Source organism: Cupriavidus phytorum (genome assembly GCF_003254285.1).
GTDB classification, from domain to species: domain Bacteria; phylum Pseudomonadota; class Gammaproteobacteria; order Burkholderiales; family Burkholderiaceae; genus Cupriavidus; species Cupriavidus phytorum.
The window spans coordinates 281,693-338,135 of sequence record NZ_QKZN01000005.1; the positions used below are offsets into that span (position 1 = coordinate 281,693).

48 protein-coding genes and 4 tRNA genes (1 of these 52 only partly in view) are annotated in these 56,443 nt (G+C 67.0%); 30 read left to right on the forward strand and 22 right to left on the reverse strand.

Translation table 11 applies throughout. The features are described from left to right. Positions 1–32 precede the first annotated feature (32 nt). Positions 33–524 (reverse strand): DUF411 domain-containing protein, encoded by a 492-nt coding sequence (locus tag C7416_RS15500; protein ID WP_111519736.1) that lies wholly within the window; start codon positions 522–524, stop codon positions 33–35. Positions 525–563: 39 nt separating this feature from the next. Then, positions 564–1,340 carry a 3-hydroxybutyrate dehydrogenase gene (locus C7416_RS15505; protein WP_111519737.1) on the reverse strand — a complete coding sequence of 259 codons (777 nt, stop codon included), beginning with the start codon at positions 1,338–1,340 and terminating at the stop codon, positions 564–566. 206 nt (positions 1,341–1,546) lie between these two features. On the opposite strand from C7416_RS15505, the gene C7416_RS15510 reads away from it, so the two are divergent. The 14 genes from C7416_RS15510 (at position 1,547) to C7416_RS29170 (ending at position 14,050) form a co-directional block, all read left to right on the forward strand. Next, positions 1,547–2,428 (forward strand): alpha/beta fold hydrolase, encoded by an 882-nt coding sequence (locus C7416_RS15510; protein ID WP_111519738.1) that lies wholly within the window; start codon positions 1,547–1,549, stop codon positions 2,426–2,428. 58 nt (positions 2,429–2,486) lie between these two features. After that, the gene (locus C7416_RS15515) at positions 2,487–2,849 is read left to right on the forward strand and encodes a RidA family protein (protein ID WP_012352549.1); all 363 of its coding nucleotides are present in this window, start codon (positions 2,487–2,489) and stop codon (positions 2,847–2,849) included. Between the two features lie 15 nt (positions 2,850–2,864). Beyond that, entirely contained in the window at positions 2,865–5,093 is a 2,229-nt protein-coding gene (locus C7416_RS15520; protein ID WP_111519739.1) for a RelA/SpoT family protein, read from the forward strand. A 21-nt stretch (positions 5,094–5,114) separates the two neighbouring features. Continuing rightward, a tRNA-Val gene (locus C7416_RS15525) sits at positions 5,115–5,191 on the forward strand. Between the two features lie 356 nt (positions 5,192–5,547). Continuing rightward, positions 5,548–7,455, forward strand: coding sequence for a threonine--tRNA ligase (gene thrS / locus C7416_RS15530; RefSeq protein ID WP_111519740.1), 1,908 nt, complete (start codon positions 5,548–5,550; stop codon positions 7,453–7,455). 47 nt (positions 7,456–7,502) lie between these two features. Continuing rightward, positions 7,503–8,024, forward strand: coding sequence for a translation initiation factor IF-3 (gene infC / locus C7416_RS15535; protein ID WP_081479471.1), 522 nt, complete (start codon positions 7,503–7,505; stop codon positions 8,022–8,024). Positions 8,025–8,191: 167 nt separating this feature from the next. After that, positions 8,192–8,389: a 50S ribosomal protein L35 gene (rpmI, locus tag C7416_RS15540; RefSeq protein WP_006575466.1), complete on the forward strand. Its 198-nt coding sequence runs from the start codon at positions 8,192–8,194 to the stop codon at positions 8,387–8,389. Between the two features lie 28 nt (positions 8,390–8,417). Continuing rightward, positions 8,418–8,774 (forward strand): 50S ribosomal protein L20, encoded by a 357-nt coding sequence (rplT, locus tag C7416_RS15545; protein ID WP_008650487.1) that lies wholly within the window; start codon positions 8,418–8,420, stop codon positions 8,772–8,774. A 250-nt stretch (positions 8,775–9,024) separates the two neighbouring features. After that, positions 9,025–10,056: a phenylalanine--tRNA ligase subunit alpha gene (gene pheS / locus C7416_RS15550; protein ID WP_111519741.1), complete on the forward strand. Its 1,032-nt coding sequence runs from the start codon at positions 9,025–9,027 to the stop codon at positions 10,054–10,056. 59 nt (positions 10,057–10,115) lie between these two features. Beyond that, complete coding sequence (gene pheT / locus C7416_RS15555; protein WP_111519742.1) at positions 10,116–12,563, forward strand: phenylalanine--tRNA ligase subunit beta; 2,448 nt, start codon at positions 10,116–10,118, stop codon at positions 12,561–12,563. Positions 12,564–12,651: 88 nt separating this feature from the next. Then, positions 12,652–13,062 carry an integration host factor subunit alpha gene (locus C7416_RS15560; RefSeq protein ID WP_111519743.1) on the forward strand — a complete coding sequence of 137 codons (411 nt, stop codon included), beginning with the start codon at positions 12,652–12,654 and terminating at the stop codon, positions 13,060–13,062. A gap of 116 nt (positions 13,063–13,178) precedes the next feature. After that, on the forward strand, positions 13,179–13,604 hold the full coding sequence (locus C7416_RS15565; RefSeq protein ID WP_111519744.1) for a MerR family transcriptional regulator: 426 nt from the start codon (positions 13,179–13,181) through the stop codon (positions 13,602–13,604). 55 nt (positions 13,605–13,659) lie between these two features. After that, positions 13,660–13,736 (forward strand) — tRNA-Pro (locus C7416_RS15570). A gap of 173 nt (positions 13,737–13,909) precedes the next feature. Continuing rightward, a complete protein-coding gene (locus C7416_RS29170; RefSeq protein ID WP_172582630.1) occupies positions 13,910–14,050 on the forward strand; it encodes a hypothetical protein in 141 nt (46 codons plus the stop codon). Positions 14,051–14,065: 15 nt separating this feature from the next. Here C7416_RS29170 and C7416_RS15575 read toward each other — a convergent pair whose 3' ends face one another. The 3 genes from C7416_RS15575 to C7416_RS15585 all read right to left on the reverse strand — a co-directional run bounded on the left by C7416_RS15575 (position 14,066) and on the right by C7416_RS15585 (position 15,370). Beyond that, positions 14,066–14,290 carry a DUF2188 domain-containing protein gene (locus tag C7416_RS15575; RefSeq protein WP_062798162.1) on the reverse strand — a complete coding sequence of 75 codons (225 nt, stop codon included), beginning with the start codon at positions 14,288–14,290 and terminating at the stop codon, positions 14,066–14,068. Between the two features lie 268 nt (positions 14,291–14,558). Next, entirely contained in the window at positions 14,559–15,065 is a 507-nt protein-coding gene (locus C7416_RS15580; RefSeq protein WP_111519745.1) for a cupin domain-containing protein, read from the reverse strand. Positions 15,066–15,109: 44 nt separating this feature from the next. Continuing rightward, entirely contained in the window at positions 15,110–15,370 is a 261-nt protein-coding gene (locus tag C7416_RS15585) for a hypothetical protein (RefSeq protein ID WP_111519746.1), read from the reverse strand. A 184-nt stretch (positions 15,371–15,554) separates the two neighbouring features. Here C7416_RS15585 and C7416_RS15590 point away from each other — a divergent pair, with 184 nt between their 5' ends. Together C7416_RS15590 and C7416_RS15600 are read left to right on the forward strand one after the other, a co-directional pair. Next, a complete protein-coding gene (locus tag C7416_RS15590; protein WP_111519747.1) occupies positions 15,555–15,950 on the forward strand; it encodes a hypothetical protein in 396 nt (131 codons plus the stop codon). 499 nt (positions 15,951–16,449) lie between these two features. Further along, positions 16,450–16,803 carry a hypothetical protein gene (locus C7416_RS15600; protein ID WP_111519749.1) on the forward strand — a complete coding sequence of 118 codons (354 nt, stop codon included), beginning with the start codon at positions 16,450–16,452 and terminating at the stop codon, positions 16,801–16,803. 20 nt (positions 16,804–16,823) lie between these two features. On the opposite strand, the gene C7416_RS15605 is transcribed toward C7416_RS15600, so the two are convergent. Together C7416_RS15605 and C7416_RS15610 are read right to left on the reverse strand one after the other, a co-directional pair. Continuing rightward, positions 16,824–21,677: an NAD-glutamate dehydrogenase gene (locus C7416_RS15605; RefSeq protein ID WP_111519750.1), complete on the reverse strand. Its 4,854-nt coding sequence runs from the start codon at positions 21,675–21,677 to the stop codon at positions 16,824–16,826. 170 nt (positions 21,678–21,847) lie between these two features. Beyond that, positions 21,848–22,402: a MarR family transcriptional regulator gene (locus C7416_RS15610; RefSeq protein ID WP_111519751.1), complete on the reverse strand. Its 555-nt coding sequence runs from the start codon at positions 22,400–22,402 to the stop codon at positions 21,848–21,850. A 391-nt stretch (positions 22,403–22,793) separates the two neighbouring features. On the opposite strand from C7416_RS15610, the gene C7416_RS15615 reads away from it, so the two are divergent. Then, complete coding sequence (locus tag C7416_RS15615; RefSeq protein ID WP_111519752.1) at positions 22,794–24,311, forward strand: acetyl-CoA hydrolase/transferase family protein; 1,518 nt, start codon at positions 22,794–22,796, stop codon at positions 24,309–24,311. A gap of 66 nt (positions 24,312–24,377) precedes the next feature. On the opposite strand, the gene C7416_RS15620 is transcribed toward C7416_RS15615, so the two are convergent. From C7416_RS15620 to C7416_RS15630, 3 genes are all read right to left on the reverse strand, one after another. After that, positions 24,378–24,737 carry a hypothetical protein gene (locus tag C7416_RS15620; protein WP_111519753.1) on the reverse strand — a complete coding sequence of 120 codons (360 nt, stop codon included), beginning with the start codon at positions 24,735–24,737 and terminating at the stop codon, positions 24,378–24,380. Positions 24,738–25,056: 319 nt separating this feature from the next. Beyond that, a complete protein-coding gene (locus C7416_RS15625; protein WP_111519754.1) occupies positions 25,057–26,037 on the reverse strand; it encodes a tripartite tricarboxylate transporter substrate binding protein BugE in 981 nt (326 codons plus the stop codon). Positions 26,038–26,393: 356 nt separating this feature from the next. Further along, positions 26,394–26,469: transfer RNA gene (locus tag C7416_RS15630), tRNA-Lys, on the reverse strand. A 141-nt stretch (positions 26,470–26,610) separates the two neighbouring features. Between C7416_RS15630 and C7416_RS15635 the strand changes: the two genes are divergently transcribed. Both C7416_RS15635 and C7416_RS15640 read left to right on the forward strand, forming a co-directional pair. Continuing rightward, positions 26,611–27,519 carry a LysR family transcriptional regulator gene (locus tag C7416_RS15635; protein ID WP_111519755.1) on the forward strand — a complete coding sequence of 303 codons (909 nt, stop codon included), beginning with the start codon at positions 26,611–26,613 and terminating at the stop codon, positions 27,517–27,519. A gap of 140 nt (positions 27,520–27,659) precedes the next feature. Continuing rightward, entirely contained in the window at positions 27,660–29,048 is a 1,389-nt protein-coding gene (locus C7416_RS15640) for an 8-oxoguanine deaminase (protein WP_111519756.1), read from the forward strand. Between the two features lie 78 nt (positions 29,049–29,126). Here the strand turns inward: C7416_RS15640 and C7416_RS15645 are convergent. Next, positions 29,127–29,202, reverse strand: a tRNA-Lys gene (locus C7416_RS15645). Positions 29,203–29,429: 227 nt separating this feature from the next. Here C7416_RS15645 and C7416_RS15650 point away from each other — a divergent pair. Continuing rightward, positions 29,430–29,693, forward strand: coding sequence for a DUF1488 family protein (locus C7416_RS15650; RefSeq protein ID WP_018006788.1), 264 nt, complete (start codon positions 29,430–29,432; stop codon positions 29,691–29,693). Between the two features lie 181 nt (positions 29,694–29,874). On the opposite strand, the gene C7416_RS15655 is transcribed toward C7416_RS15650, so the two are convergent. The 5 genes from C7416_RS15655 to folD all read right to left on the reverse strand — a co-directional run bounded on the left by C7416_RS15655 (position 29,875) and on the right by folD (position 36,216). Next, complete coding sequence (locus C7416_RS15655; RefSeq protein ID WP_111519757.1) at positions 29,875–31,668, reverse strand: SulP family inorganic anion transporter; 1,794 nt, start codon at positions 31,666–31,668, stop codon at positions 29,875–29,877. Positions 31,669–31,687: 19 nt separating this feature from the next. Beyond that, entirely contained in the window at positions 31,688–32,200 is a 513-nt protein-coding gene (gene hpaR, locus C7416_RS15660) for a homoprotocatechuate degradation operon regulator HpaR (RefSeq protein WP_111519758.1), read from the reverse strand. A gap of 109 nt (positions 32,201–32,309) precedes the next feature. Beyond that, complete coding sequence (gene xth / locus C7416_RS15665) at positions 32,310–33,140, reverse strand: exodeoxyribonuclease III (RefSeq protein ID WP_181461249.1); 831 nt, start codon at positions 33,138–33,140, stop codon at positions 32,310–32,312. Continuing rightward, complete coding sequence (locus C7416_RS15670) at positions 33,137–35,221, reverse strand: M3 family metallopeptidase (RefSeq protein ID WP_111519759.1); 2,085 nt, start codon at positions 35,219–35,221, stop codon at positions 33,137–33,139. The genes xth and C7416_RS15670 overlap by 4 nt, the downstream gene beginning before the upstream one ends. Before the next feature lie 143 nt (positions 35,222–35,364). Continuing rightward, positions 35,365–36,216, reverse strand: coding sequence for a bifunctional methylenetetrahydrofolate dehydrogenase/methenyltetrahydrofolate cyclohydrolase FolD (gene folD, locus C7416_RS15675; protein ID WP_111519760.1), 852 nt, complete (start codon positions 36,214–36,216; stop codon positions 35,365–35,367). Positions 36,217–36,366: 150 nt separating this feature from the next. Here folD and C7416_RS15680 point away from each other — a divergent pair, with 150 nt between their 5' ends. Then, positions 36,367–37,047, forward strand: a complete 681-nt coding sequence (locus C7416_RS15680) for a hypothetical protein (RefSeq protein ID WP_111519761.1) — start codon at positions 36,367–36,369, stop codon at positions 37,045–37,047. Between the two features lie 90 nt (positions 37,048–37,137). On the opposite strand, the gene C7416_RS15685 is transcribed toward C7416_RS15680, so the two are convergent. Further along, positions 37,138–37,770, reverse strand: coding sequence for a response regulator transcription factor (locus C7416_RS15685; protein ID WP_012352577.1), 633 nt, complete (start codon positions 37,768–37,770; stop codon positions 37,138–37,140). Positions 37,771–37,929: 159 nt separating this feature from the next. After that, complete coding sequence (locus tag C7416_RS15690; RefSeq protein WP_111519762.1) at positions 37,930–40,542, reverse strand: PAS domain S-box protein; 2,613 nt, start codon at positions 40,540–40,542, stop codon at positions 37,930–37,932. A 425-nt stretch (positions 40,543–40,967) separates the two neighbouring features. On the opposite strand from C7416_RS15690, the gene aceE reads away from it, so the two are divergent. From aceE to lpdA, 4 genes are all read left to right on the forward strand, one after another. Then, entirely contained in the window at positions 40,968–43,655 is a 2,688-nt protein-coding gene (gene aceE, locus C7416_RS15695; RefSeq protein WP_111519763.1) for a pyruvate dehydrogenase (acetyl-transferring), homodimeric type, read from the forward strand. A 166-nt stretch (positions 43,656–43,821) separates the two neighbouring features. Then, on the forward strand, positions 43,822–45,507 hold the full coding sequence (gene aceF / locus C7416_RS15700) for a dihydrolipoyllysine-residue acetyltransferase (protein ID WP_111519764.1): 1,686 nt from the start codon (positions 43,822–43,824) through the stop codon (positions 45,505–45,507). A 59-nt stretch (positions 45,508–45,566) separates the two neighbouring features. Then, on the forward strand, positions 45,567–46,196 hold the full coding sequence (locus C7416_RS15705; RefSeq protein ID WP_111519765.1) for an Ntn hydrolase family protein: 630 nt from the start codon (positions 45,567–45,569) through the stop codon (positions 46,194–46,196). Positions 46,197–46,229: 33 nt separating this feature from the next. Beyond that, positions 46,230–48,017 (forward strand): dihydrolipoyl dehydrogenase, encoded by a 1,788-nt coding sequence (gene lpdA, locus C7416_RS15710; RefSeq protein WP_111519766.1) that lies wholly within the window; start codon positions 46,230–46,232, stop codon positions 48,015–48,017. 359 nt (positions 48,018–48,376) lie between these two features. Here lpdA and phaP1 read toward each other — a convergent pair whose 3' ends face one another. Further along, complete coding sequence (phaP1, locus tag C7416_RS15715) at positions 48,377–48,955, reverse strand: TIGR01841 family phasin PhaP1 (protein WP_062798212.1); 579 nt, start codon at positions 48,953–48,955, stop codon at positions 48,377–48,379. A gap of 366 nt (positions 48,956–49,321) precedes the next feature. Between phaP1 and C7416_RS15720 the strand changes: the two genes are divergently transcribed. The 5 genes from C7416_RS15720 (at position 49,322) to pbpG (ending at position 53,943) form a co-directional block, all read left to right on the forward strand. Beyond that, positions 49,322–50,248 carry a histone deacetylase family protein gene (locus tag C7416_RS15720; protein ID WP_111519767.1) on the forward strand — a complete coding sequence of 309 codons (927 nt, stop codon included), beginning with the start codon at positions 49,322–49,324 and terminating at the stop codon, positions 50,246–50,248. Continuing rightward, complete coding sequence (locus C7416_RS15725; RefSeq protein ID WP_111519768.1) at positions 50,245–51,171, forward strand: DMT family transporter; 927 nt, start codon at positions 50,245–50,247, stop codon at positions 51,169–51,171. The genes C7416_RS15720 and C7416_RS15725 overlap by 4 nt, the downstream gene beginning before the upstream one ends. Before the next feature lie 84 nt (positions 51,172–51,255). Continuing rightward, positions 51,256–51,714: an acyl-CoA thioesterase gene (locus tag C7416_RS15730; protein WP_111519769.1), complete on the forward strand. Its 459-nt coding sequence runs from the start codon at positions 51,256–51,258 to the stop codon at positions 51,712–51,714. A 16-nt stretch (positions 51,715–51,730) separates the two neighbouring features. Then, positions 51,731–52,453, forward strand: coding sequence for a nitroreductase (locus C7416_RS15735; protein WP_111519770.1), 723 nt, complete (start codon positions 51,731–51,733; stop codon positions 52,451–52,453). A gap of 272 nt (positions 52,454–52,725) precedes the next feature. After that, a complete protein-coding gene (gene pbpG / locus C7416_RS15740) occupies positions 52,726–53,943 on the forward strand; it encodes a D-alanyl-D-alanine endopeptidase (RefSeq protein WP_146604281.1) in 1,218 nt (405 codons plus the stop codon). A gap of 65 nt (positions 53,944–54,008) precedes the next feature. On the opposite strand, the gene C7416_RS15745 is transcribed toward pbpG, so the two are convergent. From C7416_RS15745 to C7416_RS15755, 3 genes are all read right to left on the reverse strand, one after another. Further along, positions 54,009–55,421, reverse strand: coding sequence for an FAD-binding oxidoreductase (locus C7416_RS15745; RefSeq protein WP_111519771.1), 1,413 nt, complete (start codon positions 55,419–55,421; stop codon positions 54,009–54,011). Positions 55,422–55,436: 15 nt separating this feature from the next. Then, positions 55,437–56,186: a FadR/GntR family transcriptional regulator gene (locus C7416_RS15750; RefSeq protein ID WP_111519772.1), complete on the reverse strand. Its 750-nt coding sequence runs from the start codon at positions 56,184–56,186 to the stop codon at positions 55,437–55,439. Between the two features lie 139 nt (positions 56,187–56,325). After that, positions 56,326–56,443 carry the 3' end of an IclR family transcriptional regulator gene (locus tag C7416_RS15755; RefSeq protein ID WP_012352591.1) on the reverse strand. The gene runs 668 nt beyond the window's last position, so the window shows 118 of its 786 coding nt (coding positions 669–786); its start codon lies off the right edge, out of view — the gene reads right to left on this strand; it ends in the stop codon at positions 56,326–56,328.

Consider the following 56,443-nt stretch of genomic DNA (forward strand, 5'->3'; position numbering starts at 1 on the left):
ATGCGCCGCGGCGCATCCGGCGCGGCGGCACGTCAGGCCGCCGGCTTGTTGTGGCGGCTGAACACCGACGCGGCGCCGTCGGCCTTGACCAGCAGCACGTCGAACGGATCCTTGCGCGGTCCCTGTTCCATGCCCGGCGAGCCGACCGGCATGCCCGGCACCGCCAGCCCGACCGCCTTGGGTTTGGCGGCCAGCAGCTTGCGGATATCGGCGGCGGGCACATGGCCCTCGATCGCATAGCCGGCGATATGGCCGGTATGGCAGGAGCCGAAGCGCTCGGGCATGCCGAAGCGCTTGCGGTATTCGCCGGTATCCTCGACGTCATGCACCGTCACGGTGAAGCCGTTGGCCCGCAGGTGCTTGACCCAGTCCTCGCAGCAGCCGCACAGCGGGCTCTTGTAGACGTCGATGGCGAGCGGCTTCGCCTGCGCGAAGGCATCGGCCGCGGGGCCCAGCACGCCCGCGGCGAGCGTGCCGAGCGCCAGCGCGCCCAGGGTCCCGAGAAAACGTCGTCGTTGCATCATTGCTTGTTGCTCCTTGCTGTGGTGCCGTGATGCGGCACCTTACTGCGCCACCCAGCCGCCATCCATGTTCCAGATCGCGCCGCGCACCTGGCGCGCCGCTTCGGACGACAGGAACACGGCCAACGCGCCCAGCTCGTCGGGCGTGACGAACTGGCCCGAGGGCTGCTTCTCCAGCACCAGTTCGCGCTTGGCCTGCTCGACCGGGATGCCTTCCTTCTGCGCGCGGGCTTCGACCTGCTTCTGCACCAGCGGCGTCAGCACCCAGCCAGGGCAGATCGCGTTGGCGGTGACGCCGGTCTGCGCGGTTTCCAGCGCGGTCACCTTGGTGAAGCCAACGATGCCGTGCTTGGCCGCCACGTAGGCGGACTTCTGCGCCGAGGCTACCAGCCCGTGCGTCGAGGCGACATTGATGATGCGGCCCCAGTTCTTCTGCTTCATGCCGGGCAGCGCCAGGCGCGTGGTATGGAAGGCCGAGGTCAGGTTGATGGCGATGATCGCGTCCCAGCGCTCGGGCGGGAAATCCTCGATGGTGGCGACGTGCTGGATGCCGGCATTGTTGACCAGGATGTCGGCGCCGCCGAAGTCGGACTGCGCGTAGCGCATCATGTCTTCGATCTCGGCCGCCTTGCTCATGTCGGCGCCGTGGTAGCCGACGCGGATGCCCTGGCCGGCCTGCGCGATCTCGCTCTTTGCGGCGTCCGCGTCACCGAAGCCGTTGACGATGATGTGAGCGCCCTGCGCCGCCAGCGCCTTTGCGATGCCGAGCCCGATGCCGCTGGTCGAGCCAGTCACCAGTGCGGTCTTGCCGTTGAGCATGTAAGCCTCCGTCGAGAGAAAGGGGATGCCACGGCAGTACAGCCGCCGGATGGGCGGCGCGCGCCGTGGCGGTGCGCGCCCCGCGCGCGAGGGCGCGGACACTGTGCTGTGGCATTGTACCCGCTGCGGCGTACAATCCAGCTTTGCTCAACTTCCGGCGGTGGCGCCTCCTGGCGCTGTGCGGTCCGGTTTGTCAGGGAGTCCAGATGTCTGCCAGTCCGCGTCTCGGTTTCGTCCAGTGCATCAGTCCGGCGGGCCTGCACCGCATGGCCTACCACGAGTGGGGCGACCCCGCCAATCCGCGCGTGCTGGTGTGCGCGCACGGCCTGACGCGCACCGGGCGCGACTTCGACGCCGTGGCGCGCGCGCTGTGCGGCGACTACCGCGTGGTGTGCCCGGACGTGGTCGGCCGCGGCCGTTCCGAATGGCTGGCCGATGCCAACGGCTACGTGGTGCCGCAGTATGTCGCCGACATGGTCACGCTGATCGCGCGGCTCAATGTGGAGAAGGTGGACTGGTTCGGCACCTCGATGGGCGGGCTGATCGGCATGGGCCTGGCGGGGCTGCCCAAGTCGCCGGTGCGCAGGCTGCTGCTCAATGACGTCGGCCCCCGCATCGCGCCCTCGGCGGTCGAGCGTATCGGTGCCTACCTTGGCCTGCCGGTGCGCTTCAAGACCTTCGAGGAAGGGCTGGCGTACCTGCAGACCATCAGCGCCTCGTTCGGGCGCCACAGCGCCGAGCAGTGGCGCGAGCTCAACGCCGCCATCCTCAAACCGATGCAGGGTGCGGACGGCCTGGAATGGGGCTTGCATTACGATCCGCAGCTGGCACTGCCGTTCCGCAAGTCGACGCCCGAGGCCATCGCCGCCGGCGAAGCCGCGCTGTGGCGCAGCTTCGAAGCCATCGAGGCGCCGGTGCTGGTGGTGCGCGGCGCGCAGTCCGACCTGCTGCTGCGCGAGACCGTGGCCGAGATGGTGGCGCGCGGCCAGCATGTAAGCTCGGTGGAAGTGCCCGACGTGGGCCACGCCCCGACCTTTGTCGATCCGGCGCAGATTGCGATCGTGCGCCAGTTCTTTACCGGCGCCTGAGCGCGCCAGCGGCCGGCCTGATTGTGATCCGGCAGTTTTTATCGAGTTACGCATTGCCATGAGTCTTCCTGAACTGAAGCGCGCCCACGTCGGCAAGCGCCTGTCCGAATACGCGGTCTACAACGGTGTGGTCTATCTGGCCGGCCAGGTCCCCGAGGTCGATCCCAAGGCCGATATCCGCGGCCAGACGCGCGAGGTGCTGGGCCATATCGACCGCCTGCTGGCCGAAGCCGGCAGCGACAAGACCCGCATCCTGTCGTGCCAGATCTTCCTGACCAATATCGACCTGATCGGCGAGATGAACGAGGTCTGGGACGCCTGGGTGCCGCAAGGCAATACGCCGCCGCGTGCCACCGTCGAGGCCCGCCTGGCCAATCCCGATTACCTGATCGAAGTGGTGGTGACCGCTGCGCTCAACTGATGCAGGCGCTGTGACATGGTGACGTCGACCGACCTGGCTGGCCGGGTCGCGGGCATTCCGGATACCGAGCTGGTGGAACGCGCACTGGCTTACGTGCGCGAGCACGGTGCCGGCGTTGCGCTGCCCACCGGCGAGACCGTGCAGTCGCACGCGGAGGGGATGCTGCGCATCCTCGATGGCCTGCGCGTGGACGATTCCGCGCGCGCGGCAGCGTGCCTGTTCGGGCTGGCGGCATTCGTGCCCGAGACCGAGGCCGAGATCGAACCGCGCTTCGGCGAGGAAGTGGCGCGGCTGGTCAACGGCGTGCGGCAGCTGCTGCGCATCGGCGCCATCGCCGGCAACCGCCCCGAGGTGGAGTCGGCCGCGCCGTCGAAGAACGAAGCCCAGGCGCGCCACGAGCAGGTCGAGGCGCTGCGCAAGATGCTGCTGGCCTTTGCGCAGGACATCCGCGTGGTGCTGGTGCGGCTGGCGTCGCGGCTGCAGACGCTGCGCTGGCTGGCCGAGACCAAGCAGGCGCCGCTGCCCGGCGTGGCGCGCGAAACGCTCGACATCTACGCGCCGCTGGCCAACCGCCTGGGCATCTGGCAGATGAAGTGGGAGCTGGAAGACCTCGCCTTCCGCTTCGAGCAGCCCGATACCTACAAGCGCATCGCCCGCCTGCTGGATGAAAAGCGCATCGAGCGCGAGGGCTATATCGCCGGCGCGATCGCGCGGCTGCAGTCCGAGCTGACCGCCGCCGGCATCCGCGCCGAGGTGAGCGGCCGGCCCAAGCACATCTACAGCATCTGGAAGAAGATGCGCGGCAAGGAGCTGGATTTTGCCGACCTGTACGATGTGCGCGCGTTCCGCGTGATCGTCGACGATATCAAGGACTGCTATACGGTGCTCGGCATCGTCCACCATATCTGGCAGCCGATCCCGCGCGAGTTCGACGACTACATCTCGCGGCCCAAGGCCAACGGCTACAAGTCGCTGCACACGGTGGTGATCGGCGACGACGGGCGCGCCTTCGAGGTGCAGATCCGCACCCACGAGATGCACCACTTCGCCGAATACGGCGTGGCCGCGCACTGGCGCTACAAGGAGGCGGGCAGCCGCGGCTATGCCGGGCAGTTCTCCGCCAGCGAGCGCTACGACGAGAAGATCGCCTGGCTGCGCCAGCTGCTGGCGTGGAAGGACGATGCCGACCACAGCGTGGCGCACGACGAATCGTGGGAGCAGATCAAGCACGCCGCGATCGACGACCACATCTACGTGCTGACGCCGCAGGCGCGCGTGGTGGCGCTGCCGCAGGGCGCGACCGCGGTGGACTTCGCCTACTACCTGCACAGCGACCTCGGCCATCGCTGCCGCGGCGCGCGCGTGGACGGCACCATGGTGCCGCTGAACACGCCGCTCAAGAACGGCCAGACCGTCGAGATCATCGCGGTCAAGCAGGGCGGGCCGTCGCGCGACTGGCTCAATGCCGACCTGGGCTACCTCGCCAGCAGCCGCGCGCGTGCCAAGGTGCGCGCGTGGTTCAACGCGATGGACTCGCAGGAGACCATCGCGCAGGGCCGCGCGCTGATCGACAAGACCCTGCAGCGCGAAGGCAAGACCGCGGTCAAGCTGGAAGACCTGGCGGCGCGGCTGGGCTTCAAGACCCCCGACGAGCTGTTCGCCGCGGTGGCCAAGGACGAGTTCAGCCTGCGCCATGTGGAGCACGCGCTGCGCCACCCGGAAGGCGAAGTCCAGGCGCCGCTGAGCGAGGAAGACGCCGTCACCAAGAAGAGCCGCGCCACCAGCGTGGCGCGCGGTGCCAAGAGCGGCGTGCTGGTGGTCGGCGTCGATTCGCTGATGACGCAGATGTCGCGCTGCTGCAAGCCGGCGCCGCCCGACGAGATCGTCGGCTTTGTCACGCGCGGGCGCGGGGTGTCGATCCATCGCCGCAACTGCCACACCTTCCAGCAACTGTCGGCGCGCGCGCCGGAGCGCGTGATCCAGACCGAGTGGGGCAAGAAGAGCCACGCCGCGGTCTATCCGGTCGATATCCAGGTCGAGGCGATCGACCGGCAGGGCCTGCTGCGCGACATCTCCGAAGTGCTGTCGCGCGAGAAGATCAATGTCACCGGGGTCAAGACGCTGTCGAGCAAGGGCGTGGCGCGCATGCAGTTCACCGCCGAGGTGTCCGAGGCCACGCAGCTGCAGCGGGCACTGCTGATGATCGAGGAAGTCCAGGGGGTGTTGCAGGCAAAAAGAAAGTGATGCTATACTTGCGGCTTCGCTAGGCTCGTAGCTCAGCTGGTTAGAGCACCACCTTGACATGGTGGGGGTCGTTGGTTCGAGTCCAATCGAGCCTACCAACGAATTGCAGTAAAGCAGTAACAAGAAGTGCGGCAAGTCCGATTCAACCCCATACGGAACGGAAGGGCATCATGGTTATGACACCGCGAACTACTACCGCTGGCAAGCGACAGTAGTCGAGGTGCGCCTTCGACCCGGTTGGATCGGGTTTGACAAAGAGAAACGCGGCCTTGGCCGCGTTTTTTTTCGTCCGTCGCTTGCCAGCAGCCCTGATAAGCTGCCGCCTTCCCGTGCGGCAGGCGGGGCAGCCAAGAACAGATCGCCAGCGCGCAGGCATGCGGGCCGGTGCCACAAGATGCAGTTTGATCCGCTCAGGCCGGCGCAAGGCGCCGCCGGCGGAACCTGGAGAGTCGAAATGATCGCAATCACGCTGCCGGACGGGTCCCGACGCGAGTTTCCCGGCCCGGTGACGGTTGCCGAAGTGGCGCAGAGCATCGGCGCCGGCCTGGCCAAGGCCGCGCTGGCCGGCAAGGTGGATGGCCAGCTGGTCGACACCAGCTACCGGATCGAGCGCGATGCGGAACTGGCCATCGTCACGGACAAGGATGCCGATGGCGTCGACGTGATCCGCCACTCCACGGCGCACCTGCTGGCTTATGCCGTCAAGGAGCTGTACCCGGAGGCGCAGGTGACGATCGGCCCGGTGATCGAGAACGGCTTCTACTACGACTTCGCCTACAAGCGCCCCTTCACGCCGGAAGACCTTGTCGCCATCGAGAAAAAGATGACGGAGCTGGCGCGCAAGGACGAAAAGGTCACGCGCGAGGTGTGGAACCGCGATGAAGCGGTGGCGCTGTTCGAGTCGATGGGCGAGAAGTACAAGGCCGAGATCATCGGCTCGATCCCGGCCGACCAGGAAATCGGCCTGTACCGCGAAGGCAATTTCGTCGATCTGTGCCGCGGGCCGCACGTGCCGTCGACGGGCAAGCTCAAGGTCTTCAAGCTGATGAAGGTGGCCGGCGCCTACTGGCGCGGCGATGCCAACAACGAGATGCTCCAGCGCATCTACGGCACGGCATGGGCGAAGAAGGAAGACCAGGAAGCCTACCTGCACATGCTGGAAGAGGCCGAGAAGCGCGACCATCGCAAGCTGGGCAAGACGCTCGACCTGTTCCACCTGCAGGAAGAGGCGCCCGGCATGGTGTTCTGGCACCCGAAGGGCTGGCAGGTTTGGCAGGCCGTCGAGCAGTACATGCGCGGCCGGCTGACGGACGCCGGCTACGACGAGGTGCGCACGCCGCAGGTGATGGACCGTTCGCTGTGGGAGAAGTCGGGTCACTGGCAGAACTACAAGGAGAACATGTTCGTCACGGAGTCGGAGAAGCGCGACTACGCGATCAAGCCGATGAACTGCCCCGGGCATGTGCAGATCTTCAACCACGGCCTGCGCTCGTACCGCGACCTGCCGCTGCGCCTGGCCGAGTTCGGCGCCTGCCATCGCAACGAGCCGTCCGGCGCGCTGCACGGGTTGATGCGCGTGCGCGGCTTTGTGCAGGACGATGCGCATATCTTCTGCACGGAAGAGCAGATCGTCGCCGAAGCCAAGGCCTTCAACGAACTGGCTTTCTCCGTTTACGACGACTTCGGCTTCAAGGATGTGAAGGTCAAGCTGTCGCTGCGCCCGGACCAGCGCGCCGGCTCGGACGAGATCTGGGATCACGCGGAAGAGGGTCTGCGCCTGGCGCTGCGCGCCTGTGGCGTGGACTGGGAGGAGCTGCCGGGCGAGGGCGCCTTCTATGGCCCCAAGGTCGAGTATCACATCAAGGACGCGATCGGCCGCTCGTGGCAGTGCGGCACGCTGCAGCTGGACCTGGTGCTGCCCGAGCGCCTGGATGCCGAGTACGTCTCCGAGGACAACTCGCGCAAGCGTCCGGTGATGCTCCACCGCGCCATCCTGGGCTCGTTCGAGCGTTTCCTTGGCATCCTGCTGGAAAACCATGCCGGCGCGCTGCCGGCCTGGCTGGCCCCGGACCAGGTGGTGGTCATGAATATTGCGGATTCGCAGGCAGAATACGCCGAAAGCGTCGTGCAATTGCTGCAAAAACAAGGGTTTAGGGCCAAGGCCGATTTGCGTAACGAGAAAATTACGTATAAAATCCGCGAGCATTCGCTTCAAAAAGTCCCCTACCTGCTGGTAGTGGGCGACAAGGAGCGGGATGCCAATCAAGTGGCCGTGCGTGCCCGTGGCAACGTGGATCTGGGCGTGATGCCCGTCTCCGCGTTTGTTGAGCGTCTGCAACACGACGTCGCCAGCAAAGCCTGAGGGTGGTGAGCACGGCTTGTTTTTTTGTCTTCTTGAGGTAACGCAACATCGCTACGGACAAAGGTCATCGCATCAACCGGGAAATCAGCGCGCCTGAACTGCGCCTGGTAGGGGTTGATAACGAGCAGCTCGGCATCGTCAAGTTCATGGACGCTCTGCGGCTGGCTGAGGACAAGGACTTGGACCTGGTGGAGATCGCCCCCAACGCGACTCCGCCCGTCGCCCGGATCATGGATTACGGGAAGTTCAAGTACGAGGAAGCCAAGCGCGCCCACGAGGCCAAGCTGAAGCAGAAGATCATCCAGGTCAAGGAAGTCAAGTTCCGGCCGGGTACGGATGATGGCGACTACAACGTCAAGCTGCGCAACCTGAAGCGCTTCCTGGAAGATGGCGACAAGACCAAGATCACGCTGCGGTTCCGTGGTCGCGAGATGGCCCACCAGGAAATCGGCGCGCGCATGCTCGAACGCCTAAAGGCGGACCTGGAAGAGATCGGCCAGGTCGAGCAGATGCCGAAGATGGAAGGGCGCCAGATGGTGATGGTGCTCGCCCCCAAGAAGAAGAAGTAATTCCTGTGCGGTGCGGCGGCCGGGATGCGAGTCATCCCGGCGTTGCTTCGTGCGGAAGTCGCGCGGGGTCCGCAAGGACCATCGCGCAACAACAAGTGGATGCGGGTCTTGCAAGCGTCGGCGTCAGCCGTCCACCTGCATGCATGTCATATGAGCTGGAGTTTTTCATGCCGAAGATGAAGACGAAGAAAAGCGCCTCCAAGCGCTTTACTGCCCGTCCGAACGGTTCGTTCAAGCGTGGCCAGGCCTTCAAGCGTCACATCCTGACCAAGAAGACCACCAAGAACAAGCGTCAACTGCGCGGTACTCAGGACGTCCATGAGACGAACCTGAAGTCGGTGCGCGCGATGATGCCTTACGCATAACCCCTGACGACAACGAAAGGAGAATTACATGCCTCGAGTAAAGCGTGGGGTCACTGCACGGGCCCGTCACAAGAAGGTTATCGACGCTGCCAAGGGTTACCGCGGCCGTCGCAATAATGTCTATCGCATCGCCAAGCAGGCGGTCATGCGTGCTGGCCAGTACGCGTACCGCGATCGCCGCAACAAGAAGCGCGTGTTCCGCGCGCTGTGGATTGCGCGTATCAATGCCGCGACGCGTGAGCATGGCATGACCTACAGCGTGTTCATGAACGGTCTGAAGAAGGCCTCGATTGAACTGGACCGCAAGGTGCTGTCGGACATGGCTATTCACGACAAGCCTGCCTTTGCCGCCATCGTCAACCAGGTGAAAGCCACCGTTGCCTGATGCCGGCTCCGGCGGCGCGCAAGCGCTGCCGGGCAAGCACCGACCGCAAGGTCGACCGCTGACCGCAAGGTCCGCTGAAACGGGGCTCCTCACCGAGCCCCGTTTTTCTTTGCGTTTCCGGATGCCGTTTTGCGATTGTTGACCAGACCGCATCCGGAAACGCATACCGCACGAAGTGCCAACCCACGTCGGGCCGGCCCTGTCGCATGACAAGGTTGCGCCGACGCCAGAACACTCCACGACCGCCGCCATGTCTCAGGATCTGGACCAAATCGTCGCCGACGCCCAGGCCGCTTTCGCCGCCGCCAATGACAACGCCACGCTGGAAAACGAGAAGGCCCGCTTCCTCGGCAAGACCGGCGCGCTGACCGAACTGCTCAAGGGCCTCGGCAAGCTTGACCCGGAGACCCGCAAGAGCGAGGGCGCGCGCATCAACCAGGTCAAGCAGCAGGTGGAAGCCGCGCTGCAGGGGCGCCGCCAGGCGCTGGCCGACGCGCTGATGAACGCGCGCCTGGCCGCCGAGGCCATCGACGTCACGCTGCCCGGCCGCGCGGTGGCGCGCGGCAGCCTGCATCCGGTGATGCGCACCTGGGAGCGCGTCGAGCAGATCTTCGGCTCGATCGGCTTCGACGTGGCCGACGGCCCCGAGATCGAAACCGACTGGATGAACTTCACCGCGCTGAACAACCCGGACAACCACCCGGCGCGTTCGATGCAGGACACCTTCTACGTGGATGGCCGCGACAGCGAAGACAAGCTGCTGCTGTTGCGCACCCACACCAGCCCGATGCAGGTGCGCTACGCCAGGATGCACGTGGAGAAGTACGCCGGCAAGGCGATGCCGCCGATCAAGGTGATCTGCCCGGGCCGCACCTATCGCGTCGACAGCGACGCCACCCACTCGCCGATGTTCAACCAGGTCGAAGGCCTGTGGATCGGCGAGGACGTCAGCTTTGCCGACCTGAAGGGCGTGTACACCGATTTCCTGCGCAAGTTCTTCGAGCGCGACGACATCCAGGTGCGCTTCCGTCCGTCGTACTTCCCGTTCACCGAGCCGTCGGCGGAAATCGACATGGCCTTCGGCAATGGGAAATGGCTGGAAATCTCCGGTTCGGGCCAGGTGCATCCGAACGTGCTGCGCAACATGGGCCTCGATCCCGAGCGCTATATCGGTTTCGCGTTCGGCTCCGGCCTCGAGCGCCTGACCATGCTGCGCTATGGCATCAACGACCTGCGCCTGTTCTTCGAGGGCGACGTGCGCTTCCTGCGCCAGTTCGCCTGAACGGCGCAACGTCAAACTCGTCACCGACTACACAGAATACTTACCGGATCAGAAGCGCCATGCAATTCTCGGAATCCTGGCTTCGCACCTTCGCCAACCCTGAAAAGATGTCCACCGACGCGCTGTCGCACAGCCTGACCATGGCCGGCCTGGAAGTGGAAGAGGTGGGCCCGGTCGCGCCGCCGTTCGACAAGGTGGTGGTCGCGCACGTGCTGTCGACCGAGCGCCATCCCAACGCCGACCGCCTCAACGTGTGCCAGGTCGATGCCGGCACCGGCGAGACTCTGCAGATCGTCTGCGGCGCGCCCAACGTCAAGCCCGGCATCAAGGTGCCGTGCGCGCTGGTCGGCGCGGTGCTGCCCCCGGCAGAGGACGGCGGCAAGCCGTTCGAGATCAAGGTCGGCAAGCTGCGTGGCGTCGACAGCTACGGCATGCTGTGCTCGGCGCGCGAACTGAAGCTGTCGGAAGACCACGGCGGCCTGATGGTGCTGCCGGAAGACGCGCCGGTCGGCCAGAGCATCCGCCAGTACCTGGACCTCGACGACCAGGTCTTCGTCATCAAGCTGACGCCGAACAAGGCCGACTGCCTGTCGATCCATGGCGTGGCGCGCGAAGTGTCGGCGCTGACCGGTGCCGCGCTGAACCTGCCCGACATGCAGCCGGTGGCGGTGACGATCCAGGACAAGCTGCCGGTCAAGGTGTCGGCGCCTGACCTGTGCGGCCGCTTCTCCGGCCGCATTATCCGCGGCGTCAACGCGCGTGCCGCCACCCCGCTGTGGATGGTGCAGCGGCTGGAACGCTCGGGCCAGCGCAGCGTGTCGGCGCTGGTCGATATCTCCAACTACGTGATGCTGGAGCTGGGCCGGCCCTCGCACGTGTTCGACCTGCACAAGATCCATGGCGGCCTGGATGTGCGCTGGGGCCGCAAGGGCGAGCAGATCAAGCTGCTGAACGGCAACACCATCGAGGTCGACGAGCAGGTCGGCGTGATCGCCGACGACAAGGAAATCGAAAGCCTTGCCGGCATCATGGGCGGCGACAGCACCGCGGTCACGCTGGATACCACCGACATCTATCTCGAAGCCGCGTTCTGGTGGCCGGCCGCGATCCAGGGCCGCAGCCGCCGCTACAACTTCTCGACCGACGCCGGACACCGCTTCGAGCGCGGCGTGGACTACGCCACCACGGTCGAGCATATCGAGCGCATCACCGCGCTGATCCTCGAGATCTGCGGCGGCCAGGCCGGCCCGGTCGACGACCACGTGGTCAACCTGCCGGTGCGCAAGCCGGTCAGCCTGCGCGTGGCGCGCGCCGAGCGCGTGCTCGGCATCGAGCTGTCGCCGGCCGCCATTGCAGACGTGTTCCAGCGTCTGCAGCTGCCGTTCACGCGCGCCCAAGGCGCCGAAGGCGAAGTGTTCGAGGTCACGCCGCCGAGCTACCGCTTCGACATCGAGATCGAGGAAGACCTGATCGAGGAAGTCGCGCGCATCTACGGCTTCGAGCGCATCCCGGCACGCCCGCCGGTCGCCGAAAGTGAAATGCGCCCGACCGACGAAGCCCGCCGCTCGACCCACGTGGTGCGCCACGCCGTGGCCGCGCGCGACTACCAGGAAGTCATCAACTTCGCCTTCGTCGAAGAGAAGTGGGAGCGCGACTTCGCCGCCAACGACAAGCCGATCCGCCTGCTCAACCCGATCGCCAGCCAGCTGGCGGTGATGCGCTCGACGCTGATCGGCGGGCTGGTCGACAAGGTGCGCTACAACCTCAATCGCAAGGCCGCGCGCGTGCGCCTGTTCGAGGTCGGCCGCGTGTTCCATCGCGACGCCGAGGTCGGCGACGGCGGCCTCACCGTGGCCGGCTATGACCAGCCGATGATGGCTGCGGGCATCGCCTACGGCCCGGCATTCGAAGAGCAGTGGGGCGTTGCCACGCGCAATGTCGACTTCTTCGATATCAAGGGCGATGTCGAGGCGCTGTTCCATCCGCGCGTGCCGCGCTTCGAGCCGGTCTCGCACCCGGCGCTGCATCCGGGCCGCGCCGCGCGCGTGCTGCTCGACGGCAAGCCGGTGGGCGTGGTCGGCGAACTGCATCCGCGCTGGCTGCAGGAATATGAGCTGGCGCATGCGCCGGTGCTGTTCGAACTGCAGCTCGACGCGCTGCGTGCTACCGGCCTGCCGGCGTACACCGAGATCTCCAAGTTCCCCGCGGCCGTGCGTGACCTGGCCGTGGTCGTGAAGCAATCGGTACGCGTGCAGGACTTGCTCGACACCATGCGCGCGGCCCTGGAAAAACAGGGTTACGGCCGCTTCTGCCAGGGCCTGGTGCTGTTCGACGAGTTCCGTCCCAAGGGGGCTTCCACGGCCATCGGCGCGGACGAGAAAAGCCTTGCGTTCCGGGTGACCTTGCAAGATACTGGGTCGACCCTACAGGACGAAACCGTCGACAGCGCGGTGCGCTGCATGGTCGACGCGCTGGCCGAAGCCTTCCAGGCGCGGCTGCGCGGCTGATCCGTCGCCAGCACCGACGGAGCACCATAAAAAAGGGCGCCCGGGCTTGCCCCGGGCGGATCGCCAGACAGACACTCGAGCGATCGACATGAATGATCGAGACGCGAATTCCATGACCGCTGCAGCACTGGGTGAGATGAGCGACCGGCAGGCATCCTCCCTTGACGAGGCAATGCCGGACGCCCGCGCGACCGAAGTTCCAACGCTGACCAAGGCCGAGCTTGCCGAGATGTTGTTCGACCAGGTGGGCCTGAACAAGCGTGAGTCGAAGGACATGGTCGAGGCCTTCTTCGATGTCATCCGCGAAGCGCTGGAGCAGGGCGACAGCGTCAAGCTTTCCGGTTTCGGCAACTTCCAGTTGCGCGACAAGCCGCAGCGGCCCGGCCGCAATCCCAAGACCGGCGAAGTCATCCCCATCACCGCGCGCCGCGTGGTGACGTTCCACGCCAGCCAGAAGCTCAAGGGCCTGGTCGAAGAACGCGCCGGCATCGCCGGCTGACCCGTCACCCGAACGGCGGATTGCTTCCCGAGGCCGGCATCGGTATTCTTCTGGGCGCGCGCGTGACGCGCGCCAACCTCCTGGCCGGCATGGCCTGACGCTCGTCTACACACTGCATGTCGGACAAACCCAGCGACCGCATCGCGTTGCCGCCGATCCCGGCCAAGCGCTACTTCACCATCGGTGAGGTGAGCGAGCTGTGCGCCGTCAAGCCGCACGTGCTGCGCTACTGGGAACAGGAGTTCACGCAGCTCAAGCCGGTCAAGCGTCGCGGCAACCGCCGCTACTACCAGCACCATGAAGTCCTGCTGATCCGCCGCATCCGCGAGCTGCTCTACGAGCAGGGTTTCACCATCAACGGCGCGCGCAATCGCCTCGACGAGGGCCGCCATCACAGCGCGGCCGCGGCAACGCAGGAATCGATGGAAGCCGGCGTGGAAAAAGCGCCGGCATTGTCGGTTGACATTGCCGGCCTGCGCAATGCGCTGGTCGAAGTGCAGCACCTGCTGGCGCAGCTGCGCGAGATCGCCAAGCACGGATAATTTCCACGTCGGGACCTAGTCATACGAGAAATGCTTCTGTTATAATCTTTTGCTTCGGGGCGTAGCGCAGCCTGGTAGCGTACCTGCATGGGGTGCAGGTGGTCGGAGGTTCAAATCCTCTCGCCCCGACCAGACAAGAAACCCGCTTGGTAAATCGCCAAGCGGGTTTTTTTAATTTCCGTCTCCCGTTATCGGGCGTGCTACTTCGCCCGTGGTCACGCGTGAGCGCGGCCTGGCCGTTTTTCGATTCTGCCCGTTGCACCTATAGTGGTGGCACAGTGGACTTCATCGCGACGGAGGCTGTAATGAGCGACAAGGGCAACGGGATCGTCGGCACCACATGCATCGCCCTGGCAGTAGCCGGTCTGGCGCTGACCGCATCGCTGGTGCTTGCTTATTACGCGACGCGTGCGCGTGTGGAAGGGCAGCGCGCCGGCGGCGGCTGACGCGCTGCGGACTGTTCAGCCCTGGATATCGCGAGGATCGTTGCCAAAGCTGTTGCGCATCCGGATGCGGCCGTCACGGCCGTGGACGAGCAGTTCTGCCTGGAGTTGCCGGGCTTTCTCGGTGCCCGCGGCGATCGCGTCTTCTTGCGTCGCGTAAAGCTGGCGCCCGCCCGCGCCGTCTTCGGATTCAATGGCCCAGCCGTTGTCGAGCGGTACGACGTGGATGTTCTTGGCCGGCATGGCGCACCTCCGTGGTGGAAGATGCCCTAGTCTCCACGCTGCTTCCCGCGGCCGGTATCGGTGACCGTCTGACAGCGCCGGTGTCTTTTGCGGCGCAGTTCGCGGTAGCGGCCTTGGCCATGTGATCCCTCGGGCCGGAAATCAGAAAAAGCGCCCGGATACAGGGATGCTCGGGGCATGGCGCTGACGCCGGTGCACGTAGACTGGATGGGCTGTACTCGCCAGCCCGCCCGCACCCCGCCGCGGCGGGCTGTTTTTTTGTGCGGTGCTATCGGAGCAGCCGCTGCCACCGCATGTCAGGTCCGCGCACGAGTCCGGCAAGCGTCGCCGCGCTGGCCAGTTCGAACTCGCTGAACTGGAAGGCCGGCGCGACGGTGCAGCCGACCAGCGCAAAGTCCTCGGGGCCGCCCGCATCCACGCGTTCGGCGGCAAACCACTGGCCACCCGGCACCAGCGCCTGGAACGCCGCGCCGGGATGCCGCAGCGGGTCGCCCAGGCACTGGGTGACGATGGTGCCGTCGACGATGCGGTGCACGTCCAGCGGGGAGCCGGCGTGGTAGTGCCACAGTTCGTCGGAACGGATGCGATGCCAGGCGGAATAGTCGGTCCCGCAAAGCATGTAGTGGATGGCGGTGCAGGCCTCGCGCGTGCGGCCGTCCTGGCATGCGACGCGCTCCTCGCTGCGATAGGTTTCGCGGTAGTAGCCGCCTTCCGGATGCGGCCGCAGGTCGAGTGCGTGGATCAGCTGGCGGGCGGTCGGGCTCAGGTCTGGCATGGGGGCATGGCGCGCGGCGCATTGGCGGAATCGGAAGGCGTAGCTTAAAGCAAGGCGAAGCGCGCCTGCGCGGGGCCCACCAGCGCAGGGCGGCTCACCGGGTAGCGGTGGCGCATGCCTTGCGACTCGAACGACAGGAAGTCCGGGGTCCAGCGCAGCGATTGCAGCTGGCGCGGCTCGATGCCGTCGACCACGATGGCGCCTGCGTTGACGCAGACGCTGCCGCAGCGCAGCCGCACGGATTCGGTGTCGTCGCCAAAGTAATGCGCTTCGAGCAGGATGGAATCGGACTGGTACAAGGGCATGGCAGTGTCCAGATACTGTATGGATGTACAGTATAGCCGCGGCATGCCGTTCGGTCATCCTCCGGATTCTCAATTTCGGGCGATGGCGCGGCGGTGCGATGGCACAGCCTGGTATAACCTGAAACCGGTAACAGTCCTCACGACGCTGTCTTGCCGCGACCGCCGGGTCGCTACAGGAGATGCCATGGCTGGAAGCGGAAGCAAAGCCTGCTGGTTCGGCCTTGGCGTGCTGCTTGGCGCGGCGGCCGGCGGCGCGTTGGCGCGGTCGTCGCTGTCGGCACGCACGGCCGCCGGTCAGCGCGAACCGCGTCAGTCCGATGCGCCCCTGCTGCCTGCCGATGTCACCGCGGACCAGGTGCTGACCGATGCCGCCACCGACGTGCTCGAGTACCGCGGCTTCGTCATCCACGTGTTCTGCCACGCGCTCGGCATGGGGCGGTTCAAGGCGCTGTGCGATATCTGGGAAGCGGGTGCCGTGGTGCTCGAAGGCGGGGCCCCGCCGACCACCCATGCCACGCCGGACGAGGCGCGGGCCGCGGCGATTGCGTGGGCGCAGCAATGGGTGCAGCGCAATGGTTGAAGCGCGGGGCCATGCCGGCCGACCGGCGCAATCGGCGCAATCGGCGGCAAATCGACCCGCTGGCGCGCGACAGGCCTGATAATCGCGTCCGTGCCGACAGTCGATCGGCACGATCCTCCAGGAGAATTCATGTTTGTTTGTGGGAACCAGGCGTGCGGCGCCAGCTGGCAGCCGGACGAGGTGCAGATCCGCGATGAAGGGCAGGGACTGGTGTTCCGCTGCCCGCAGTGTGGCGCGCGCAACCATGTCGTGGCGCGCACGGCCAAGGATGGCAGCACGACCTATCGCCAGGTACCCGCCGGCGCAGTGCAAAAGGAACCAGCAAAGCGGCCCGCCGGAGCGCGCCCGAAGGTACCTCGGAAGGCACCGGCCCAGGGCCGCGCCAAACCCGCATCGCGCTGACCGGCACCGGCTGCAGGCCATGTTACCCCACCTGTGTGGGGTCAAATTCACATCGTTGGCGGCTTAAGCTAGTTTAGGCAGGACCGTTAAACACAACATGGACTTTGCCGACCTTCCCAACGACCCCGCTTCCAATGCCGAGCGCATGGGCTGGGCCAACGCTTCGCCCGAAGTTATCGCGAAGGTGTTGAACTCGGCGCTGGCGGCGCAAGACCTGTCCGGCTTTGCCGCGCTGCTGTCGGACATCGCGCGCGACCGCGGCCTGAAGGGTGAGCGCGCGGCGCACCAGTCGATCTACGACATGCCGTACGCCAGCCTGCTGCCGCGGCAGAAGCACCTGCTGTCCGATGCCTTCGAGCTGCTGATCCTGCTCGGGCTCGAGCTGCGCCCGCGCAGCGCCGACGCCGATGCGGACCTAGGCGCTGATCCTGACGCTGACACCGACGAGTAAGCCGGCAGCCCCGGTGGCGGCTAGCTTCGCTCCAGCATGCCGATCTCGCGCACCGCGACCGACAGCATCGACAGTCCCGCCGCGCCGGAGGCGCGCTGGTCCGCCAGCATGCGCGTAAAGCGTTCGAGCGCGCCATGGCGGCTGGCGCGCCAGGCGTCGATCATCGCTTCCGGCGAGGTCTGATCTCCCGCTTGAGACAGCACGCTAACCGTCAGCGCGCGCTTGAGCCGTCCGAGGTCTTCGAGCGTGGTGGTGCGCGCCAGCAGGTCCCAGTGGGTGTCCGATGGCAGCGCCAGCGCGCGTTCACGCAGCCAGCTGAAGCTCAGGTGGCTGTCCAGCGCAAAGTACACCCCCGCGACCAGGTCCAGGCTGCGCTCGCACGCCGCGGCCACTTCGGCGATGTCGAGCGCGGCGGCGGAAATCTCGCTGCCGGCCACGCGCGTGGCCAGCGTCTCGGCCACGCCCGCCTCGGTCAGCGCGCGCGTATGCTCTGCCAGCGCCGCGGCATCCGCCTGCGGCAATAGTTTCGGCAAGCGGGGTCCCAGCCACTGTGCCGCCTGCGCAAAGCGTGCCAGGTCTTCGGTGGCGCTGCTGCCGCTGCGCAGATAGCGGATGAACCACAGGCATGCGCGCTCCAGCAGCAGCGCCACCGCGCCGAACATGCGCGCCTGCTCGGCGTCGGCCACGCGATTGTCGAGCGCGTCGATCTCCTGCCACAGCGCGGTCAGCCCGAACACGTCGCGCGCGATCAGGCAGGCGCGCACGATATCGGCGGGACGCGCATCGGTTTCTTCCATGATCCGGTGCACGAAGGTGGCACCGATGCGGTTGACCAGCATATTGGTCAGGTGCGTCGACAGGATCTCGCGCCGCAGCGGATGGCGCTGCATGGCTTCGCCATAGCGCTGGCGCAGCGGCACCGGGAAGTAATCGGCAAGCAGGCCGGCAACCAGGGCGTCTTCCGGCAAGTCTGAGCCCAGCAGCTCGTCGTACAGCCACATCTTGCTGTAGGCCAGCAGCACCGCGCGCTCGGGCGAGGTCAGGCCTTCGCCGGCCAGCTTGCGCTCGGCAATGTCCTCATCCGAGGGCAGGAATTCGAGCGCGCGGTTCAGCCGGCCGGCGCGTTCCAGCCAGCGCACCAGGCGCGCCTCGCCGTCGAGCAGCGCGCCGCTGCTGCGGCCGGCCACCGACAGCGCCTGGGTCTGGTAGTAATTGTCCTGCAGCACCAGCAGGCCGACTTCGTCGGTCATCTCGGCCAGCAGCTTGTTGCGCTGCTTTTCGGTCATCTCGCCGTCGGCGACCACCAGTCCCAGCAGGATCTTGATGTTGACCTCGTGGTCGGAGCAGTCGACGCCGGCCGAGTTGTCGATGGCATCGGTGTTGATGCGGCCGCCCTTGCGCGCGAACTCGATGCGGCCCAGTTGCGTAAAGCCGAGGTTGCCGCCTTCGCCGACCACCTTGCAGCGCAGTTCGTTGCCATTGACGCGCACCGCGTCGTTGGTGCGATCGCCCGCCTGCAGGTGCGTTTCCTGGCTCGACTTGACGTAGGTGCCGATGCCGCCGTTGTAGAGCAGGTCCACCGGCGCCATCAGGATGGCGTGGATCAGTTCGGCCGGCGACAGCGCGCTGGCGGTGATGCCGAGCACTGCCTGCACCTGTGGCGACAGCGGGATGGTCTTGGCCGTGCGCGGATAGATGCCGCCGCCGGCGGAAATCAGCGTGGCGTCGTAGTCGGCCCAGCTCGAGCGCGGCAGCCCGAACAGCCGCGCGCGTTCCTGCAGGCTGCGCGCCGGGTCCGGATCCGGGTCGAGGAAGACGTGGCGGTGGTCGAACGCGGCCACCAGCCGGATATGCGGCGACAGCAGCATGCCGTTGCCGAATACGTCGCCCGACATGTCGCCGATGCCGGCGACAGTGAAATCCGTGGACTGGATGTCGACGCCCATCTCGCGAAAATGCCGCTTGACCGATTCCCACGCGCCGCGCGCGGTGATCCCCATCTTCTTGTGGTCATAGCCGACCGAGCCGCCGGAGGCGAAGGCATCGCCCAGCCAGAATCCGTACTCGCCCGAGATCGCATTGGCGAAGTCCGAGAAGGTGGCCGTGCCCTTGTCCGCGGCCACCACCAGGTAGGGGTCGTTGTCGTCGTGGCGCACCACGTCGGGAGGCGGCACCAGCTCGCCGGCGACGAGGTTGTCGGTCAGGTCCAGAAGACCGCGCAGGAAGGTCTGGTAGCAGGCGATGCCTTCGCGCAGGAAGGCGTCGCGGTCGGTGGGCGGCGGCGGGCGCTTGACCACGAAGCCGCCCTTGGAGCCGACCGGCACGATCACCGTGTTCTTGACCATCTGCGCCTTCATCAGGCCCAGCACTTCGGTGCGGAAGTCCTCGCGCCGGTCCGACCAGCGCAGCCCGCCGCGCGCCACGCGTCCGCCGCGCAGGTGCACCCCCTCCACGCGCGGCGAGTAGACCCAGATCTCGAACATCGGGCGTGGCTCCGGCAAGCCTGGCACCAGCGCGGGATTGAACTTGAACGACAGGTACGGTCGCGGCTGGCCGTCCTCGCCACGATGGAAATAGTTGGTGCGCACGGTGGCGTTGATCACGCCGAGGAAGAGCCGCAGGATGCGGTCTTCGTCGAGGTTGGGGACCTTGTCCAGCGCCGTGCCGATGTCGGCCAGCAGCTTGTCGCAGCGTGCCTGGCGCGCGGTGTCGGCGGCCACCTGGCTGAAGGTGTCGAAGCGCGCCACGAACAGCGCCACCAGCATCGCGGCAATGGCGGCGTTGCCGGTCAGCGCGCGTTCGATATAGGCATCGCTGAAGGTCGAGCCCACCTGCCGCAGGTAGCGCGCGTACGCGCGCAGGATGGTGACATCGCGCGCGGCCAGTTCGGCGCGCAGCACCAGGCGGTTGAGGTCGTCGTTCTCGATCTCGCCGTGCCATGCGCGCGCAAAGGCATCCTCGAACAGCGCCTTGACGCGCGCGATGTCGAACTCCGCGGCGCTGCTGCCATCGGCGATTTCGAGTCCGAAGTCGTGCACCCATAGCGGTGCGCCGCTGTCGGGCTCGATCAGGTAGGGGCGCTCTTCATCGACGCGCACGCCCAGGTGCTCCAGCATCGGCAGGCTCAGCGACAGCGCGATCGGTTCGCCGGCGCGGTACACCTTGAAGCGGAACGCACCCGGCGCGGCTTCGATCGGCCGGTACAGGTTCATCGCCATGCCGTTGCCGCGCCGCGCATGCTCCATCAGCTCGATATCGCGCACCGCGGTGCGCGCCGGATAGTCTTCGCGGTAGCCGGCGGGGAACGAGCCGCCATAGCGCTGCAGCAGCCGGTTGCCGTGCTCTTCGCCGTGGCTTTCGTGCAGCGCTTCGGCGAGGTCGTCCTGCCAGCGGCGGCTGGCATGAACGATGCGCGCTTCCAGCTCCTGCGTGTCGACCTTGGGCATGGTGCCGGGCTCGCCGCGCACGGTCAGCTGGATGCGCGCCAGCGGCGATTCCGACAGCAGCGGCGTGAACTCGCAGCTGGTGCCGTGGAAGGCCGTGGTCAGCAGCTTCTGGATTTTCTGGCGCAGGTCGGTGTTGTACTTGTCGCGCGGCACGAACACCAGGCACGAGACAAAGCGATCGAAGCGGTCGCGCCGTACGAACAGCCGCGTGCGCTGGTGCTCCTGCAGCCGCAGGATGCCGGTGGTGATGTCGAACAGCTCGTCCTCGGTCGCCTGGAACAATTCGTCGCGCGGATATTGCTCCAGGATCGTGACCAGCGACTTGTACAGGTGGCCCTTGGCGAGGAAGCCGGCGCGCGCCAGGATGTTGGCGCACTTGCGCCGCACCAGCGGGATGTCGGCGATCGGCGCCATGTAGGCGGTCGAGGTGTAGAGGCCGACGAAGCGCCGCTCGCCGAACAGCTGCCCGTTTTCATCGAGCAGCTTGACGCCGACGTAGTCGAGATAGCCGGGCCGGTGCACCGTGGCGCGCGAATTGGCCTTGGTCAGGAAGATTGGCGAGCTGCCTTCGATGATCGCGGTGGCCGCCGCGGGCAGCGGCGTCAGGTCTTCGGCATCGGGCTCGCGCAGGCTCTCGCGCAGGATGCCGGCGCCCGAGCCCGCCACGCCGCGCAGGAAGTAGCGTCCGTCGCGCGCCACCAGCTGGTAGTCGCGCTGTCCCAGGAAGGAGAAATGGTCGTCCATCATCCATTCGAGGAAGGCGCGCGCCTCGACGCTCTCCGCCGAAGCCGCATCCGGCGCCTGCGCCATCACGCCGATGGTGGCGCGCGTGATGTCGCACATCTTCGGCCAGTCTTCCACCGCGGCGCGCACGTCGACCAGCACTTGCGAGATGCCGTTGCGCAAGGCGTCGAGGCGCGACGACTCGCCGGTGCGGTCGATCTCGAAATGGATGAAGGACTCCAGGCGCGAGCTGTCGCCGGACTCGCCGGCGCCGGCGGGGGCGATCCGCTCGATGCCGGTGCCGCCGCGCCAGACCCGGAATACCGGATGGATGGCCGAATGCAGCGCCAGGCCCTGCCGGTTGATCTCCATGGTCACGGAGTCGACCAGGAACGGCATGTCGTCGTTGACGATCTCGACCACGGTGTGGTCGGAGTGCCAGCCGTGCTCTTCCAGGTTGGGGTTGTAGACGCGGATGCGGGCGCTGCCGGGGGTGAACTTCTGCGCCGTCTGCCAGTGCGCCATCACGGCGCCGTACAGGTCGGCCACCTCGCGCCGCAGCAGGTCTTCGGCATCGGCCTGGTCGTAGTAATGCAGCAGGAAGGGCTCGACCACGCCGAACATCGCCGCCGGGAGCCGCCCGCGCGCGAAGTTGGCGAGTTCGTCCAGCAGGTGCGCGACCTTGTCTTCGTTCTCCTGCGGCATGTTCCCCTCCTCGCGGTGTCGATGGGCCGCCGGGGCATGTGCCGGGGCATGCTCATACTTTAGGAAAAATCCGAGTGCCCGGCGCAAGAAAGTGGCGGGTACTGGCGCTGCCGGGAAGGGAGGTGAGGCGGTCCCGGCGGGAATCCGCGGGACCGGCAGAGATCAGGAGATCAGAAGCGCGCGGCGAGGCTAGGGCTGGAGGCGGGGCGATGTGCCACCGGCGGCAGGCCGGGGCATGGCAGCGGCTGTTGCGTGTGCCGTTCGTGGCGGGGGGCTTCGGCAACGGCCCTGGCCTGGCGCGAGGTGTGGCCGTCCAGCGTTGCTTTCATCCGGTCCAGCAGGCTGCCCAGCGCGGCACGTTCCTGCGAATTGAAGGCAGCCACCGAGACGCTGTGCAGCGCGCTCAGCGCCTGCGCGGTACGTTGCACGCGCGCGGTGGCGCCCTCGGCGATGCGGGGCGCCACCGTCGCGGTGTATTCGATCCAGCCGTCGCGGCGCAGTTCGTCGAGCATCGTCTCCGATTGTGCCGCGTCGAGCGGCATCGGACCGGCCAGCGGCAGGCCGCGCTTGAAGGCACCCTGGCGGATGGCCCGCAGCAGCAGCCACTGGGAATAGTTAAGGCCCGAGGCGCGCAGGGTCTGGTCCAACGCACCTTGCCAGGCGGTGACTGCGTCAATCAGGGCAAGGACAACCGGCTCGCTGGGTTCGAGGGGTCTTGGCTGCATGAATGGCGTCTCCTGTTGTGTTTTGCCGCCACCGCAATGCACAGGCACCCGCAGGGGATGCCAGGGGCCGGAGCATGGCCGGCCCGGGCGGCACGGCCGCCGCTGCCTCTGGGGCGGGCTGGGTCGACCGAACGGCGAGACTAACAGAAACTTTTGCAGGATTTGTGACCACTGCGGGTATGTCCTGAGCCGGTACCGCGCGAGAGTGGCGGCTGCTGCGCGCACCCTCCGCCAAATTATGAAAAAAGCGACTTGGATGGATAACTTTAAATCATCGCTGGAATAGGCGGGGCTGGCTACACTGCCTGCCGGAGACCCCGCAACCAGCCGACCAGGCCAGCACGGGGCGAACGGCGCAGGCACGGGCCGGCCGTCAGACCGGAGATCAACGATGTACAAGGAACGCATTCGCCTGGCCAGGCTGCATGACAAGGTAGTCTCGGCCGACGAAGCCGCCGCGCTGATCCGCGACGGCATGACGGTAGGCATGAGCGGATTCACGCGGGCAGGCGACTGCAAGGAAGTGCCGTTCGCGCTGGCGCGCCGCGCCGCCACCGAGCGGCTGCGCATCACGCTGATGACCGGCGCCTCGCTCGGCAACGACATCGACCGCGTGCTGGCGGAGGCCGACGTGATCGCGCGCCGCCTGCCGTTCCAGTCCGATGCCACGCTGCGCCGCAAGATCAATGCGGGCGAAGTCATGTTCATCGACCAGCATCTGTCCGAGACCGTCGAGCAGCTGCGCTCGGGCCAGATCGCGCCGGTGGATGTCGCAGTGGTGGAGGCGGTGGCGATCACCGAGCAGGGCGGCATCATCCCTAGCACCTCGGTCGGCAATTCGGCCAGTTTCGCCATGCTGGCGCGCAAGGTGATCGTCGAGATCAACCTGAACATGCCGCTGGAGCTGGAAGGGCTGCACGACATCTATTTCCCGGTGCAGCGCCCGTACCGCCAGCCGATCCCGCTGATCGCGCCCGCGCAGCGCATCGGCCTGCCGTATATCCCGATCGATCCCGAGAAGATCGCGGCCATTGTCATCACCGCCAAGGACGACAGCCCGTCCAACGCGCTGCCGCCGGACACCGACACCCGCCAGATCGCCGGCCATCTCAATGAATTTCTGCTGCGCGAAGTGCGCGCCGGGCGGCTGTCGCCGTCGCTGCAGCCGCTGCAGGCCGGCATCGGCACCATTGCCAACGCGGTCCTGCACGGGATGGTCGAGTCGCCGTTTCGCGAGCTGCAGATGTATTCCGAAGTGCTGCAGGACAGCACCATCGAATTGCTGGATGCGGGGCGCCTGGCCTTTGCCTCGGCCTCGTCGGTGACGCTGACGCGCGCGGTGTACCAGCGCTTCCTGTCGAACCTGGACCGTTATCGCTCGCGCCTGCTGCTGCGGCCGCAGGAAATCAGCAACCATCCGGAGATCCTGCGCCGGCTGGGGCTGATCACCATCAACACGGCGCTCGAGTGCGATATCTACGGCAATGTCAACTCGACCCATGTGGGCGGCACGCACATGATGAACGGTATCGGCGGCTCGGGAGACTTTGCCCGCAATGCGCACCTGTCGGTGTTCGTAACGAAGTCGGTGGCCAAGGGTGGCGACATCTCGAGCATCGTGCCGATGGTGGCGCACGTCGACCATACCGAGCACGATGTCGACATCATCGTCACCGAGCACGGCCTGGCCGACCTGCGCGGCCTGGCGCCGCGCGAACGCGCCCGCACCGTCATCGCCAACTGCGCCGACCCGCAATACCGCGACCTGCTGGGCGATTACTTCCGCCGCGCCTGCGCGCATGGCGGCCAGACCCCGCACCTGGTGGAAGAGGCGCTGTCCTGGCATGCCGCCTTCCGCGACCGCGGCACCATGCAGCCGGCGCGGCCGGCACCGGCGCTGGCGGCCTGAGGCACGGGCGATCCCGAAAACAAAACAGCCCGCGCAGGCGGGCTGTGTGACCGGGCGAGGGCGGTGTTACTGCGCCTTGGTGCCCTGGCTCGCGGGCGCCTTGGCGCCGTCGGTGTAGGGATCGGCCTTGCCGGCCTTGGCGCCTTCGGTATACGGATCGAACTTGCCGGACTTGGCGCCATCGGTGTTGGGATCGAACTTCTTGCCCGAGCTCGTCAGCTCCGACTTGGTCGATTGCTTGGCACCGTCGGTGTACGGGTCAAACTTGCCGGACTTGGCCGCGCTCTGGTTAGGGCCGGCTTTCTTGGTGTGGCTGCCGCTGTAGAGATCGCCGCCGTCGGTGTAGTTCTTCTGTGCATAGACCTGCGTCGCGCCGAGGGCGGCCAGTGCTGCAACGATCAGGGTCGGAACGGACTTCTTCAGCATCTTGTTTTCCTCGCGAATGACGGTCGCGCAGCGCCTGCGCGAAACCGGTTGGGGCCGGACGTTGGCCGGTCGACTGCCGGCGCGTGTGGCGGAGCACCCGGTAAATGTACCGAGTCGGCGCATGTCCGCAAAGTGAAAGTTTCTTCTACACGTATTGAACGTTACCGACAGGGCCGGCGTGCTGCGCCGGATCAAACGCGCCCGCAATAGGAATAATCTGAGTGGCGCGCCGGGCATGTTGGGATGCCGCGCATAAAAAAAACCGGCTGCGGAGGCAGCCGGTTTCGGGGCCGGGAGACGGCTCGTGCCGTCTCGCCAGTTATTCCAGCGTGATGTTCTGGTCGCGCGCGATCTTCTTGCGCAGGTCCAGCTCGCGCTTGATCTGCGCGGCGTATTGCTGCGGCGTGTTGCCGTCGGTGTAGGCCCCGCTGTCGGCCAGCCGGCGCTTGACGTTGGGGTCCTGCAGCGCCTTGACCGCGGCATCATGCACGCGCGTGATGATCGCCGCCGGCGTGCCGGCCGGGGCCACCAGCCCGTACCAGGCCATGTTGTTCATGTCCTTCATGCCGGCTTCGGCAAAGGTCGGCACGTCGGGCAGGCCTTCGACACGCTTGGGCGCAGCCACTGCCAGCGCGCGCAGCTTGCCGGCCTGGATATGCGGCATCGACGACGGCAGGTTGTCGAACTGCGCGTTGACCTGGCCGGCCAGCGTGTCGTTCAGCGCCGGGCCCGATCCGCGGTAGGGGATGTGGACCATGTCAGTCTGGGTGATGTCCTTGAACAGTTCCCCGTCCAGGTGCGAGATGCTGCCCTTGCCGGCCGAGGCGTAGCTGTACTTGCCCGGGTTGGCCTTCAGCATCGCCACGAATTCCTTCAGGGTCTTGGCCGGAACCTTCGGATTCACCGTCAGCACGTTGGGCACGTTGACCAGGTTGGTGATCGGCGCGAAGTCCTTGAGCGGATCGTACGGGTTCTTGGGGTTGGTGGCCGGGTTGGTCGCCATGGTGCTGACCGTGGCGATGCCCAGCGTGTAGCCGTCCGGCGCCGACTTGGCGAGCGCGTCGGCACCGATGGCGCCGCCGCCGCCGCCGCGGTTTTCCACCACCACCGGCTGGCCCAGCTCACGGCCCAGGCCGTCGGACACCGCGCGCGCCACGATATCGGTGGTGCCGCCGGCCGCGAACGGCACGATCAGGCGGATCGGCTTGGCAGGGTAGGACTGGGCGTGCGCCAGGCCGGCGTGGGCCAGGCCGAGGGCCGCGATGCATGCGGCTGCGCCGGCGTTAAGGACTGCTTTCAAGGAGGGCCTCCATTCTTCTTTCACTGATTCGCCAGCCAGGCTGCAGGCGTGTCCGCGGATCGGCTACGGATCCGGCGCCCGCGCTGTCAGGGTTTCCCGGGCTGGCATGACCGGGCCGTGCCGGGATGCGGTACGGCCGGCGCCTTGCGATAGTTCCGCGATACGGAACTATGTTCCACAATGGCGCGGGAGCGATTCAACCGGGAAAGCGCCTGCAGGGGAATTGGTAAGAACCCGCGTATCAAGAATCGGGCTGTGCTGCCGATCGCGCGCGTGTCCAGGATGGGTGAGGCAAGCGTAAAAGCAGCGCCAAAGCAAAAAGCCGGAAGCGAGGCTTCCGGCTTTTCTGAATTCGCTGGTGGGGCGTGAGTGACTCGAACACTCGACCTACGGATTAAGAGTCCGCTGCTCTACCAACTGAGCTAACGCCCCAACGAAGAAAAAGATTGTAGCAAGGTATCCAATGCGGCGCAATAGCCTTTGCGGCATTTTTTACCATGCCTGGCCGCTACAATGCCAGGCCGCCGTCATGCGCGTCCGCGCCGGCACCGCAGCCATCCGTTTGCCAGATCCATGCACGCCAGAGTCCTACGCTATCTCGACGAGGTCGTCCGCCGCGGTTCCATCCGCAAGGCGGCCGAGCACCTGCACGTCGCGCCAACCGCGGTCAACCGGCAGATTCTGGACCTGGAGTCCGAGCTGGGCGCGCCGCTGTTCGAGCGCATCAACAAGCGCCTGCGGCTGACACCGCTGGGCGAGATGGTGCTGGCCCACGTTCGCCAGACGCTGCGCGAACACGACGCGCTGCGCGAGCGTATCGAGGACTTCAAGGGCGCGCGCCGGGGCGAGGTCACGGTGGCGGTGACGGCGGGCCTGGCGGGCTCGCTGATGCCCTCGCTGGTGCATGACTTCCGCCAGCGCTATCCGGGCATCGTGGTGCGCGTCAACGATCTGCCGGTGGCCGAGATCGTCGCGGCGGTGGAGCAGGGCGATGCCGACCTCGGCCTGGGCTATGACCTGCCGGAACTGCCGGCCTTTCGTGCGCTGGCCAGCAGCGACTGGCAGATCGGCGCAGTGGTGCCGCCCGATCATGCGCTGGCGGCGCGGCCATCGGTGCTGCTGAGCGAGTGCGTCGGCTATCCGCTGATCCTGCCGGCACCTTCCTTGTCGATCCGCGGCATCCTCGATGCGGCCTTTGCGCGCAATGCGATCGAGGTCTCGCCGGTGGCGGAGTCGACCTCGACCGTGCTGATCCGCCAACTGGTGCTGCTGGGGACCGGCATCGCGCTGCTGAACCCGCTCGACGTGATGGAAGAGCGCGCGCGCCAGGCGCTGGTGTACGTGCCCTTGCGCGACCGCCACCTGCAGGGCCAGACGCTGACGCTGGTGGCGCGCGCCGGCGGCCAGCTCAGCGCCGCGGCCGGGCTGATGGCCGAGCGCATCGGCGACGCGCTGGCGACGCTGTTTGCGCAAGCCCGCTGAGCCGGGCCTCTGGCAGGTGTCCACTTTTTGTGGACAGGCTGATCGGAATTCAATGCTTAGGAAGAGGCAACGCGACGCCGTAGACTGGCGGCGAACGTATCTGCCCTCAATCCCATCCGCTTCACAGAAGGAATTCCGCCATGACCCTGATCGCCCTCAATGCCGACGTCCTGGTGACCATGGACGCGCAGCGCCGCGAGATCCGCGACGGTGCGCTGGTCGCCGAAGGCCCCGCGGTGCAATGGGTCGGCCCCACCGCCGAGCTGCCGCCGCAATACCGGCGCATGGTCGACGACGGCAGCGCGCAGGTGCTGGACATGCGCGGCCGCGTGGTCACGCCCGGGCTGGTCAACACGCACCATCACATGTACCAGAGCCTGACGCGCGCGGTGCCGGCGGCGCAGGATGCCGAGCTGTTCTCGTGGCTGACCAACCTGTACATGCTGTGGTCGCACCTGACCCCGGAAATGATCGCGGTGTCGACCAAGACCGCGATGGCAGAGCTGATGCTGTCGGGCTGCACCACCACCAGCGACCACCTCTACCTTTTCCCCAATGGCTCGCGCCTGGACGATTCGATCGCCGCGGCGCAGGAGATGGGCATGCGCTTCCATGCCGCGCGCGGCTCGATGAGCGTGGGTCGCAGCAAGGGCGGCCTGCCGCCGGACGTGGTGGTCGAAGAAGAGGCCGCCATCCTGCGCGATAGCCAGCGGCTGGTGGAGCAGTACCACGACAGCGCGCGCCACGCGATGCTGCGCGTGGTGCTGGCGCCGTGCTCGCCGTTCTCGGTATCGCGCGACCTGATGCGCGAATCGGCGGTGATGGCGCGCCACTATGGCGTGTCGCTGCATACGCACCTGGCCGAGAACGACAACGACATTGCCTATTCGCGCGAGAAATTCGGCCTGACGCCGGCGCAGTATGCCGAGGACCTGGGCTGGGTCGGCCACGATGTGTGGCACGCGCACTGCGTCAAGCTGGACGATGAGGGCATCGCGCTGTTCGCGCGGACCGGCACCGGGGTGGCACATTGCCCGTGCTCGAACATGCGGCTGGCATCGGGCATTGCGCCGGTGCGTGCGATGCGCGATGCGGGCGTGCCGGTGGGGCTGGGCGTGGACGGCAGCGCGTCGAACGACGGCGCGCATATGCTGGGCGAGGCGCGCCAGGCGATGCTGCTGCAGCGGGTCGGCTACGGTCCGGCCGCGATGAGCGCGCGCGAGGCGCTGGAAATCGCCACGCTGGGCGGCGCGCGCGTGCTCAACCGCGACGATATCGGCGCGCTGGCGCCGGGCATGTCGGCGGACTTCGTCGCCTTCGACCTGGCGTCGGTCGGGTTTGCCGGCGCCGGCCATGACCCGGTGGCGGCGCTGGTGTTCTGCACGCCGGCCAATGTCGCGGCCAGCGTGATCAATGGCAGGGAAGTCGTGCGTGACGGCGAGTTGCTCACCGCCGACCTGCCTGCCGTGCTGCTGCGCCATCGCACGCTGGCGCACACGCTGTTCGAGCGGGCCAGCGTCGGCGCGTGACGAGGCGCGGCGGCGCATCCGCGCCGCCCAAAGCAAAAGGCCGGAAGCGTCGCTGCATCCGGCCTTTCTTGTATTCGCTGGTGGGGCGTGAGTGACTCGAACACTCGACCTACGGATTAAGAGTCCGCTGCTCTACCAACTGAGCTAACGCCCCAACGAAGAACGAGATTCTAGCATGATTTCCGGCGCTGTCAATTGCCTGACGCCATTGCCATGGCAAGCTGCGCGAACGGGCCCCGCGTGCGAAGGGGGTGGCCGACGGAACCGAACGGCGGTCGCCGTGGTCTTCCGAATGAACCCTGTCGCATGGGGTTCTACCCATACGATTTTGCCGGAGCCATGTTAGGATGTTTCTCCACTTGCATATGGAGGGCTGCACCGATGGATATCAAATTCCAAGAGCAAGAGCGCTACGACATCAATAACGAAGGCTTGTTGTTCCAGGCACTTGTCAATGGCGAGAAGGTGACTTGCGTGGTGACACGCGAAGCACTGTGGGAAGGTTTCAGCGCCGACCAGGTGCTGTCACTTGAAGAAGCATTCCGCGCCGGCCGCGAAACCATCGAACGCGCCGCCGTGGTGCTGATCGAGCAGGGCGCGCCGCAGCCTATCGTCGTCAAGCGCGCCCACGTGGCGCCGATCTGATGCAGATGGATGCCCCGGCCCGCCCCAGGCAAGCCGCGGGCGCCCATCTGGCATCAGGGTTCAGAGCATAGGCCGTCCGGCCTTGCTTGCCAGCCGGCGCCGCCGGCACAGGCGATCTCCAGTTTCTTCCGTTTTTTTGCCGCCGTAACCGTGGCGAAGCGCGCCTGTGCGGGCGCTACGCTCATGGCTGCGCGGACGCGGCCGTTGCTGCCGTGGCGCCCGGCCGCGACGCGCATTCCTCGAAGATGCGCACGGTGCAGCGGGCGCAGACTTCCGGCGACAGCTGTCCGATGATGGTGTGCAGCGCCTGCCGCTTGGTCGGGAACACATGGTCGGCGCCGAGCTTGTCGGTAAAGCCGGTCTGCGCCCAGGTCTGCAGCACCTGCGTGCGCGGACGGTGGAAGTACAGGTCGCCGCCGAGCGCGCGGCGTTCGCTCAGCTCGTATTCCCACATTTCCGCGCCGGCGAGGTCGATGAAGTTCATGCTCTTGGTCATCGCCAGCAGGTGGGTCTGGCCGGCATTGACGGTGCGCAGCCAGTGCAGGCGGTCGGTCACGTATTGCACCGCGCCGAAGTAGATCGCACCCTCCATGCGCAGCAGCTTGAGCTGCGGGCATTCCGGCTGCGGACGGCGCAGCTCGTCCAGCGGCGTGAAGCGCCGGCCGGGGTCGCCGGCATCCGGCACCAGGCTGCGCACCGCGGGCCGCGAGGTGCGGTACAGGTAGGCCACCAGCGACAGCACGGTGCCGAGCAGCACCGCCATTTCCAGCCGGATCACCAGCGTGGCGGCAAAGGTGCCGATGGCGATCGCGAACTCGGTGCGGCTGAGCGTGAAGATGCGGCGCAGCCGCGCGATGTCGAGCAGGCCCCACGCCACCAGCAGCAGCATCGCCGCGATCGCCGCCATCGGGATCTGCGCCAGCAGCGGGGCGCTGACCGCGACCAGCGCCACCAGCCACAGCGCCGAGAACACGCTGGCCAGCGGCGTGCGCGCGCCGGCCTCGAAGTTGGGCACCGAGCGGTTGAGCGAGCCGCATGAGATATAGCCGGAAAAGAAACCGCCCGCGATATTCGACAGGCCCTGGCCGATGAACTCGCGGTTGGCATCGATATGCTGGCCCGAGCGCAATGCCACCGCCTTGGCGATGGAGATCGACTGGCCCAGCGCGACGATGGTCAGCGCCGCGGCGATGCCGAGCAGGTCGGGCAGCTTGCGCCAGTCCACGTCCGGCACCTGGAAGTGCGGCAGTGCCGACGGAATCGGCCCGACCACGTTGACGTGGTGGCCGCCGGCCTGGTTCAGCAGCAGCGCCACGCCGTAGCCGGCCAGCAGGCCCAGCAGCATGAACGGCAGGCGCCGCCACAGCCGCTTGCACAGCAGCGTCACCGCCAGCGTGACCGCGCCCACCATGGCCGCGTCCCAGTTGATGGCATCGGCATGCTCGAACAGATGGCGCAGTACGCCGAAGGCGCTGGTGCCGGTCGGCACCGACAGCCCGAACAGGTCCTTCAGTGCGTACAGCCCGATCAGCGTCGCCGCGCCGCAAGTAAAGCCGAGCAGCACCGACGGCGAAATAAAGTTGGCCAGCGACCCCAGCCGCAGCGTGCCCACCGCCAGCTGCATCACGCCGACCACGATGGTGACCGCCAGCGCCAGGCCGATATAGGCCGGGCTGCCCGCGAACGCGAGCGGGCTCAGCATCGCGAACAGTGCCAGCGAGTTGGCGTTGGTCGGCCCCGACATGACGTGCCAGCTCGAACCGAACAGCGCCGCCACGATGCATGGCACCACCGCGCTGTAGATGCCGTACTGCGGCGGCAGGCCGGCCAGCGTGGCGAACGCCACCCCCTGCGGCAACACCAGCACGGCGCCGAGCAGTCCAGCCACCAGGTCGGCGCGCAGCGTGGTCGGGTCGACGCGCTGGCTCCAGGGGAACAGGCGCGGCAGCAGGGATGCGGTGGCGGGCGAAGACATCGGCGGCAAACGGGGCGGGCTAGCCGGCTTCGCCGCCGTGTCCGGAGGGCGGCAAGGCAGCGGCGGGCGCAGTGGATTGAGGCGCGGCCTGCGGGCCCAGGCTGGCCAGCATGGCGTCGAGCGCGCGATAGACCTCGGCCAGCCGCTCGGCCCCCAGCTGCTGCGCGAGCTGCTGGTAGCGGGCGTCGATCAGCGGTTCCATCTGCGCGATGATGTCGCGCGCGGCACTGGTCAGGTTGACCAGCTGGCGGCGCTGGTCGGTGGCCGAGCGCGTGCGTGCCACCAGCCCGGCGTCTTCCATGCCGGCCAGCATGCGGGTCAGGCTGGGGCTCAGGATCAGGCAGGCCTCGGCGAGCTGGTTGGGTTCCATCGGCCCGCGCTCGTTGAGCGTGCGCAGCACGCGCCATTGCTGCTCGGTCACGCCGAACTGCCGCAGGATCGGCCGGAAGCCGGCCAGCAACGCTTCGCGCGCTTGCAGCAGCAGGTGGGGGAGATTGCGGTGGCGAAACATGGCCTGGGCGGGAGGGCTCATGCCCGCAGTGTAACGATCACGGCCGGGCGCGGCGAGCGGGGCTTGCCCGGGCTTGCCTGAACCCGCGCCATGCCCCAGTGCGGCCGGCAGGCGCGCATGCCCCGCAGGGTCAGCCGCAATGCAGCGTCGCCACCACCGGGGTGTGGTCGGATGGCTGCTCCCAGGTGCGCGGCACCCGGTCGATCACGCACGCGGTGCATTGCTCGGTCAGCGCCGGCGACAGCAGGATATGGTCGATGCGCAGCCCGGCATTGCGCCGGAACGCCAGCATGCGGTAGTCCCACCACGAGAACGCCTTCTCCGGCTGCTCGAACTTGCGGAACGCATCCGCCAGGCCCAGTTCGAGCAGCGCGGCAAAGGCGGCGCGCTCGGGCGGCGAGACCAGGTTCTGGCCTTCCCACTTGGCCGGGTCGTGTACGTCGCGGTCCTCCGGCGCGATATTGAAGTCGCCCAGCAGCGCCAGCCGCGGGTGCCGCGTCATTTCCTCGCGCAGCCACGCGGTCATCGCTTCCAGCCATTGCAGCTTGTAGGCGAACTTGTCCGAGTCGGGCGCCTGCCCATTAGGGAAATAGGCGCAGACCAGGCGCAGGTCGCCATAAGTGGCGGCAATCACGCGCTGCTGCGCGTCCTCGAAGCCGGGGATGTTGCGCACCACGTCGACGGGGCCGGGCATGCTCGCGTCGCGCGCCAGGATGGCGACGCCGTTGTAGGTCTTCTGGCCGGTGTAGACGCTGTGGAAACCGGCGTTTTCCAGCTCGGCCAGCGGATACTTGTCGTCCGGCAGCTTCAGTTCCTGCAGGCACAGCGCGTCGATCGGCGCGCCGGCCTGGTCCTGTTCGGCCAGCCACTGCAGCACCTGCGGCAGGCGTACTTTCAGCGAATTGACGTTCCAGCTGGCGATGCGCAGCGGACCCTGGCCCGGCAGTCCCAGCGCGCTCATGCCGCCATCCCGCCGTGGCGCAGCAGCGCGTCGATCTGCGGCGCGCGGCCGCGGAAGGCCACGAACGAGTCCATCGCCGGGCGGCTGCCGCCCACCGACAGGATCTCGCGCTGGTAGCGCGCGCCGGTTTCGCTGTCGAGCACCGTGCCCGACAGCTGCGCGGCCTCTTCGAACGCCGCGTAGACGTCGGCCGACAGCACTTCGGCCCACTTGTAGCTGTAATAGCCCGCGGCATAGCCGCCGGCGAAGATATGGCTGAAGGTGTTCGGCCAGCGCGACAGCGGATGCTGCGGCACCACGTGCACGCGGTCGTTGATCTGGCGCGACAGCTCCAGCACCGAGGTGGCGCCGGCCGGGTCGAAGTCGGTATGCAGGTGCATGTCGAACGACGAGAACACGATCTGGCGCAGCGTCATCATGCCGTTCTGGAAGTTCTTGGCCGCCAGCATGCGGTCGAACAGCGCGCGCGGCAGCGGCTCGCCGGTGTCGACATGCTGTGTCATGCCGGTCAGCACTTCGTATTCCCAGCAGAAGTTCTCCATGAACTGCGACGGCAGCTCCACCGCATCCCACTCCACGCCGTTGATGCCCGACACGCCCAGCTCGCCCACCTGCGTCAGCATGTGGTGCAGGCCGTGGCCGAACTCGTGGAACAGCGTGATGACCTCATCGTGCGTGAACAGCGCGGGCTTGCCGCCCACCGGCGCCGAGAAATTGCAGGTCAGGTAGGCCACCGGCGTCTGCACGCCGCCATGCTCGAGCACCTTGCGCCCGCGTGCATCGTCCATCCACGCGCCGCCGCGCTTGCCTTCGCGCGCGTACAGGTCGATGTAGAACTGGGCCAGCAACGTGCCATCGGCGGTGCTGACGCGGAAGAAGCGCGCGTCCGGGTGCCAGGTCTGCGCCGGCTCGGGCTCGATGCGCACCGAGAACAGCTTCTGCACCACGCCGAACAGGCCTTCCAGCACCTTGGCTTCCGGGAAGTACTGCTTGACCTCGTGTTCGGAGAACGCATAGCGCTGCTGGCGCAGCTTCTCCGAGGCATAGGCCACGTCCCACGGCGCCAGCTCCGGCAGGCCCAGCTCGGCTGCGGCGAAGGCCTTCAGCTCGGCCCAGTCCTGCTCGGCATAGGGTCGCGCCTTGACCGCCAGTTCGTCGAGGAACTTGAGCACCTCGGCAGGCGACTCGGCCATCTTCGGCACCAGCGAGACTTCGCCATAGCACTGGTAACCCAGCATCTGCGCCTCTTCGCGGCGCAGCGCCAGCTGCTCGCGCATATTGGCAGTGTTGTCCCAGTCGGCCTGGCCCTGGCCGTGCTGCGGGCCGAGCTCGGACGCGCGCGTGACGTTGGCCTCGTACAGGGTCTGGCGCAGCGCGCGGTCGTCCGCGTACTGCAGCACCGGGAAGTAGGAGGGGAAGTGCAGCGTAAACTTCCAGCCGGCCTTGCCATCCTTTTCCGCGGCGTGGCGGGCGGCTTCACGGGCATCGTCGGGCAGGCCGGCCAGGCGCGCCTCGTCCTCGATGACCAGCGCGTAGGCGTTGGTCGCGTCGAGCACGTGGTCGGAGAAGGCCTTGGACAGCTGGGCCTGCTGCTCCTGGATCTCGGCAAAGCGCGGCTTCTTGTCCTCGGGCAGTTCGGCGCCGCCGAGGCGGAAGCCGCGCAGCTCGTTCTCGATCAGCTGGTGGCGCGCCGCGCTCATGCCGGCAAACTCGGGGCTGGCCGCCAGCGCCTTGTATTTCTCATACAGCGCCAGGCTCTGGCCGAGCGACGACCAGAACTCGGTCATGCGCGGCAGGTTCTCGGCATGCGCCTGGCGCAGCTCGGGCGTATCGGCGACGGCGCTGAGGTGGCTGACCACGCCCCAGGCGCGGCCCAGCGGCTCGGTGGCGGCTTCCAGCGCCTGCACCGCGTTGGCCCAATCGGCGGGCGTGGCGGGATCCTCGGCGCGGGCGACGGCCTGTTGCGCGCGTTCCAGCAGCACGTCGAGCGCGGGGCTGATGTGCTCGGGCCGGATCTCGGCAAAGCGGGGCAGGTCGGAAAAGTCCAGCAGCGGATTGGTAGCGTTGGCGGCGTGGTCCATGGCGTGTTCTCGGTTGGCTGCTCGGTTGGCTGGTCTTGGTCAGGCAATATTCCCGCAGATGGGGCCGGGGCGGTGGATTTTCCAGTGCCCCGGGTGGCGCATCGGGCGCCGGCGGCAAGTTGCGGCGCTCAAAGTCGCGGCGCTCAGCCCGCGGCCCGCTCGGCGGCTTCCAGCGTATTGATCAGCAGCATGGTGATGGTCATCGGCCCGACCCCGCCCGGCACCGGCGTGATGTAGCCGGCGACTTCGCGCACGCCGGCGAAGTCGACATCGCCGCACAGCTTGCCTTGGTCATCGCGGTTCATGCCGACATCGATCACCACCGCGCCGGGCTTGACCATGTCGGCCGTGATCAGGTTGCGCTTGCCGACCGCGGCCACCACCACGTCGGCGTCGCGGGTGTGGGCGCCGATATCGCGGGTCTTGCTGTTGCAGATGGTGACGGTGGCGCCGGCCTGCAGCAGCAGCATCGCCATCGGCTTGCCGACGATATTGGAGGCGCCCACCACCACCGCGCGCGCGCCGCGCAGCGGGTACTGGATCGATTCCAGCATCTTCATGCAGCCGTACGGCGTGCACGGGCGGAACAGCGGCGCGCCGGTCATCAGCGCGCCGGCGTTGGCCACGTGGAAGCCGTCGACGTCCTTTTCCGGGGCGATCGCTTCGAGCACCTTGTGGCTGTCGATGTGCTTCGGCAGCGGCAGCTGCACCAGGATGCCGTGGATGCGGGGATCGCGGTTGAGGGCGTCGATGCGGGCCAGCAGGTCGGCCTCGGACAGGTCGGCCGGATAGCGGTCCAGCGAGGAATGGAAGCCGTTGTCCTCGCAGGCCTTGACCTTGTTGCGCACGTAGACCTGGCTGGCCGGGTCTTCGCCGACCAGGACCACGGCCAGGCCGGGCTGGTGGCCGCGTTCGGTCAGGCGGGCGGCGCGCTGGGCGGCTTCGGAGCGGATTTGCTTGGCAAGGGCGTTGCCGTCGATCAGTTGGGCAGGCATGGAGGCAGGGCGGGGATGATGGCGAGAAGGTGGCGGCGCCCGCGCGCGGCGGGGCCAAAGGCGGAATTATAAAGGTTGCGCGAGGCCTGTCGCACTGAGCTTGACCGCCGGCAGCGATTACCCCGTCCCGGCACTGGTAGCATCGGCCGCATGCCTACCGCGCTTGCCTCGACACTGTCCGATCCGCTGCTGGTGCTGCTGTCCGTGTGCGGACTGCTATGGGCGCTGACGCGCCGCCCCTGGCGGCTGCTGCGCCGCGATGCGCTGCAGCATGCCTGGCTCGGCGCGATGCTGCTGGTGGCGCTGCTGTGGACGGTGCGCGCGACGCTGGCCGGCGGCATGGTGATCCAGCTGCTCGGCGCCACGCTGATGGTGACGCTGTTCGGGCTGCCGCTGGCGCTGCTGTCGCTGTTCGCCGCCGACGTGGTCTCGCTGCTGGGGCTGGAATACCTGGCCGGGCATGGCTGGAGCCAGTTCGACTGGGCCGCGCTGTGGGTGCGCTATGTCTGGCTGGCGCTGCTGCCGGCGCTGCTCTCGGCCGGCCTGCAGGCGACGATGCGGCGCCTGCTGCCGCGCCATCCGTTCGTGTTCATCCTCGGGCACGGGTATTTCACCGCCGGACTGGCCGCGCTGGGTGCCGGGGCGGCGCAGGCGGGCTGGCGCTACCTGGTGATGTCGGGACAGCCGCTGAGCCTTGCCGACACCCTGCTCGGTGCCGTGATCCTGGCCTTTGGCGAGGCCTTTCTCACCGGCATGCTGGTCGCGGTGTTTGTGGTCTATCGGCCACAGTGGGTGGTGACCTTCCGCGACGAGGATTATCTCGGGCGCTGAATGGTGTGCGGAACAGTGTGTGGAAGGGGCGCAGCGAGGGGCAGGTGCGGCCCAGGGCCGCACCGGGCAAGCGGGGCGGGTGCCAGCCGCTCAGCTGTTGCGCGACAGCGCCAGGCGCAGCAGGTCGGCGACGGTGTTGACGTTGAGCTTTTCCATGATGTTGGCGCGGTGCGCCTCCACGGTCTTGATGGAAATGCCCAGGTCGTCGGCGATCTGCTTGTTCAGGCGGCCGGCCACGATGCGCTCCAGCACCTGCTGCTCGCGCGTGGTCAGCTTGCCCAGCAGGTCCTTGGCGGCGCGCTGCTCGCGCGCGGTGGAGTGGTCGGTGCGGGCCTTCTGCAGCATGCGCTCGACCAGCGCGCGCAGCTCGGACTCGTCGAAGGGCTTTTCGATGAAGTCGATCGCGCCGCGCTTCATCGTCGATACCGCCATCGGCACGTCGCCGTGGCCGGTGATGAAGACGATGGGGATGTCGATCTGCTCGGCCAGCATGCGCTCCTGCAGCTCGGGCCCGCTCATGCCGGGCATGCGCACATCCAGGATCAGGCAGGACACCTGGCTGGCGTCGTAGGCGGCGAGGAACTGCTCGGCGCTGGTGAAGCTGCGCACCTGATAGCCATTGCCCTCCAGCAGCCAGGTCAGCGAGTCGCGCATGGCTTCATCGTCGTCGACGATGAACACGGTCTCGCCGCGGTGGGGCGTGGGGTTTGGCGTTGCGGTCATGTAGTCTCCTCGGGACAACAATTCATTGCTGCGAAGTGTAACCGGCAGCGGCCCTCTGTGGCGAGACAGGCCCCCCACGTCGGAGGGGAAGCGGCGCCGCCGGCGCCACGCATCCGATGATGCGCAAGGTTGCGCGTGGCCCGTGCGCGCGGGCTCTGCTTATTCGGCCACGGCTTCGGCCGGCGCCGCCTGCAGCGGCAGCATGATCTTGAATGTACAACCGATGCCGTCGACATTGTTCTCGACCCACAGCCGGCCCTGGTGCGACTCGATGATCGAGCGGCAGATGTTCAGCCCCATGCCCATGCCGTCGGACTTGGTGCTGAAGAAGGGCTCGAACAGCCGCTCCTTGGTGGCCTCGTCGACGCCCGGGCCCTGGTCGATCACGTCGATATGGACGTTGTCGCCGATCTCGCCGGACTCGACCCGCGCGTGCAGCCGCACCACGCCGCCGGCGCGCATCGCCGGCAGCCCGGCCATGGCTTCGACCGCGTTCTTGAGCAGGTTCACCAGCACCTGCTCGATCAGCACCGGATCGACATAGACCGTCAGCGGTGGCGCCGGCAGCCGGGTCAGGATGGTGACGCGGCGGCGCGTGGCTTCCAGGTCGGCCAGGCCCACCGCGTCGGCAACGATGTCGTGCAGCGCGGCCTCGCGCCGCTGCGGCTGGCTGCGCTTCACGAAGCCGCGGATGCGGCTGATGATGGTGCCGGCCCGGACCGCCTGCGCCGAGGTCTTCTCCAGCACCGGGATCAGGTCCTCGGGCGTGCTGCGCCCCGAATGCAGCCGCGCCACCGCGCCCATGCAGTAGTTGTTGATCGCCGCCAGCGGCTGGTTGAGTTCGTGCGCCAGCGACGACGCCATCTCGCCCATGGTGGTCAGGCGGCTGGTGAACTGCAGTCGCTCTTCATGCTGGCGCGCCATTTCCTCGGCGGCCTTGCGCACCGTGATGTCGGTGGCGATCTGCATCTGCGCCAGGTGGCCGTCGACCCACTGGATATAGCGGCGGCGCACTTCGAACCATTTCTGCATGTCGGGCACGAACACCTCGCGCGCATCCGACGCGTACGGCATCAGCTCGGATGCCGGCAGGCCGGCATAGGCATCGACATAGTCGGTGTTGTCGCTCGAGACCTGGTCCTTGTCGAGCTCGTCGCCGGCCAGCTTGACGTGGCCCTCGGCCTCCCAGCCGAACAGCTGGCGGTAGTAGCGGTTGGCGAACAGCAGCTCGGCCTTGTCGGTGGCCAGCACCGACACCGCGGCGTCCAGGCTTTCCAGCACGGTGGTGAAGCGGTCGTGCGCGGCGGCCAGTTCCTCGCGCGCGCGCTTGGGCTCGGTGATATCCGTCATCGAGCTCATCCAGCCGGTATGGCGGCCGCGGCTGTCGACCAGCGGCGACACGTACATGCGGGCATAGAAGCTGCTGCCGTCGCGGCGCATCACGCGCATTTCGTAGCCGCCGGCGGGCGACTTGCCCTGCAGCGTCAGGTCGATCTGCTTCTGCATCTCCTGCTGGTCGTTGGGCGGCCAGTAGGGGAAGGGCGGCAGGCGCCCGACCAGGTCGTTCTCCTGCCAGCCGGTCATGCGGCAGAAGGCCGGGTTGACGTAGGTGATGCGGCCGTTCAGGTCGAGCGCGCGCAGGCCGATCAGCATCGAGTTTTCCATCGCGCGCCGGAACGAGGTCTCGGCCAGCAGCGCGCGCTGCGCCTCGGAGCGGCGGCTGGTGTGCCGCCACATGCTCCACAGGCTCCACAGCAGGAAGCAGGACAGCCCCACCACCAGCCACAGCAGCATGTTGTTGGGCAGGTTCGATGCCGGCGGGTAGGCATCGGCGCGCAGCGACAGCGAATGGCCCGGCGGGTCGAGCAGCACCTCGTACGACAGCGCGTTGCCCGGCACCGGCCGCAGCGAGGTGCTGGCGCGGGTCTGATTGTTCTTGTCGATCAGCGAGAAGCGGTAGCGCTCGGTCAGCTCGGGCGGCAGCAGGTGGGTCAGGATGCCGTTGATCGAATACAGCGCGCCCAGCGTGCCGAGGAACTCGTTGTCGCGCACGATCGGCACTTCCATCAGCATGAAGCTGTCGCCGCGCTCGTTGACCAGCGGGCGCGAGTAGACCACGCGCTGGGTCTCGCGCGCGGCGTCGAAGGTGTCGAGCACTTCGGGCTCGAGCGGCTGGTCCTGGTTCTCGCGCAGGCGGCTGGCGAACTCGGAGGTCGACGGCAGCGACCAGCGCCCGCGCTTGGTGGCGTCGAGCCAGTTGATGAAGACGATCTCGGGGTTCTCGCGCAGGATTTCCTGCGCCGCGGTGCGGTAGGCGCCTTGCTCCAGCTGCGCGGCGGCGATATCGCGCGCGAGCGAGGCCAGCTGGTCCTGGTTGCTCAGCAGCGACAGGCGCACGCGCTGCTGCGCCCAGGCCGCGTCGCGGTACAGCGCGTCGCGCTGCTGCTGGCGTTCGGTCTCGTGCAGCGACCACAGGATCACGCCCATGGCCACGGTGAAGAGCACAATGGCAACCAGCGGGATGAACATGAACCAGCTGGTGGCGACCAGGTTGCGCCAGCGCAGCCACCACAGGCCGCGCGGCGGCGCCACCGGGACGCCGTCGTCCGGTCCCAGCGCCTCGATCGGCCCCAGGCCGGCCGCCGGTGAAGGCGCATGCGGGACATGCGCGGACTCGCCGCCGGCGGCCTTGGCTGTACCCGACGCATCGGAGGGAAGCATGGCGGCACGCAGGCTGCGCAAAAGACGGTCGAGGCGGTTGAAAAACGGCATGGGAGGGATTGACGGCTGACCGACCAGTGTACCGAGATTATTGCGGTGCGTCGCTTGGGGAAAGCGCCAATGAAATCCCGGCGCCGCGTGCCGGCGCTGGCAAGGCGGAGGCACGGGGCAGGCGGCTTTGGCTGTGATTCTTGGTGCGCTGCCGCATAATTCCACATTATAAAAAACGATATCGCAATTTGAAAATTTCCCTTGTGCTCGACATTGGGCTTCCATAGAATCGGTCCGACCCAAGAATGCGGGCGGTAGCCATGCGCCTGCCGCGCGGAGAAACCGGAACAGGTTTCCCGGCGGCGGCCCCGATGCAAGGCGGCAATGGCGCCGATCCTCCGCAAGTCGGTGCGAGTCATACGTTGAGTCGTGTCCGGCGCTGCCAGCGCGGACGCGGAAGCCAAGAATTCACCCAGGAGACAGTCATGTCCGCCGTACCAGAGCAGATCCTCGGCGCCTCGAGCGCCAACGACGCCGATCCCCAGGAAACCCATGAATGGCTCGACGCCCTGCAGGGCGTGCTGGCCGCGGAAGGCCCGGCGCGCGCCGCCTTCCTGATCGACAAGCAGATCGAATACGCACGCGTGAACGGCGTGACCCAGCCGTTCCACGCCGAGACCCAGTACATCAACACCATCCCGGTCGAGCAGCAGGCCCGCATCCCCGGCGACCAGGACATCGAGCACCGGATCCGCTCGTACACCCGCTGGAACGCCATGGCGATGGTGCTGCGCGCCAACAAGCACACCAATGTCGGCGGCCATATCTCGTCGTTTGCCTCGGCGGCCACGCTGTACGACGTCGGCTACAACCACTTCTGGCGCGCCCCGTCGGAACAGAGCGGCGGCGACCTGGTCTTCGTGCAGGGCCACTCGGCGCCCGGCGTGTACTCGCGCGCCTTCCTGCTGGGCCGCCTGACGCCCGATCAGCTCGATAACTTCCGCCAGGAAGTCGACGGCAAGGGCATCTCGTCGTACCCGCACCCGTGGCTGATGCCGGACTTCTGGCAGTTCCCGACGGTGTCGATGGGCCTGGGCCCGATCATGGCCATCTACCAGGCCCGCTTCATGAAGTACCTGGACAGCCGCGGCCTGGCCAAGGCCGGCGACCGCAAGGTCTGGGCCTTCCTGGGCGACGGCGAGACCGACGAGCCGGAATCGCTGGGCGCGATCGGCATGGCCGGCCGCGAGAAGCTCGACAACCTGGTGTTCGTCATCAACTGCAACCTGCAGCGCCTGGACGGCCCGGTGCGTGGCAACGGCAAGATCATCCAGGAACTGGAATCCGAGTTCCGCGGTGCCGGCTGGAACGTGATCAAGGTGGTGTGGGGCAGCAAGTGGGACGCGCTGCTGGCGCGCGACACCAAGGGCCTGCTGATGAAGCGCATGATGGAATGCGTGGACGGCGAGTACCAGACCATGAAGGCCAAGGACGGCGCCTACGTGCGCGAGCACTTCTTCAATACGCCCGAGCTGAAGGCGATGGTCGCCGACTGGTCCGACGAGGACATCTGGCGCCTGAACCGCGGCGGCCACGACCCGCACAAGATCTACGCCGCCTACAAGGCCGCCAGCGAGCACAAGGGCCAGCCCACGCTGATCCTGGCCAAGACCATCAAGGGCTATGGCATGGGCGACGCCGGCCAGGCCATGAACGTCGCGCACCAGCAGAAGAAGATGCCGGTCGACGCGATCCGCAAGTTCCGCGACCAGTTCAACATCCCGGTCGCCGACGACAAGCTGGAAGAAGTGCCGTACATCACCTTCGAGGAAGGCTCGAAGGAACTGGAATACATGCGCCAGGCACGCATGAACCTGGGCGGCTACCTGCCGGCGCGCCGGCAGAAGGCCGAAGCGCTGCAGGTGCCCGAGCTGAAGGCCTTCGAAGCCCTGCTCAAGGCCACCGGCGAAGGCCGCGAAGTGTCCACCACCATGGCCTTCGTGCGGATCCTGAACACGCTGCTGAAGGACAAGCAGATCGGCAAGCACGTGGTGCCCATCGTCCCGGACGAGTCGCGCACCTTCGGCATGGAAGGCCTGTTCCGCCAGGTCGGCATCTGGAACCAGGAAGGCCAGAAGTACGTGCCGGAAGACCATGACCAGCTGATGTTCTACAAGGAATCGCAGACTGGCCAGGTGCTGCAGGAAGGCATCAACGAAGCCGGCGCCATGTGCGACTGGATCGCCGCCGCCACGTCGTATTCGACCCACGGCGTGCAGATGATCCCGTTCTACATCTATTACTCGATGTTCGGCATCCAGCGTATCGGCGACCTGTGCTGGGCCGCCGCCGACATGCGCTCGCGCGGCTTCCTGCTGGGCGGCACCGCCGGCCGCACCACGCTGAACGGCGAAGGCCTGCAGCATGAAGACGGCCATTCGCACGTGTTCCACGCCGTGATCCCCAACTGCATCTCGTATGACCCGACCTTCCAGTACGAGCTGGCGGTGATCATGCAGGACGGCCTGCGCCGCATGTACGCCGAGCAGGAAGATGTCTACTACTACCTGACGGTGATGAACGAGAACTACGAGCATCCGGAAATGCCGGCTGGCGTAGAGCAGGACATCGTCAAGGGCATGTACCAGTTCCGCAAGGGCGTCGAGAACAGCAACGCGCCGCGCGTGCAGCTGCTGGGCTCGGGCACGATCTTCCGCGAGGTGATCGCCGCTGCCGAGCTGCTGAAGAAGGACTGGGGCGTCGAGTCCGACCTGTGGGGCTGCCCGAGCTTCACCGAGCTGGCGCGCGACGGCCAGGCCGCCGAGCGCTACAACCTGCTGCACCCGGCCGAGACCCAGCGCGAAGCCTTTGTCACGCAGAAGCTGAAGTCGGCGCGCGGCCCGGTGATTGCCTCGACCGACTACGTGCGCACCTTCGCCGAACAGATCCGTCCGTACGTGCCGCGCCGCTACGTGGTGCTCGGCACCGACGGCTTCGGCCGCTCGGACACGCGCGAGAAGCTGCGCCACTTCTTCGAAGTGGACCGCTACTGGGTCACGCTGGCCGCGCTCAAGGCGCTGGCCGACGAGGGCGCGATCGGCCGCGACAAGGTCGCCGAGGCCATCAAGAAGTACAACCTCGACCCGAACAAGCCTAACCCGATGTCGGTCTGATCCGGCAGCCTGCACCCACCCCCGCAGTACGGCAGCGCCGTGCCGCGGGCGCCCCGGCACAGTCCCGATGGCGCCTTGCGGCATGGCGGCGTGACAGAAGCGGGCGGCGAAGGTAATCTCGCCGCTTGCGGATGTCGCGCGTGCCGGCCTGCTCAGGAGACACTGAATGAGTCAAGCAATTGAAATCAAGGTGCCGGATATCGGCGACTATGACGCCGTCCCCGTCATCGAAGTGCATGTGAAGCCCGGCGACAGCATCAACGCGGAAGACGCGCTGGTGACGCTGGAATCGGACAAGGCCACCATGGACGTGCCCTCGCCGCAGGCCGGCGTGGTCAAGGACGTCCGCATCAAGGTGGGCGACAACGTGTCCGAAGGCTCGGTGCTGGTGATGCTGGAAGCGGCGAACGAGGCCTCCGCGGCACCGCCCGCGGCCGCGCCCGCTCCGGCGCCTGCTCCGGCGCCCGCCGCCGCGGCACCTGCGCCCGCTCCCGCACCGGCACCGGCTCCCGCGGCCGCGGCCGCGCCTGCCGCCAGCGGTGGCGGCACCATCGAGGTCAAGGTGCCGGATATCGGCGACTACGATGCCGTGCCGGTGATCGAGGTCCACGTCAAGCCGGGCGACACCATCAACGCCGAAGACGCGCTGGTGACGCTGGAATCGGACAAGGCCACCATGGACGTGCCCTCGCCGCAGGGCGGCGTGGTCAAGGAAGTCAAGGTCAAGGTCGGCGACAACGTGTCCGAGGGCACGCTGCTGCTGATCCTGGAAGGCGCCGCCGGCGCGGCCGCAGCACCGGCTCCGGCTGCCGCGGCGGCTCCGGCCCCGGCCGCAGCCAGCACGCCCGCCCCGGCGCCCGCGCCCGCGGCTGCTCCCGCTCCGGCGGCAGCGCCTGCCGCCGCGCCGGCCGTCGCTGGCGTAAGCGGCAAGGCGGCCCATGCCAGCCCCTCGGTGCGCAAGTTCGCGCGCGAGCTGGGCGTCGACGTGTCGCGCGTGGCCGGCACCGGCCCCAAGGGCCGCATCACCCAGCAGGACGTGCAGCACTACGTCAAGGGCGTGATGACTGGCCAGGCCGCCGCGCCTGCGCAGGCGGCCGCGGCTGGCGGCGGCGGTGGCGAGCTCGGCCTGCTGCCGTGGCCGAAGGTCGATTTCACCCGCTTCGGCGAGGTCGAAAGCAAGGCCCTGTCGCGCATCAAGAAGATTTCCGGCGCCAACCTGCACCGCAACTGGGTCATGATCCCGCACGTCACCAACCATGACGAAGCGGACATCACCGAGCTGGAAGCCTTCCGCGTGCAGCTGAACAAGGAAAACGAGAAGTCCGGCATCAAGGTGACCATGCTGGCCTTCATGATCAAGGCCACGGTCGCGGCGCTGAAGAAGTTCCCGAACTTCAATGCCTCGCTCGACGGCGACAACCTGGTGCTGAAGAAGTACTTCAACATCGGTTTTGCCGCCGACACCCCGAACGGCCTGGTCGTGCCGGTGATCAAGGACGCCGACAAGAAGGGCGTGCTGGAGATCAGCCAGGAAATGAGCGAGCTGGCCAAGCTGGCGCGCGACGGCAAGCTCAAGCCGGACCAGATGCAGGGCGGCTGCTTCTCGATCTCGTCGCTGGGCGGCCTGGGCGGCACGTACTTCACGCCGATCATCAACGCGCCTGAAGTGGCCATCATGGGCGTGTGCAAGTCGTTCCAGAAGCCGGTGTGGGACGGCAAGCAGTTCGCGCCGCGCCTGACGCTGCCGCTGTCGCTGTCGTGGGACCACCGCGTCATCGACGGTGCCGAGGCCGCGCGCTTCAACACGTACTTTGCGCAATTGCTGGCGGACTTCCGCCGTATCCTGCTCTAACTCGGCAGCGCGCACCGGCATTGCCGGTGCGCGCCCAGGCCTGACGATAGGAGCGAGCCATGACTACCTGTGTTGTCGTCAAGAAGGGCGCCGAGGTGGCGATCGCGGCGGACGCGCTGGTCACCTTCGGCGATACGCGGCTATCGCGCGCGTACGAGCGCAACCAGAAGGTCTTTCCGGTCGGCGACGGCTTTATCGCGCTGGCCGGGACGACCGCGCACTTCCCGGTCATGCGCACGCTGCTGGCGGGCCTGGGCGAGGAATGCAGGCTGGGCTCGCGCGACGACGTGTTCCGCACCTTCCTGAAGGTGCACGAGAAGCTGAAGACGGACTACTTCGTCAATACCAAGGAAGACGATGACGATCCCTACGAGTCGTCGCAGATCGTATGCCTGATCGCCAATCCGGCCGGCATCTTCGGCGTCTATTCGTATCGCGAGGTGTTTTCATTCGACCGCTTCTGGGGCATCGGCTCGGGCCGCAACTACGCGCTGGGCGCGATGCACGCGGTGTATGACCGGCCCGACCTGGATGCGGGCGAGATCGCGCGCATCGGCGTCGATGCGGGCGTGGAGTTCGACAAAAGCTCATCGGGGCCGATCGAGGTCCATACGGTGCGGCTGCACGATGCAGACAATGGCGCAGCGCCGGCGGCGGACGCGGCAACCAACAACGACGGCGCGCCCTGAAGCCGAGAGGCGGGCGCGTATTGAGGAGCAAATATGAGTGTGATCGAAGTCAAGGTGCCGGATATCGGCGATTTCGACGCGGTGGAAGTGATCGAGGTACTGGTCAAGGCCGGCGATACGGTCGAGACGGAACAGTCCCTGATCGTGCTGGAGTCCGACAAGGCGAGCATGGATGTGCCGTCGTCGGTTGCCGGCAAGGTGGTGGAGGTCAAGGTCAAGGTGGGCGACAAGGTTGGCCAGGGCGCGGTGATCTGCACCGTGGAGGCCCAGGCCGCCGCCGCACCAGCGCCCGCGCAAGCTCCGGCTCCGGCTCCGGCCGCCGCTCCCGGGCCGGCTGCCGCGGCACCGGCCGCCGCGCCGGCCGCCGCAACGCATAGCGGCGGTGCCGATATCCAGTGCGAAATGCTGGTGCTGGGCGCGGGCCCCGGTGGCTACTCGGCCGCCTTCCGCGCCGCCGACCTGGGCATGAACACCGTGCTGGTCGAGCGCTACAGCACGCTTGGCGGTGTCTGCCTGAACGTGGGCTGCATCCCGTCCAAGGCGCTGCTGCACAACGCCGCCGTGATCGACGAAGCCAAGGCGCTGGCCGCCCACGGCATCCTGTTCGGCGAAGCCAAGATCGACCTCGACGGCCTGCGCCACTACAAGAACCAGGTGGTGGGCAAGCTGACCGGCGGCCTGGCCGGCATGGCCAAGGCGCGCAAGGTCCAGGTGGTGCGCGGCATCGGCAACTTCCTCGACCCGCACCACATGGAAGTCGAACTGACCGAGGGCGAGGGCAAGCGCAGCACCGGCAAGAAGACCGTGATCCGCTTCGAGAAGGCCATCATCGCCGCCGGCAGCCAGGCGGTGAAGCTGCCCTTCATCCCGGAAGACCCGCGCATCGTCGACTCGACCGGCGCGCTCGAGCTGCCGGAAGTGCCCAACAAGATGCTGGTCATCGGCGGCGGCATCATCGGCCTGGAAATGGCCACGGTGTACAGCACGCTGGGCGCCGAGATCGATGTCGTCGAAATGCTGCCGGGCCTGATGGGCGGCGCCGACCGCGACCTGGTCAAGGTCTGGGAAAAGAAGAACAAGGACCGTTTCGGCAAGGTCATGCTGAATACCAAGACGGTCGGGGTGGAAGCCAGGCCGGACGGCATCTATGTCAAGTTCGAAGGCGAGCAGGCCCCGGCCGAGGCGCAACGCTACGACCTGGTGCTGGTGTCGGTGGGCCGCGCGCCCAACGGCAAGCGCATCGCCGCCGAGAAGGCGGGCGTGGCCGTGACCGACCGCGGCTTTATCAACGTCGACAAGCAGATGCGCACCAATGTGCCGCATATCTTCGCGATCGGCGACGTCGTGGGCCAGCCGATGCTGGCGCACAAGGCGGTGCATGAAGCCCACGTGGCCGCGGAAGCCGCGCATGGCGAGAAGGCGTTCTTCGATGCCAAGCAGATCCCGTCGGTTGCCTTTACCGATCCGGAAGTGGCCTGGGCCGGCCTGACCGAAGACGAGTGCAAGGCGCAGGGCATCAAGTACAGCAAGGGTGTGTTCCCGTGGGCCGCTTCGGGCCGCGCCATCGCCAACGGCCGCGACGAGGGCTTTACCAAGCTGATCTTCGACGAGGAAACGCATCGCGTGATCGGCGGCGGTATCGTCGGCACGCACGCCGGCGACCTGATCAGCGAAGTGTGCCTGGCGATCGAGATGGGCGCCGACGCGGTCGATATCGGCAAGACCATCCATCCGCACCCGACGCTGGGCGAGTCGATCGGCATGGCGGCCGAGATCTACGAAGGCACGTGTACCGACGTGCCGCCGCCGCGCAAGCGTTGAGGCACCGCCCGCTGCGATGACGAGGCCCGCCCTGGTGGCGGGCTTTGTTTTACGTGGTTTCGCAATTAACCGCCATAACTTGTTAGCGTCAATGCGTGGCGGCTTGCAGCGAGAGGGGGAAAGGGCAGCGGGAAAGGCTGGCTGAGGCGAGAGCCAAAAAAAACCCGACCTGTAGAGGTCGGGTTTAACGATACCTTTGGACAAGGAGACCGCGGTACCGAGGAGACATCGGCAGACTAGGCAGCGCCGGGCCGTTCGGTCGGGGCACTGCCTTCATCGTTGGCAAAGCCCACTACATCGCATGGCGATGGGCTTTGCCAACGGACCGGCCGGAGCCGGTCCATCTTCAGCACTGGCTATCAGGCAGCAGCGGCCTTCTTCGCCGTGGCCGTGCGGGCCGTGGCGCTGGCTTGCTGGGCAGCCTTGGTGGCAGCCGTGGCGGCGGCCTGGAAGTTGGTTTCAGCGATTTCGACCGCTTGCTTGGTCGCCTTCTGCACCGACTCGTAGGCGTTGTTGGCAGCGGAGATCGCCGACTTCACGATGGCCACGGTCGATTCCGAACCGGCCGGGGCGTTCTTGGCGAAGTTTTCGACCAGGGCCTGCACGTTCTTCGAGCCTTCGGCCAGCTGGGCCTCGGCCACCTTGGCGAATTCGCTCTGGGTTTCCGAAGCGATCTCGTACAGGTGACGGGTGTAGGCCAGGGTCTTTTCGGCGACCGGCTGCACGGCTGCTGCCTGGATCGCCAGCAGTTCCTGGGCGTCCTTGGCCGACAGCGCCTTCTTGGCGTTGTCGACGTTTTCGGCAAAGGTGGTCTTAACGACCTGCAGGTTCAGTTCGACGAGCTTTTCGACGCCTTCAAACGCCTTGGTGGTCAGGCCGAACAGCGTTTCGAGGTTAGCCTTTTGTGCTGCTGCGACTTGTTCCGGGGTGAGGATCATTGCTGGTCTCCAGTGGTGAACTTCAAGGTCAAGCAAATTAAGCCGCCTAGATGTCAGGGCCGTGACGGTGTTGTGCCCGTTTCGGCCAGCCCAGGCGTGTGGGTGGGTCAGGGCGCCAATCCGTTTTTGCGTTTGTGCGCCGCAACAAGCCGTATTTTAGGGGCCGCAAAGTCAATGTCAAGGAGATTTTGTGCGTCGCACAAAATCTGTCACGCCAGGCTTGCTGCAAGTGCCGTCATAGCCATTCCCGGCTCCGCCGGCAATGCCCGGACAGGGGTGCTACCATGCCAGGCTGCCCGTGCCGGTACGGCCGGCCGAGGCCGGAACCCCAACAAGATGTGAACAGAATCGCCCAGGCCTCATTCCATGCTCGCTTTCTACGCCGACCACTTCGTGCTGCCGCTGCCGCCAGGACATCGCTTCCCCATGCGCAAGTACAGCATGCTGCGCGACGCGGTGTGGGCGCAGGTGCCGGGGCTGCGCCTGTCCGAGGCGCCGCGCGCCGGCGACGATGCGCTGCTGCTCGCACACACAGCGGAATATGTCGAAGCCGCCTCGGCCGGTACGCTCGACGCCGCACGCCAGCGCGAGATCGGCTTTCCGTGGTCCGAAGCCATGGTGGAGCGCTCGCGCAGGTCGGCGGGCGCCACCATCGAGGCCTGCCGCAGTGCGCTGCGTGAAGGCATCGCCGTAAACCTGGCGGGCGGCACCCACCACGCTTATGCGGACAAGGGCGGCGGCTTCTGCGTCTTCAACGATGCCGCGATCGCCGCGCGCGTGCTGCAGCGCGACGGCGCGGTGCGCCGCGTGGCGGTGATCGACCTCGACGTGCATCAGGGCAACGGCACCGCATCGATCCTGCACGGCGACCCATCGGTATTCACGCTGTCGCTGCATGGCGAGAAGAACTATCCGTTCCGCAAGGAAGCCAGCGACCTCGACGTCGGCCTGCCGGATGGCTGCGACGACGAGGCTTACGCGCGGGCGTTGCAGGCCGCGCTGGACACGCTGTTCCGGCGCTTCGAGCCGGACCTGCTGATTTACCTGGCCGGCGCGGACCCGCACGAGGGCGACCGGCTCGGGCGGTTGAAACTGACCATGGCCGGCCTGGCACGGCGCGACCGCCTCGTGTTCGACGCCGCGCAAGCCCGGCGCCTGCCGGTGGCGGTGACCATGGCCGGCGGCTATGGCAACCAGATCGAAGACACCGTTGCCGTCCATGCGCAGACGGTGCGGCTCGCCGCCCAATATCACGCCGGGTACGCGCAACTTGCTGCAAGGCTTGCGTCATGAGCGAGATGATCGAGACGGGCCGCACCGGCGCGGCCAGCCCGCGTGCCACGCTGTGGGTGGCATCGATGCCGTGGCTGTTCGTGCTGATCTGGAGCACCGGCTTTATCGTCGCCAAATACGGCATGCCGTATGCGGAGCCGATGACCTTCCTGTTCCTGCGCTTTGCCGGCGTGCTGGTGCTGATGGTGCCGTTCGTGCTGCTGGCGCGCGTGCCGCTGCCGCGCATGGCGGGGTCGACGGCAACCGACTGGCGCGCGGTCGGGCATATCGCCGTGGCCGGCCTGCTGCTGCAGGCGGGGTACCTCGGCGGCGTATGGGCCGCGATCAAGCTCGGCATGCCGGCAGGCGTATCGGCGCTGATCGTCGGCATGCAGCCGATCCTGACTGCGCTGATCGCCACGCGCATGGGCGAGCGCATCGGCGCGCGCCAGTGGCTGGGCCTGCTGTTGGGCATCGCCGGCGTGGCGCTGGTGGTGGCGAACAAGCTCGGTACCAGCGGCTTGACGCCGGCCAGCCTCGCGCTGGCTGGAGCTGCGTTGTTCAGCATTACCGTGGGCACGGTCTACCAGCGGCATTTCTGCCCGGTGTTCGACCTGCGCATGGGTTCGGTGATCCAGTTCGCCGCGGCGGCGCTTGCCTGCGTGCCGTTCATGTTCGTGTTCGAGACGCGGGAGGCGCAGTGGACTGCCGCGATGCTCGGCGCGCTGGCGTGGTCGGTGGTGGCGTTGTCGATCGGCGCGATCTCGCTGCTGTTCCTGCTGATCCGCCAGGGTGCGGCCACCAAGGTGTCCAGCCTGATGTACCTGACCCCGCCCACCACGGCGGTGATGGCGTGGTTGCTGTTCGGCGAGCGCTTCCCGCCGCTGGCTGCCGCCGGCATGGTGCTGGCCGCGCTGGGTGTCGCGCTTGTCATCCGTCGCTAGCGGCTGCGCGTTCGTATCGCGTAGGCCGCTGGTTCAGAATATTCGCATTTCGTACTGCCTCGCGTCCTGTCCCTCTCTCGCCCCATGAAACCGCAAGCCGAATCGCGCAGTGCCTATCCGTACTTCCAGCCGATCACCACGCGTTGGATGGACAACGATGTCTATGGCCACGTTAACAACGTTGTCTACTACAGTTATTTTGACACCGTGGTGAATACCTACCTGATCCGGCAGGGCGTGCTCGATGTCACGTCGGGCGACACCATCGGGCTGGTGATCGAGACGCAGTGCAACTACTTCTCGTCGCTCAGCTTTCCCGAGACCGTGATAGCGGGTTTACGCGTAGCCAGGCTGGGCACGTCGAGCGTGCGGTATGAGGTCGGCCTGTTCAGCGGCGACAACGAGGTCGCTGCCGCGCAAGGGCATTTCATCCACGTCTATGTCGATCGCGCTACGCGCCGGCCGGTACCGTTGCCGGGCGCGTTGCGCGAAGCGCTGCTGCCGTTGGCGGCGGCGGGCGCGGTGACGGGCGCACGGGAATAGGGCGGGGCAACAGGAGATGAACAAGATGTCCCACGAGAAGCAACTCGGCTCGCAGGATGCCGTGGACTGCGTGGATCGCGCGATCCTGACGCGGCGTTCGGTGCGGGCCTTTCTCGATACGCCCGTGCCGCGCAGCACTGTGGAAGAGATCCTGGCGGTGGCCAGCCGCGCGCCGTCCGGCACCAATACGCAGCCGTGGCGCGTCTATGTGCTGTCGGGCGAAGCAAAGGCCAAGCTGTGCGCCGACGTGCTGGCCGCCTATGAAGATCCCGAGCGCGACAGCAAGTACCGCGAGGAGTACCCGTACTATCCGCGCGAATGGGCCGATCCGTATCTGTCGCGGCGGCGCAAGGTGGGCTGGGACCTGTACGGGCTGCTCGAGATCAGCCGCGAGGACAAGGCGCGCATGCACGAACAGCATGCGCGCAACTTCCGTTTCTTCGATGCGCCGGTGGGCATCATCTTCACCATCGATCGCATCATGGAGCAGGGCAGTTGGCTCGACTACGGCATGTTCCTGCAAAGCATCATGGTCGCCGCCCGCGCGCGCGGGCTCGATACTTGCCCGCAGGCGGCGTTCACGCAGTTTCACAAGATCATCGCCAGCCATCTGCGGCTGCCACCGGAAGAAATGGTGGTGTGCGGCATGTCGCTGGGTTTTGCCGATCCGGAGGCCATCGCAAACCGCCTCACCACGGAACGTGAGCCGGTCAGCGGGTTTGCGCGTTTTCTCTCATAGTGAAATTTGTTTCAATATGTAACGATGGGCGCCGATATCACAAGAGACTTTTCGTATTGGCTTCGTCGCTGCAAAGGGGTAGCAAGGGTGAGCCGGACTGCGCGTGGGTCGAGCGCATGGAAGTTCGATGGCGGACGTGACGCATCGCGTACTTATTCCACATTGTGGAAATGTATGTGAATCGAACTTTAAGGAGCGTCTGTAAGTCTTTAATCTTGCTAACAATTTCTTTCTTTCCTACACTAGCGCCATTCCTATGCGCTGAACGAATCATGTTCCGGTCTGATTCCATTTTCTCCAGATTCTTCGGCTCCACACCCTTGTCCGCCGTCGCCGCCGCGGTACTGGTGTCGGTGTCGATGGTCGCGGTGCCCGTGGCCGAAGCGGCCACCAAGGCCTCATCTACGCAAAAAACAAGCAAAAAGCAGGCAAAATCCGTTAAGACGGAGAAAAAGACCGCCTCCAAGCCTGTTGCCAAGAGCGCGCGCAACGCCAGGGTCGCGAAGAGCGAAGCAGGCTCCGCGCGCAAGGTGGTGGTGTTGAAGAAGGGCAAGCGCCACGTCGTGGTGGCGCAGCGCGCGGCCCCGGTGCGGGCTGCGTTTACGCCGTCCAAGCCGTCGCTGGGCGAGGCCATGGGCCTGCGCGACACCGACGATGCGCTGGCCTTGCGCTCCAGCGTCGCCCTGGTGATGGACCAGAACTCCAACGAGGTGCTGTTCCAGAAGAATGCCGGCGCGGTGCTGCCGATTGCATCGATCACCAAGCTGATGACCGCGCTGGTGGTGATGGACTCGCGTCTGCCAATGGACGAGGTGCTGACCATCACCGAGGAAGACCGCGACACCGAGAAGCACAGCAGCTCGCGCCTGCGCTTCGGCACGCAGCTGACGCGCCAGGAACTGCTGCTGCTGGCGCTGATGTCGTCCGAGAACCGTGCCGCTTCGGCGCTGGGCCGCCACTACCCGGGCGGCCTGCCGGCCTTTGTGCAGGCGATGAACCGCAAGGCGCGCGAGCTCGGCATGAACGACAGCCATTTCGTCGATTCCAGCGGCCTGTCGAGCAGCAACGTGTCGAGCGCGACCGACCTGGTGCGCATGGTCAATGCCGCCTACCGCAACCCGACCATCCGCGAGTACTCGACCCAGACCGAGCATGAAGTCAACGTGCTGGGCCGCACCCAGCATTACGTCAGCACCAACCGCCTGGTGCGCGGCGGCAACTGGGAGATCGGCCTGCAGAAGACCGGTTTTATCTCCGAGGCCGGCCAGTGCCTGGTGATGCAGGCCCGTGTGCACGGGCGCAACGTGGTGATGGTGTTCCTGGATTCGGCCGGCAAGCTGTCGCGCTTTGCCGATGCCAACCGGGTCAAGGACTGGCTCGAGCATTCGCCGTCCGCGCCGCAGCGCGGTTTCCCGTCGTCGCCGAACCTGACGCAGGGTCCGGGCAGCGCCCACGCGGTGCTGGCCTCGCAGCAATCGCGCGGCATCTGAGCACGCACGCCTGACCGCAAAAAGCGCGCCGCATTGCGGCGCGTTTTGCTTTGGTGCGGCAGCGGTCAGAGCAGCTTGCCGGGGTTCATGATCCCGGCCGGATCGAACACCGACTTGATCTCCCGCATCAGCCGCAATTCCAGCGGATCCTTCACTGCCAGGAAGGCATGACGCTTGAGCTGGCCGATGCCATGCTCGGCGCTGATGCTGCCGCCGTAGCGCATCACCTCGTCCAGCACCGCATCGGTGACGGCATCGCCCTGAGTGGCCGCCCAGTCCCTGGGGGCGCCGGCCGGACGCGACAGGTTGTAGTGCAGGTTGCCGTCGCCGAAGTGCCCGAACACGAAGGGACGGATCGCGGCATCGAGCGCACGCAGCCGTGCCGCCATCGACTCCATGAAGGCCGGGATCTGCTCGATCGGCAGCGACACGTCGTGCTTGAGGTGCGGGCCGTCGGCGCGCTGCGCTTCGGAGATTTCCTCGCGCAGCTTCCACAGCGCCTGCAGCTGCGCCAGCGAAGCGGAGACCGCGGCATCGAGGCACAGCTCGCGCTCCAGCGCCTCGCCGATCACGCGTTCCAGCAGCGCATTCAACGCGGCCTCGTCGGTGGTATCGGCCAGTTCCACCAGCACGTAGGCCGGGTAGCGCTGCGCGAACGGTTCCTGCACGCCTTCCGCATGCGCGAGCACCAGGTCCAGGCAAGCGCCGGTAAAGAACTCGAACGCCTGCAGGCGTGCGCCGCATTGCTCGAACAGCAGTTCATAGAGCGCCAGCGACTGCGCGGGCGAGGCCACCGCCGCCAGCACCACGCTGCGCGTATCGGTGCGCGGGAACAGGCGTAGCGCCGCCGCGGTGATCACGCCGAGCGTGCCTTCGGAGCCGATCAGCAGTTGCTTCAGGTCGTAGCCGGTATTGTCCTTGCGCAACGTGCGCAGCCCGTGGAAGACCTCGCCGTTGGGCAGCACGGCCTCGACGCCCAGCACCAGTTCGCGCGTCATGCCGTAGCGCACCACGTTGACGCCGCCGGCATTGGTAGCGAGGTTGCCGCCGATCTGGCACGAGTCCTCCGCCGCCAGCGACAGCGGCAGCAAGCGGTTGGCGTCCTGGGCCGCGCGGCGCAGGTTGCCCAGGATGCAGCCGGCCTCGGCCACCATGGTATTGGCGATGGTGTCGAGTGAGCGCACCGCGTTCATGCGGTCCAGGCTCAGCACCACGTTCTGTGCGCGGGCGTCGGGCGTGGCGCCGCCGCACAGGCCGGTATTGCCGCCGCGCGGCACCACCGGCACCGCGGCCTGCTGGCACAGCGCCAGTGCGCGCGACACTTCGTCGACGTTACGGGGCCGCAGCACCGCCTGCGCCTGGCCGCGGTAGATGCCGCGCCAGTCCGACAGCCACGGCGCGATTTCGTCGGGGTGGGTCAGCGCGGTGTCGGGGCCGAGGGCTTCGGTGAGCCGCTGGGCAAGGGATCCGTTTTGCATGATGGTGGTGTCTTGTCAGGAAAGGGGGGCGGGGCTGGTAGCGCCAGGCGCCGTCGCTGCGTCGTCGCGCGCGCGTAGCGAAAGCCCGAGGCGGCGCGCGGCGCTTTGCAGGTGCGCCACCGCCGCCGCGCGCGCGGCGCCGGCATCGCCATGGCGGATGGCCGCGACGATGGCCTCGTGTTCGGCATGCACCGCCTCGGCCAGCCCGGGCTGGCGCAGCGTGTTGGCGCGCGCGGTAGCGACGGCCTGGTGCAGCTGCAGGTTCAGGTACTGCAGCAGCTGCCGGTAGTACGGGTTGTGCGTGGCGGCGGCGATGCCGATATGGAACGCCGCGTCGAGATCGGCGGCCGGCTGCGGGTCGTAGAGCCGTGCCTGCAGGCGCTGCAGCAGGGCCGTCAGCGCGGCCACGTCGTCATCGGTGCGGCGCACCGCGGCCAGTGCCGCGGCGGCGCCTTCCAGGTCGATGCGCAGGTCGTACAGGTCGGCCAGCTCGCCGGCGTCGAGTTCGGGATTGCGTGGCAGCTGGAAGCCGGCTGCGCCGGTGCGGGAGCGCACCGTGCAGCCGACGCCCTGGCGCGACTCGACCAAGCCCTGCGAGCGCAGGTGTTCGGTGACTTCACGGATCACGGCGGCGCTGACGCCGTATTGCTCGGCCAGCTGCCGGCCGGTCGGCAGGCGACTGCCGACGGGGTAGGCGCCGCTTTCGATATCGGCGCGCAGCTGGCGCGTGACCTGTTCGGTAAGGGTGACGGTGCGGGTTCGCATGATCGTCGATTATAAGGTTTGCTGGTTATCTGAAAACAAAGGGTAAACCCTTGGATCAGAATTTCGCCGTTCCTCCAAAGCAAAACGCGCGGACTGCCGTTTGGCAGCCCGCGCGCAGGCGGTGCATGGCCCGGTGAGCTCAGGCGGCGGCTTCGGTCACGTAGCCCATGCCGCGCGAGATCTGCAGGGCGGTGTCCTTCAGGTTCTGCAGCCAGCTGTCCTGCAGCCGGTCCGCCGGCGCCGACAGCGACAGGCCC

Excerpts from the sequence above, each read along its gene's own strand:
- C7416_RS15655 (WP_111519757.1), bottom strand. The coding sequence starts at position 31,668 with ATGTCTTCGCCCGCCACCGCATCCCTGCTGCCGCGCCTGTTCCCCTGG.
- C7416_RS15750 (WP_111519772.1), bottom strand. The coding sequence starts at position 56,186 with ATGCGAACCCGCACCGTCACCCTTACCGAACAGGTCACGCGCCAGCTG.
- C7416_RS15500 (WP_111519736.1), bottom strand. The coding sequence starts at position 524 with ATGATGCAACGACGACGTTTTCTCGGGACCCTGGGCGCGCTGGCGCTC.
- C7416_RS15670 (WP_111519759.1), bottom strand. The coding sequence starts at position 35,221 with ATGGACCACGCCGCCAACGCTACCAATCCGCTGCTGGACTTTTCCGAC.
- C7416_RS15605 (WP_111519750.1), bottom strand. The coding sequence starts at position 21,677 with ATGCCGCAGGAGAACGAAGACAAGGTCGCGCACCTGCTGGACGAACTC.
- C7416_RS15685 (WP_012352577.1), bottom strand. The coding sequence starts at position 37,770 with ATGACCGCAACGCCAAACCCCACGCCCCACCGCGGCGAGACCGTGTTC.
- thrS (WP_111519740.1), top strand. The coding sequence starts at position 5,548 with ATGATCGCAATCACGCTGCCGGACGGGTCCCGACGCGAGTTTCCCGGC.
- C7416_RS15620 (WP_111519753.1), bottom strand. The coding sequence starts at position 24,737 with ATGCTGAAGAAGTCCGTTCCGACCCTGATCGTTGCAGCACTGGCCGCC.
- C7416_RS15590 (WP_111519747.1), top strand. The coding sequence starts at position 15,555 with ATGGCTGGAAGCGGAAGCAAAGCCTGCTGGTTCGGCCTTGGCGTGCTG.
- phaP1 (WP_062798212.1), bottom strand. The coding sequence starts at position 48,955 with ATGATCCTCACCCCGGAACAAGTCGCAGCAGCACAAAAGGCTAACCTC.
- C7416_RS15635 (WP_111519755.1), top strand. The coding sequence starts at position 26,611 with ATGCACGCCAGAGTCCTACGCTATCTCGACGAGGTCGTCCGCCGCGGT.
- rplT (WP_008650487.1), top strand. The coding sequence starts at position 8,418 with ATGCCTCGAGTAAAGCGTGGGGTCACTGCACGGGCCCGTCACAAGAAG.
- lpdA (WP_111519766.1), top strand. The coding sequence starts at position 46,230 with ATGAGTGTGATCGAAGTCAAGGTGCCGGATATCGGCGATTTCGACGCG.
- C7416_RS15520 (WP_111519739.1), top strand. The coding sequence starts at position 2,865 with ATGGTGACGTCGACCGACCTGGCTGGCCGGGTCGCGGGCATTCCGGAT.
- C7416_RS15505 (WP_111519737.1), bottom strand. The coding sequence starts at position 1,340 with ATGCTCAACGGCAAGACCGCACTGGTGACTGGCTCGACCAGCGGCATC.
- C7416_RS15730 (WP_111519769.1), top strand. The coding sequence starts at position 51,256 with ATGAAACCGCAAGCCGAATCGCGCAGTGCCTATCCGTACTTCCAGCCG.
- folD (WP_111519760.1), bottom strand. The coding sequence starts at position 36,216 with ATGCCTGCCCAACTGATCGACGGCAACGCCCTTGCCAAGCAAATCCGC.
- C7416_RS15615 (WP_111519752.1), top strand. The coding sequence starts at position 22,794 with ATGTACAAGGAACGCATTCGCCTGGCCAGGCTGCATGACAAGGTAGTC.
- C7416_RS15745 (WP_111519771.1), bottom strand. The coding sequence starts at position 55,421 with ATGCAAAACGGATCCCTTGCCCAGCGGCTCACCGAAGCCCTCGGCCCC.
- C7416_RS15515 (WP_012352549.1), top strand. The coding sequence starts at position 2,487 with ATGAGTCTTCCTGAACTGAAGCGCGCCCACGTCGGCAAGCGCCTGTCC.
- C7416_RS15725 (WP_111519768.1), top strand. The coding sequence starts at position 50,245 with ATGAGCGAGATGATCGAGACGGGCCGCACCGGCGCGGCCAGCCCGCGT.
- C7416_RS15560 (WP_111519743.1), top strand. The coding sequence starts at position 12,652 with ATGAATGATCGAGACGCGAATTCCATGACCGCTGCAGCACTGGGTGAG.
- pbpG (WP_146604281.1), top strand. The coding sequence starts at position 52,726 with ATGTTCCGGTCTGATTCCATTTTCTCCAGATTCTTCGGCTCCACACCC.
- C7416_RS15610 (WP_111519751.1), bottom strand. The coding sequence starts at position 22,402 with ATGCAGCCAAGACCCCTCGAACCCAGCGAGCCGGTTGTCCTTGCCCTG.
- C7416_RS15680 (WP_111519761.1), top strand. The coding sequence starts at position 36,367 with ATGCCTACCGCGCTTGCCTCGACACTGTCCGATCCGCTGCTGGTGCTG.
- C7416_RS29170 (WP_172582630.1), top strand. The coding sequence starts at position 13,910 with ATGAGCGACAAGGGCAACGGGATCGTCGGCACCACATGCATCGCCCTG.
- C7416_RS15585 (WP_111519746.1), bottom strand. The coding sequence starts at position 15,370 with ATGCCCTTGTACCAGTCCGATTCCATCCTGCTCGAAGCGCATTACTTT.
- xth (WP_181461249.1), bottom strand. The coding sequence starts at position 33,140 with ATGAGCGCGCTGGGACTGCCGGGCCAGGGTCCGCTGCGCATCGCCAGC.
- C7416_RS15600 (WP_111519749.1), top strand. The coding sequence starts at position 16,450 with ATGGACTTTGCCGACCTTCCCAACGACCCCGCTTCCAATGCCGAGCGC.
- C7416_RS15640 (WP_111519756.1), top strand. The coding sequence starts at position 27,660 with ATGACCCTGATCGCCCTCAATGCCGACGTCCTGGTGACCATGGACGCG.
- hpaR (WP_111519758.1), bottom strand. The coding sequence starts at position 32,200 with ATGAGCCCTCCCGCCCAGGCCATGTTTCGCCACCGCAATCTCCCCCAC.
- C7416_RS15510 (WP_111519738.1), top strand. The coding sequence starts at position 1,547 with ATGTCTGCCAGTCCGCGTCTCGGTTTCGTCCAGTGCATCAGTCCGGCG.
- aceF (WP_111519764.1), top strand. The coding sequence starts at position 43,822 with ATGAGTCAAGCAATTGAAATCAAGGTGCCGGATATCGGCGACTATGAC.
- aceE (WP_111519763.1), top strand. The coding sequence starts at position 40,968 with ATGTCCGCCGTACCAGAGCAGATCCTCGGCGCCTCGAGCGCCAACGAC.
- C7416_RS15705 (WP_111519765.1), top strand. The coding sequence starts at position 45,567 with ATGACTACCTGTGTTGTCGTCAAGAAGGGCGCCGAGGTGGCGATCGCG.
- rpmI (WP_006575466.1), top strand. The coding sequence starts at position 8,192 with ATGCCGAAGATGAAGACGAAGAAAAGCGCCTCCAAGCGCTTTACTGCC.
- C7416_RS15575 (WP_062798162.1), bottom strand. The coding sequence starts at position 14,290 with ATGCCGGCCAAGAACATCCACGTCGTACCGCTCGACAACGGCTGGGCC.
- pheS (WP_111519741.1), top strand. The coding sequence starts at position 9,025 with ATGTCTCAGGATCTGGACCAAATCGTCGCCGACGCCCAGGCCGCTTTC.
- C7416_RS15580 (WP_111519745.1), bottom strand. The coding sequence starts at position 15,065 with ATGCCAGACCTGAGCCCGACCGCCCGCCAGCTGATCCACGCACTCGAC.
- C7416_RS15720 (WP_111519767.1), top strand. The coding sequence starts at position 49,322 with ATGCTCGCTTTCTACGCCGACCACTTCGTGCTGCCGCTGCCGCCAGGA.
- pheT (WP_111519742.1), top strand. The coding sequence starts at position 10,116 with ATGCAATTCTCGGAATCCTGGCTTCGCACCTTCGCCAACCCTGAAAAG.
- C7416_RS15650 (WP_018006788.1), top strand. The coding sequence starts at position 29,430 with ATGGATATCAAATTCCAAGAGCAAGAGCGCTACGACATCAATAACGAA.
- C7416_RS15565 (WP_111519744.1), top strand. The coding sequence starts at position 13,179 with ATGTCGGACAAACCCAGCGACCGCATCGCGTTGCCGCCGATCCCGGCC.
- C7416_RS15735 (WP_111519770.1), top strand. The coding sequence starts at position 51,731 with ATGAACAAGATGTCCCACGAGAAGCAACTCGGCTCGCAGGATGCCGTG.
- C7416_RS15690 (WP_111519762.1), bottom strand. The coding sequence starts at position 40,542 with ATGCCGTTTTTCAACCGCCTCGACCGTCTTTTGCGCAGCCTGCGTGCC.